General features: G+C 60.2%; 32 protein-coding genes and 1 tRNA gene. 7 read left to right on the top strand and 26 right to left on the bottom strand.

Translation table 11 applies throughout. The annotated features are described in order from the left end of the window. The first annotated feature begins 449 nt into the window (after nt 1-449). The 5 genes from AAFU51_06040 to AAFU51_06020 all read left to right on the top strand — a co-directional run bounded on the left by AAFU51_06040 (nt 450) and on the right by AAFU51_06020 (nt 3,240). Nucleotides 450-1,052 (top strand): hypothetical protein, encoded by a 603-nt coding sequence (locus AAFU51_06040; protein MEO1570810.1) that lies wholly within the window; start codon nt 450-452, stop codon nt 1,050-1,052. A 4-nt stretch (nt 1,053-1,056) separates the two neighbouring features. Then, nucleotides 1,057-1,617, top strand: a complete 561-nt coding sequence (locus AAFU51_06035) for a hypothetical protein (GenBank protein ID MEO1570809.1) — start codon at nt 1,057-1,059, stop codon at nt 1,615-1,617. 227 nt (nt 1,618-1,844) lie between these two features. Continuing rightward, the gene (locus AAFU51_06030; protein ID MEO1570808.1) at nt 1,845-2,687 is read left to right on the top strand and encodes an alpha/beta hydrolase-fold protein; all 843 of its coding nucleotides are present in this window, start codon (nt 1,845-1,847) and stop codon (nt 2,685-2,687) included. An 80-nt stretch (nt 2,688-2,767) separates the two neighbouring features. Further along, on the top strand, nt 2,768-2,977 hold the full coding sequence (locus tag AAFU51_06025; protein MEO1570807.1) for a hypothetical protein: 210 nt from the start codon (nt 2,768-2,770) through the stop codon (nt 2,975-2,977). Further along, complete coding sequence (locus AAFU51_06020) at nt 2,974-3,240, top strand: type II toxin-antitoxin system RelE/ParE family toxin (protein MEO1570806.1); 267 nt, start codon at nt 2,974-2,976, stop codon at nt 3,238-3,240. The genes AAFU51_06025 and AAFU51_06020 overlap by 4 nt, the downstream gene beginning before the upstream one ends. A 54-nt stretch (nt 3,241-3,294) precedes the next feature. Here AAFU51_06020 and AAFU51_06015 read toward each other — a convergent pair whose 3' ends face one another. The 4 genes from AAFU51_06015 to AAFU51_06000 all read right to left on the bottom strand — a co-directional run bounded on the left by AAFU51_06015 (nt 3,295) and on the right by AAFU51_06000 (nt 6,729). Continuing rightward, nucleotides 3,295-4,044: a M23 family metallopeptidase gene (locus AAFU51_06015; GenBank protein ID MEO1570805.1), complete on the bottom strand. Its 750-nt coding sequence runs from the start codon at nt 4,042-4,044 to the stop codon at nt 3,295-3,297. Between the two features lie 11 nt (nt 4,045-4,055). Continuing rightward, nucleotides 4,056-4,406: a PadR family transcriptional regulator gene (locus AAFU51_06010; protein MEO1570804.1), complete on the bottom strand. Its 351-nt coding sequence runs from the start codon at nt 4,404-4,406 to the stop codon at nt 4,056-4,058. Between the two features lie 211 nt (nt 4,407-4,617). Then, nucleotides 4,618-5,508: an inositol monophosphatase gene (locus tag AAFU51_06005; GenBank protein MEO1570803.1), complete on the bottom strand. Its 891-nt coding sequence runs from the start codon at nt 5,506-5,508 to the stop codon at nt 4,618-4,620. A 102-nt stretch (nt 5,509-5,610) separates the two neighbouring features. Then, the gene (locus tag AAFU51_06000; GenBank protein MEO1570802.1) at nt 5,611-6,729 is read right to left on the bottom strand and encodes a bifunctional oligoribonuclease/PAP phosphatase NrnA; all 1,119 of its coding nucleotides are present in this window, start codon (nt 6,727-6,729) and stop codon (nt 5,611-5,613) included. Nucleotides 6,730-6,899: 170 nt separating this feature from the next. Between AAFU51_06000 and AAFU51_05995 the strand changes: the two genes are divergently transcribed. Continuing rightward, nucleotides 6,900-8,975 (top strand): ATP-dependent helicase, encoded by a 2,076-nt coding sequence (locus tag AAFU51_05995; protein MEO1570801.1) that lies wholly within the window; start codon nt 6,900-6,902, stop codon nt 8,973-8,975. Between the two features lie 7 nt (nt 8,976-8,982). Here AAFU51_05995 and AAFU51_05990 read toward each other — a convergent pair whose 3' ends face one another. Continuing rightward, nucleotides 8,983-9,819: a hypothetical protein gene (locus tag AAFU51_05990; GenBank protein ID MEO1570800.1), complete on the bottom strand. Its 837-nt coding sequence runs from the start codon at nt 9,817-9,819 to the stop codon at nt 8,983-8,985. Nucleotides 9,820-10,131: 312 nt separating this feature from the next. On the opposite strand from AAFU51_05990, the gene AAFU51_05985 reads away from it, so the two are divergent. Beyond that, nucleotides 10,132-11,547, top strand: coding sequence for a family 16 glycosylhydrolase (locus AAFU51_05985; protein ID MEO1570799.1), 1,416 nt, complete (start codon nt 10,132-10,134; stop codon nt 11,545-11,547). Between the two features lie 271 nt (nt 11,548-11,818). On the opposite strand, the gene AAFU51_05980 is transcribed toward AAFU51_05985, so the two are convergent. The 21 genes from AAFU51_05980 to AAFU51_05880 all read right to left on the bottom strand — a co-directional run bounded on the left by AAFU51_05980 (nt 11,819) and on the right by AAFU51_05880 (nt 42,592). After that, nucleotides 11,819-12,946: a type II secretion system F family protein gene (locus AAFU51_05980; GenBank protein MEO1570798.1), complete on the bottom strand. Its 1,128-nt coding sequence runs from the start codon at nt 12,944-12,946 to the stop codon at nt 11,819-11,821. Nucleotides 12,947-13,653: 707 nt separating this feature from the next. Continuing rightward, nucleotides 13,654-13,953 carry a hypothetical protein gene (locus AAFU51_05975; GenBank protein MEO1570797.1) on the bottom strand — a complete coding sequence of 100 codons (300 nt, stop codon included), beginning with the start codon at nt 13,951-13,953 and terminating at the stop codon, nt 13,654-13,656. Nucleotides 13,954-14,023: 70 nt separating this feature from the next. Next, complete coding sequence (locus tag AAFU51_05970) at nt 14,024-15,541, bottom strand: hypothetical protein (protein ID MEO1570796.1); 1,518 nt, start codon at nt 15,539-15,541, stop codon at nt 14,024-14,026. A gap of 142 nt (nt 15,542-15,683) precedes the next feature. After that, nucleotides 15,684-16,205, bottom strand: coding sequence for a prepilin peptidase (locus AAFU51_05965; GenBank protein ID MEO1570795.1), 522 nt, complete (start codon nt 16,203-16,205; stop codon nt 15,684-15,686). Between the two features lie 160 nt (nt 16,206-16,365). Next, nucleotides 16,366-16,809: a type IV pilin protein gene (locus AAFU51_05960; GenBank protein MEO1570794.1), complete on the bottom strand. Its 444-nt coding sequence runs from the start codon at nt 16,807-16,809 to the stop codon at nt 16,366-16,368. A 680-nt stretch (nt 16,810-17,489) separates the two neighbouring features. After that, complete coding sequence (locus AAFU51_05955) at nt 17,490-17,870, bottom strand: hypothetical protein (protein ID MEO1570793.1); 381 nt, start codon at nt 17,868-17,870, stop codon at nt 17,490-17,492. An 11-nt stretch (nt 17,871-17,881) separates the two neighbouring features. Continuing rightward, the gene (locus AAFU51_05950; GenBank protein MEO1570792.1) at nt 17,882-19,039 is read right to left on the bottom strand and encodes an RHS repeat-associated core domain-containing protein; all 1,158 of its coding nucleotides are present in this window, start codon (nt 19,037-19,039) and stop codon (nt 17,882-17,884) included. A 398-nt stretch (nt 19,040-19,437) separates the two neighbouring features. After that, the gene (locus AAFU51_05945) at nt 19,438-24,255 is read right to left on the bottom strand and encodes a DUF6443 domain-containing protein (protein ID MEO1570791.1); all 4,818 of its coding nucleotides are present in this window, start codon (nt 24,253-24,255) and stop codon (nt 19,438-19,440) included. A gap of 89 nt (nt 24,256-24,344) precedes the next feature. Further along, nucleotides 24,345-27,476, bottom strand: coding sequence for a hypothetical protein (locus tag AAFU51_05940; GenBank protein ID MEO1570790.1), 3,132 nt, complete (start codon nt 27,474-27,476; stop codon nt 24,345-24,347). 26 nt (nt 27,477-27,502) lie between these two features. Beyond that, nucleotides 27,503-29,557: a hypothetical protein gene (locus AAFU51_05935; protein ID MEO1570789.1), complete on the bottom strand. Its 2,055-nt coding sequence runs from the start codon at nt 29,555-29,557 to the stop codon at nt 27,503-27,505. A 47-nt stretch (nt 29,558-29,604) separates the two neighbouring features. Continuing rightward, the gene (locus tag AAFU51_05930; GenBank protein ID MEO1570788.1) at nt 29,605-30,297 is read right to left on the bottom strand and encodes a hypothetical protein; all 693 of its coding nucleotides are present in this window, start codon (nt 30,295-30,297) and stop codon (nt 29,605-29,607) included. A gap of 6 nt (nt 30,298-30,303) precedes the next feature. Continuing rightward, a complete protein-coding gene (locus tag AAFU51_05925) occupies nt 30,304-30,843 on the bottom strand; it encodes an OmpH family outer membrane protein (protein ID MEO1570787.1) in 540 nt (179 codons plus the stop codon). Between the two features lie 36 nt (nt 30,844-30,879). After that, on the bottom strand, nt 30,880-31,326 hold the full coding sequence (locus AAFU51_05920) for a hypothetical protein (protein MEO1570786.1): 447 nt from the start codon (nt 31,324-31,326) through the stop codon (nt 30,880-30,882). A 743-nt stretch (nt 31,327-32,069) separates the two neighbouring features. After that, nucleotides 32,070-33,713: a hypothetical protein gene (locus AAFU51_05915; protein ID MEO1570785.1), complete on the bottom strand. Its 1,644-nt coding sequence runs from the start codon at nt 33,711-33,713 to the stop codon at nt 32,070-32,072. Between the two features lie 164 nt (nt 33,714-33,877). Then, a complete protein-coding gene (locus tag AAFU51_05910) occupies nt 33,878-36,157 on the bottom strand; it encodes a secretin N-terminal domain-containing protein (GenBank protein MEO1570784.1) in 2,280 nt (759 codons plus the stop codon). Nucleotides 36,158-36,291: 134 nt separating this feature from the next. Continuing rightward, a complete protein-coding gene (locus AAFU51_05905) occupies nt 36,292-37,491 on the bottom strand; it encodes a GspE/PulE family protein (protein MEO1570783.1) in 1,200 nt (399 codons plus the stop codon). 1,238 nt (nt 37,492-38,729) lie between these two features. Next, nucleotides 38,730-39,653 carry a hypothetical protein gene (locus tag AAFU51_05900; GenBank protein MEO1570782.1) on the bottom strand — a complete coding sequence of 308 codons (924 nt, stop codon included), beginning with the start codon at nt 39,651-39,653 and terminating at the stop codon, nt 38,730-38,732. Between the two features lie 110 nt (nt 39,654-39,763). Then, nucleotides 39,764-40,051: a helix-turn-helix domain-containing protein gene (locus tag AAFU51_05895; GenBank protein MEO1570781.1), complete on the bottom strand. Its 288-nt coding sequence runs from the start codon at nt 40,049-40,051 to the stop codon at nt 39,764-39,766. 99 nt (nt 40,052-40,150) lie between these two features. Beyond that, complete coding sequence (locus AAFU51_05890; protein ID MEO1570780.1) at nt 40,151-41,080, bottom strand: hypothetical protein; 930 nt, start codon at nt 41,078-41,080, stop codon at nt 40,151-40,153. 2 nt (nt 41,081-41,082) lie between these two features. Continuing rightward, nucleotides 41,083-42,351 carry a site-specific integrase gene (locus tag AAFU51_05885; protein ID MEO1570779.1) on the bottom strand — a complete coding sequence of 423 codons (1,269 nt, stop codon included), beginning with the start codon at nt 42,349-42,351 and terminating at the stop codon, nt 41,083-41,085. A gap of 157 nt (nt 42,352-42,508) precedes the next feature. Then, nucleotides 42,509-42,592, bottom strand: a tRNA-Leu gene (locus AAFU51_05880). Between the last annotated feature and the right edge of the window lie 71 nt (nt 42,593-42,663).

Here is a 42,663-nt window from a genome sequence, read left to right as displayed (position 1 = left end):
GCTTGTCGAAGAAGGCCCCCGTATAATTAGAGACAAATGATTCGGCAGAGGTCTAGTAGAGTGCAAAGAACTATGATGTATGGAGTAAATAGAACCAGCTATCTCATTTCTAAAAATAATAGGCTGAAGATCTTTGGCTTCGAAAGACTGGCCTCGAGATCTGACCACACCTCTGTAGACATAGTGGCCATAACCAGAGTTTAGGATCAAAGTAGTAAAAGATGCCCTGTGATTATGAATTATATCTCTGTCATTTGGGTTCATGGAGAGAAGGATTAGCCTTACACCAAGCCGTTCACTTCTGGCCAGGATAAGCCTTGCGAAGTGATCTGTTAGCTCCCATGCTGAATGGGTTAACGGAGGGTCTGATTCAGCACATTCGCATAGGAAAATCAGAACTGCCGACACATCCAAGGTGGAGTGGGTAATAGAGGCTATAGGAGGTTGATATGTTGCAATTTATAGTTGATAATATAGTCGCGATTATTTTTGGTCTTGCAACTGTAATACTATCCTTTGTCACCCTTAGGCTTAAGCTATCTGAGCACAAGGCTGTGGCAAGTCGGGTCGTTGGTGCTGGCAGACAGGTTTCTATGTTCTTAGACAGGGATGCGATGCTGGAGGAGATGCTTTCAATGTACGATAGGTCTAAGAGTGGGGATATGATTTGGGTCCAGTGTGTTGGGTGTGGAAACTATTCCTCTCGCGTCAGAACCAAAGTTTTGGAGGCGGCAGGAAAAGGAGTTAGCTTTCAAATAATTGTCAATAGTAGAGCTCCATCCGTAGGCCAGCTTAGATCAATCTTTGACCCGATTAATAGCGCCGAGGTTCTGGGATCTGAGGATAATACGATTAGAATTCAGGGGCTTTCGGATTCCGAGGTTATTATCGGTTTGCCTGGAGTGGACTCGTATACTGGAATACGCATAGTTGATAGGCATATAGTTTCACTGTTTCGAAATTGGTTCGACAAAAGGGTACTCCAGGTTCGCCAGGAAGGAGGTGTCAAAGATGGCGGAGCCATAAAACCGCGAACTGTTTTGCCATCCTGAGAACGTGGACATAGCTCTGTTCGGAGAGATTCGAGGCTGGCTGGCCTTCCTATTTGCGGCGCTGGGCGGGTCCTTGGCACTTCGCTCCTATCTCGCTGGTCAGCGGCAACGGCGGTTGGAGAACAGCTTCCGCATGGTTCAGCTGTTCCACGACTCGCTACGTCCGACAGACCTGGAGAGATGGGAAGAGCTATTCCATGCTAGTTCCGAGCCCGCAGGAGCCAGTGAGGGCCACTTCGTCGTCATGGAAGGAGCAGATCGAATGGAGCGTCCATTCAGCGACCTGTTCACCGAAGGACCGTATGATGAGGGAGCAGTAGAAAGGATGGCTGAAGTGTTCGACCTCATTGGATACGAGTTCAGAAGAGGGACTATCGACCTGCGCTCGATCTATTTTCAACTCGGACAGTTGATGGATACCGTTTACTCTTGGCTCAACTCCGTCAAACTGCATCGAGACCGGGCGAGCCTCGTTGAGAGACTGTACCCTCACTACCATCGGCTATACGTTGACGGCGAGCTAGATCAAAAGTGGCCCAGAAAGACATACGCGCACATCGGCTAGCTAGCTCACTGCCGGAATCCGACGAAGGGCACCTGCGTTCTCGGCTCGTCTGAGCGTCGGCGCCACTTTAGCATCGTCCCGCCCTTGTGTCCTTCGCGCTTGAGAGACTCTCTGTGATCTCAGCACGGAGTAGTCCCCCTCAAAAATCCAGCGTGTAGCTCAGCACTGAGAGCAGGGCGCCCTCAGCGCTGCGGTCTTGCCTATCCAACCCCTGCCTCTTTCGCCCCGTGTCCCGCTACCTCCTAGCGCTGCTCGCGCTCGCGCTTCCACTCGGCGTCTGGTCTCAACCCGTTTCCGGCGACCGCGTCGAGGAGGTCGCGGAGCTTGCCATCGGCGACACGTTTCTGCTCCAGTCCGAGGTGTTGGGCGAAGCACGACGGGTGAACGTGTACGCCCCGGCGAGCTACCACGCCTCGGACACGCTCCGCCTGCCGGTGCTCTACATGCCCGACGGCGGGATCGGGGAAGACTTCCTCCACATCGCGGGGCTTGTCCAGATCTCATCGCTCAACGGGACGATGCGCCCCCACCTCCTGGTCGGCATCGAGAACACGGAGCGCCGCCGCGACCTCACAGGCCCTACCACGGTCGCGTCCGATCGAGACATCGCCCCGCGGGTGGGCGGATCGGCGGCCTTCCGCGCGTTTCTCCGCGACGAGCTGATGCCCGTCATCGAGGCGTCGTACCGGACAACCGGAGAGACGGCCCTCGTGGGCGAGTCGCTCGCGGGACTGTTCGTCGTCGAGACCCTGCTCCGCACGCCGGATCTGTTCGACACCTACATCGCTGTCGACCCGAGCCTGTGGTGGGACGAGGAGCGCCTCGCGAACGACGCCGTGGAGGTGCTGACGGACGCCGTGGACCTCGACGCCACGCTGTACCTCGCCGCGAGTGGGCAGCCGGAACTCGCGGCGCTCACGGAGCGCATGGCGGCGGCGTTGGCCGAGGCCGCTCCGCCCGGGCTGACGCTGCACCACCGCGCATGGCCCGAGGAGCACCACTGGACAGTCTACCATCCGGCCGCGCTCGCGGCGTTCCGCACGGTCTTCGCCCCGCCCTTCGACGACTAAAGGTCCCGCCGAGCGGCAGGCGGTGCGACATGAACCCTCCGCCTCAAGCCGGGTACCACCCTGCCCATCCAGAGAACGCCATGGTACACCTTTCCCTCTCCGAGTCCGACCTCCGCGCGCTGCTCAAGCAGGCGCTCGCAGAGGCGCTGGACGAACGCCGCGACCTCCTGCACGACGTGCTGACGGAGGTGCTCGAAGACATCGGGCTCGCCGAGGCGATCCGCGAGGGGCGCGACACCGAGCGTGTCAGCCGCGACGCCGTCTTCGCCGCGCTGGACGAGACACCGTGACGGTCACGTTCCGCAAGAGCTTTCTGCGCGACCTCAAGAAGCTCCGGGATGCGCGCGTTCACAGTCAGGTACGCGCCGTGATCGAGGCTATCGAGGACGCCGACGCGCTCGCGGACGTACCGAGCGTGCGCAAGATGAGCGGGGCCGACGGGTACTATCGCGTCCGCATCGGCGACTACCGCATCGGGCTGGCGGTCGAGGGCGACAAGGTCGAGTTCGTGCGGGTGCTCCACCGGAAGGAAATTTATCGCTACTTCCCGTGAGCGTGAGGTTCCCTGCCGTTTGCTATCGGCGACCGCAGCGCGAGCCTCGCAACGTCAGTCCAGGTCGTAGTAGCCGCTCGGGTCTACAGGCTCGCCGTCGCGGAGGACCTCGTAGTGCAGGTGCGGCCCCGTCGAGCGGCCGGTGTTGCCCGCGTAGCCGATCAGGTCGCCCTGCTCGACGGCCTGCCCGTCCTCGACGGCGAAGCGCGACAGGTGCGAGTAGCGCGAGGTGTACGTCTCGCTGTGCGTCAGGACGATGTTGAGGCCGTAGCTCTGCGGCTCGTCGCGAAGTTCGACGGTGCCCGGGCCGGTCGCGTAGATCGGGGTCCCCTCCGGCACCACGAAGTCGACGCCGCGGTGCACCTGCTGCGTGGTGCGCCAGATCTTGCCCACCTGGCCGAACTCGGCGGAGACGCGCACGAGGTGCTCTTTCGCGAAGGGCAGTGCGGACGGCTGCTGCGCGCTCGCGTTGAACGAGAGCGCGACGAAGAGAAGGGCCACGAAGGCGGAGGAGGCGTAGGTCATGCGTCGAAGAAGCGTGGTGTGAGGCGAAGCGGCAGAGCGGGCGCGGCGCTGGACCCGGCGTAACCCGCGCGTGCCGCCGAAGTCAGCGAGGGCCGCAGCGTAGGCGTCCTCAAACGGGTCGCCGTGGGCCAGCCGCGTTTCGGTGAGGCAGCAGACGTGGTCCACGAGGTCGTCGAGGAGCGGGACGTAGAGCAGCCCCCGCCGCTTGAGATCGGCGACGATGTGGGCGACCTGCGCGTCGGTGAGCGTGGCGGCGGGCGGTACCGTGGAAGAGTGCACAGCGAGGAGAACTAGGAGGTGGAGGGGGCAGGCGGCGGCAGCGGCGCGAGCACGGCGCGCATCGTCTCGACGAACGCCTCGAAGGCGCGGACCTGCTCGGCGGCGGCGGCGCGGCCCTCGGCGGTGACGTGGTAGTACTTCCGCTGCCGGCCGTTCACCCGCGCCGTCTCCACGTCGAGCAAACCCGCCGCGACGAGCTTGTGGAGGAGCGGGTAGAGCGCGCCCTCGCTGATGGTCAGCGCGCCGTCGGTGCGGTCGCGGACGTGCTGGGTGAGTTCGTAGCCGTACATGCGCCCGCGCTCGGCGAGCAGCCGGAGCACCACCGTCTGGAGCGTGCCCCGGAAGAGTTGCGTCGTATCCATGCGAGAGTATACATCGAACTCCGATGCATACGCAACAGAGGCATTGCGATTGGCGCGCTGTGCTGGGGCGGCTCCCCCCGTCCTGCGTCGCCTCCGTTCTGACGAACTCCGCTCCTCGGACTGTCCCCCTCACCCGCGAGGGGGACAGCTTGACCGCCGTCCAGGCGTGTCAAGCGGGGGGAGCCCCAGCCGAGCACGGAACCCGTCTGCCCTACCGCCCCGGTTGCCCGGTTGGCAGTCCTCCTGCACCGGCGCGGGCCTCGGCGACGAGACGCAGCGCGTGGCCGTTGAGGAGCGCTTGGGACGCAGCAGCCGTCGCGGGGAAGGCGGCGCGGGCCGTCTCGCTGGCATCGTCCAACCAGGCCGCGAGCCGGTCAGGAAAGAGCGGGTGCCCGTCGAAGTCCGTGATGCCGGGGGCGCCGCCCTCGCGCAGGAGCACGTCGCCGGCGGCGCAGTCCCAGAGCGAGAGACCCGAGTGCAGCGTCGTGTCGAGCAGCCCGGCGGCGACGTAGGCGAAGCTCATGCACGCGCTGCGGAGGTAGCGCCACGTCTGGCGCGGCACGCCGAGGCGGTCGGCGGCGGCCACGAGCGCGTAGGTGCCCGGCCCCGTCACGTCGAAGAGCGCATCACGGGTTGGCACATGCGCGTTTGGCTGCATCGGCACGGGCGCGCGGTCGGCGATCTGCATCGTCGTGCCAAGGCCCGTCGCCCCGGCAAACGTCTGCTGGTTGGCCGGGCAGTGCGTCGTGCCGACGGTCGGCACGAGGTCCTCGCAGAAGGCAATGCTGACGGCGTACATCGGTAGGCCGCGCTGGTAGTTCAGCGTCCCGTCGATGGGGTCGACGACCCACAGCCGCGTGCGGGCCGCGTCGGGGTCGCCTTCGAGGCCATCCTCTTCGCCGAGGATCGGCTCGCCGGGGTAGGCTGCCGCGAGGCGTTCGCGCACGAGCGCTTCGGCGCGGCGGTCGTACTCCGTCGCCACGTCGAAGCGGTCCGCCGTCTTCGCCGTCCCGGTAGTACGCCCCCAGCCGTCGAGCGTCAGCGCGCCCACCTCCACGGCAAGGTCGCGGACGAAGGCAAGACGGGCAGCGCGGTCGGTCATGGGGACGTGTGGACGTGTGCAGGTGCGGACGTATGAACGAGAGAAAGCTCGCGGCGCGGTGGCCTGCACGTTCACACGTTCAAACCCCCACACCTTGATACATCACCCGCCCTGCTCGCGCATCGCTTGAAGGAGGGCCATCGTCTCGGCAGAGAGCGTGTCCGACGCCTCGAATTCCTCCGGGGCACCGGAGAGGTGCTCGGGTGCGGCCTTGACGACGCGCTTGATCGTCGCGTGGAGTTCGCCGCCCCTCACGAACGCGCCGGCGGCGTTGGGGTGACCGCCGCCCTTGAAGCGCGCGGCCCAGCCGTTGATCGGGCAGTCGCCCTTGGAGCGGAACGACGCTTTCACACCGCCCTTGACCTCGCGGAAGATCACGGCGGCCTCCACTCCGTCGAGGCTGAGCGCGTACTGCACGAACGGCTCTGAGGCGTCCATCGGCGCGCCGGTCTCGTCGAGCATCTGCTGGGCGACGTAGAGCGTGGCGAGGCGGCCGTCGTAGTGCGTGCGGATCGTCTTGAGGGCGAGGCTCAGGAGGCGCAGGTCCTCGCGCTGGACGCCGTCGTAGATCGCGATGTGGATCGGCTCGGGCGTGATGCCGCCGCGCTCCATCAGGTCGGCGACGATGCGGTGCGTGCTCGGGCGCGTCGCGCCAAAGCGGAACGAGCCCGTGTCCGTGACGATGCCCGTGTAGAGCGCCGTCGCGATGCCGGTGTCGATGGCCGATACGTCGTGCGCGGCGATGAGGTCGTAGATCAGCTCCGCCGTCGAGGCCGCCTCGGTGCGGACGTAGCTCTGGTCGAACCACGACTCCGGGCGCGGGTGGTGGTCGATGAGCACCTTCGTTGTCTTCGCGCCCTGGACGCTGTTGCCCATCCAGCCGAGCCGCTGCTTCGCGTTGGTGTCCACGACCGCGATCACGTCGGCCTCGGCGACGGCCTGCACGTGCGCCATGTCGCCGGTGTCGAACTGCACGACCTCGCCCAACTCGTCGAGGAGCCAGCCGAGGTTGCGCGGCGGCACGTCGGGGTTGAAGCAGTGGACGGTCTTGCCGAGGCCGCGCAGGAAGAGCGCGAGCCCCAGCGTCGAGCCGAGGGCGTCGCCGTCGGGGCGTAGGTGCGAGGTGATGACGACGCGCTCGGCGGCGAGCAGCGTGTCGCGGACCGTGGCGAGATCGCCAGGGACGGAGGCGGTGTTGGGCGTGGAAAGGGCGTCGGGCATGGGGAGGCACTTGGGAGAGACGAAGCGCCAAGGTACGGGCAGCATCACCTCCCGGGTCCGTTTGGATCGCACGGGACGCCTCGTGAGTTTGCGCGCGTGGCTCGGCTCTTCGGACGAGGCCTTGCGTACACTTCCCCCTTCAAACTTCCCCCACTTCTCACTTCCCCGCCGTGGCCCGCCGCTTCGTCCTCAAGCCCGACCCGACGCCCGACGCCCCAGCCACGCCGGAGGCCGCGCTGACGCTCGACTATGCCGGGGCGCTCAACGAGCAGCAGTACGCCGCCGCGACGGCCCCGGGCGGCCCGACGCTCATCGTAGCGGGCGCAGGGACGGGCAAGACGCGGACGCTTGTCTGGCGCGTGGCCTACCTCATCGAGACGGGCACGCCGCCGGAGCAGATCGTGCTGCTCACCTTCACGCGGCGCGCGGCACGCGAGATGCTCAACCGCGCCGCCGACCTCCTCGACGGGCGCGCGCAGCGGGTGCGTGGCGGCACCTTCCACAGCTTCTGCCTCCAGATCCTGCGCATCCACGCGGAGAAAATCGGCTACCCGAAGGGCTTCACGCTTCTCGACGCCACGGATAGTGCCGACGTGATCGACCTCATCCGCACGGAGCGCGGGCTGGGCTCGGGGCGCAAACGCTTCCCGAAGAAGCGCACGCTCCAGGCGATGTTCTCGGCGACGGCCAACCGCGCGCTGCGCCTCGACGAGGTCGTGGAGGCGAAGTACCCGCAGTTCCTCGTCCACCTCGACGACCTCGACGCGCTCCAGACGGCCTTCGCGGACTACAAGCGCCGCCACGGGCTGATGGACTACGACGACCTCCTCCTCCAGACGCAGCACCTCTTCCAGCAGCATCCCGACACCGCGCGGCACGTCTCGGCGGGCTGCCGCCACGTGTTGGTCGATGAGTACCAGGACACGAACCGGATGCAGGCCGACCTCGTCCGGCACTTCGCGGCCGTCCACGGCAACGTCACTGCCGTCGGCGACGACGCGCAGTCGATCTATCGGTTTAGGGGTGCCGACTTCCGCAACATCCTCGACTTCCCGACGCACTTCCCCGGCACGAAGCTCTACAAGCTGGAGGAGAACTACCGCTCGACGCAGCCCATCCTCGACCTCGCCAACCGGGTGCTGGAGCAGGCGCAGGAGAAGTACGAAAAGACACTCTTCACCGAGAAGCAGACCGGGGAACTGCCCGCGCTCGTGCAGGCCCCCGACGACGCGTGGCAGAGCAAGTTCGTCTGCCAGGTGGTCCTCGAAGAGCGCGAGGGTGGGACACCGCTCAACCGGATGGCCGTGCTGTTTCGCAGTGGCTACAACTCGTACGACCTCGAAACGGAGCTCAACCGGCGGCGCATCCCGTTCGTGAAGTTCGGCGGGCTGAAGCTCAACGAGGCCGCGCACGTGAAGGACGTGCTGGCGCACTTGCGCGTGGCCGAGAACCCCGCCGACGCCGTCGCCTGGAACCGCGTGCTGCGGCTGCTCGACGGCATCGGTCCGAAAACCGCCGCGCAGTTGGTCGAGTGGATCGCGCAGGCCGAGGACCCCTACACGCTCGACGCGCCGTTCGTGAGCCCGCGCTTCGTGGAGGAGATCAAGCGCCTCGCCGCGCTGCTGCAAGCGCTCCGGACCTCAGACGATGGCCTCCCCGTGCAACTGGAGACGTTGCTCGGCTACTACGAGCCCATCCTCGCGCGGACCTACACCGAGGACCACCCGAAGCGCCAGCAAGACCTCGACCACGTCGCGGGCCTCGCCGAGGGCTACGCCAGCCGCGGCGACTTCCTCGAAGCGCTCACGCTCGACCCTATCGACCTCACCGCGCTCGACGCCGAGGCTGCGCTGGACGACGAGCCGCCGCTCGTCCTCTCGACGATTCACTCCGCGAAAGGCCTGGAGTTCGACAGCGTGTTCCTGATCCAGGCGCTCGACGGCGTGATCCCGTCGCAGTACAGCCTCGGCTCCGACGCCGAGATCGACGAGGAACTGCGGCTGCTCTACGTGGCGGTCACGCGCGCGGAGCGGCAGCTTTTCGTGAGCTACCCCATGCTCCAGCGTCGCCGCCGCACCGGCGACTTCTTCGCCCGCCCCACCCGCTTCCTCGACGGTCTGCCTGAGACGGTTCTGGAGCCGTGGACGCTGGTCCAAGACCACCAGGGCCCGGAGCAAAACACGCCGCCGAAGCAGCTTCCCGAAGGCTCCGAGGACACGCCGAAGCAACTGGGCACCGGCGAATGAAGGCGGTCTATTCCGCAGCGGACGTGACGCGCACGTCGCCGACGGACTCGACGACGTTCCAGAGCTCCGATTTGTAGATCGCGCGCGAGGCCTCGGTGCGGGCCATCATCGTCTCGACCTCGGCGGCGGAGGCGTCGTGGGCGCGGCGCATGAGTGGCTCGTCGACGGGCTCGGCGTAGTCGCCCAGGTCGGTGTAGTAGTCGATGGTGAGGTAGTTGTAGTTCACCGCGGTGCCGGCGGGCAGCACGAGGCGGTAGACGGCCCAGCCGCTCAGCGTTTCCTGATCGATGCGCGCCTGGTGGATCGGCCCCCAGACGTCCTGCTCGGTGGCCTCGTACTCCGCCGTCGCGGTGGGCGGGGCCATCATGAAGTTGAGCACCTCGTAGCGCGCCGCCTCGGGCCGGTTGGCGCCGCCCTCGCCGACGGTGGCCACGAGCTCCCAGACCTCGGTGTGGAGGATGTCGCGCGAGTCGAGCGTGCGGTCCATCATCACCTCGGTATCCGCGTCCGGGTGCGCCTTCGCCACGATGCTGCCCGGGATGGCGCTTTCGAGCTGCGCGAAGTCGTCGAAGATCGTGAAGGCGAGGTAGTTGTAGGCACTCGTCGTGGCAGCGAGGCGCGCTTCGAGGACGGCCCAGTCTTGGATGAGGCCTGCGCGGACGCGCTCCTGGTGGATCGGCTTCCAGATCTCACGCTCGACGGCGAGGTAGTCGGTTTCGCCACCCTCCGGCACGGCCACGTAGTCGATCTGGACAAAGACGCGGTCGGTGGACTGGGCGACAGCAGGGAGCGTCCATCCCGCGACGAGAATTACGAAGAGGAGGAGAGAGAGTCGATCCTGCATGGTCTTCTCGGGGATGTCCGGCGTACGCGGGACGCCTACGACCGGAAGGCGGAAAGAACGGCGGGGCGGCGCTCGGACGCGGACCCTTTGTACTACATAGCTATGCAGACCCAATAAAGTCAAATAGCTAACCAGTGCTACCTCCTTCCAATTTGATTCACCGTGCAGTATGTGCGGCCCTGGGCCCTCGTGCCCCTGCATTGATGGACCTCATTGCGGATCTTTAGGCCGCGAGCGTGCCGCCTCCCCCTTCAAGACAGGCGGTTACGCGCTGCAACGTGCTCCACCCATTCGACTAGCCCGACGAGCCTGATGAACCGATCGCCTCTCTCCTTCCTGCCCTGTGTCTTGATCCTGTCGTTCGGCCTCCTTGTGGGCTGCGCGCAGGGTACCGATGCCGACACCGCCGCCGACGCACCCACCGCCACGCCTCCGGGCATCACGTATGCCGACGCCGTCGTGTGGGCCGTCAACGTGGGCGGCGAGGCGTACGAGGGCGTTGACGGCGTGGCGTACCTCGCCGACGAGGCCCTCGTTCAGGGCACCGCGGCCACCATCGACACGACGCTCGGCAGCCAGGACGGCCTCCTCTACCGCACCTACCGCACCGGCGACCTCGCCGTGGCGCACCCGCTCCCCGACGGCTTCTACGACGTCACGTTCCACTTCTCCGAGCCTGAGGACGAGCCCGTCGGCAGCCGCGTGTTCCTCGTTCGCGCCGAGGACGCCCTCGTCATCGACAGCCTCGACGTGCGCAAGGCGCGCGACGAGAAGCACCACTCGGCCCTGACCCGCACGGCCCAGAACGTCCAGGTGACCGACGGCCAACTCGACATTGCCTTCGAGCCCGTGGTGAGCGAACCGATCCTGAGCGCGATCGTCGTGCGCCAGCGGCAGGAGGACCAGCGCACCTGGACGCTCGCCTGGGAGGACAACTTCGACGGCGTCGGCGCACCGGACTCGACGCGGTGGTCCTACAACGTCTGGCCCGCCCGCAAGGTCAACGACGAGGACCAGGCCTACACGGACCGCCTCAAGAACGTCCGCCAGGAGGACGGGGTGCTCGTCATCGAGGCGCACAAGGAACAGTACGACAACGCCGAGTACACGTCCGGCCGCATCCACACCGAGGGCAAGGGTGACCTCCTCTACGGCCGTGTGGAGGTGAGCGCACGCGTGCCCGCCGGGCAGGGCACCTGGGCCGCTGTCTGGATGCTCCCGACGGACCCCTACCGCTACGCCACCACCTGCGAAGCCCCCGACGACTGGCAGGGCAGCCCCACCTGCGACGCGTGGCCCAACTCCGGCGAGATCGACATCCTGGAGCACGTCGGCTACGACATGAACCACGTCCACGGCACCGTCCACAACAAGGCCTACTACTGGCGCAACTGGGAGCAACGCAAGGGCAGCATCGAGACCGTCGACGCCGAGGGCGACTTCCACGTCTACGCGCTCGAATGGACGCCCGAGCGCATCGACATCTTCTTCGACGGGACGCGCTACTTCACCTACATGAACGAGGGCACCGGCTGGCGCGCGTGGCCCTACGACCACCCGTACAACATCATCCTCAACCTCGCCATCGGCGGGGCGTGGGGCCGCGCCGGCGGGCCGATCGACGACAGCATCTTCCCCGTGCGCATGGAGGTCGACTACGTGCGCGTCTACGAGTCGACGGACATCCTGCCCGACGACGTGGCTACGCTCGACGCGGCGCGGCGCTAGGCGAGGCCTGCACCGCGCGGGGGCTCCCGGTGGGTCCCCATGACCGATGAGACCAAACGGCAGGGCGAGAGCGCGTCGGTAGCGCCCTCGCCCTGTTGCGTACCCGGAGGGGGACTCGATACCTATTCGCCTAAATACCTATTCGCTTTGCCTATGCAATGTGCCGACACCATACCAGGTACAGGCTAGGGTAATAACCTCTTGATCTGAGTTACTTCTCGCAGGACAGTCTTCGAGTCCGCTGAGACCAAGGTCTGCTGACTCAGGCTCTCTATTGGATGACGTTCGTCAGCTCGAACATCGGGAGATAGATCGCCACGAGGATTGCACCGACGATGATACCGAGCACGACGACCAAGAGCGGCTCAATCACCGAGGCAAGGGCCTCTACTGCTGCATCGACCTCAGCTTCGTAGTGCCGCGCGACATGCAGGAGCATCTCGCTCAGACGCGCCGTCTCCTCCCCCACGCTCACCATCTGGACCACCATCGGCGGAAAGAACGACGCACGCGCCATCGGAGCGGCCAGCGAGGTACCGCGCACGACACGGCGGCGCATCTCGGCGGTTGCCTCGCGGGCGAGCAGACTCTCCGACGAGGTCGCGGTTACGCGGAGAGCCTCGTCAAGCGCCACGCCTGATTCAACGAGCGTCCCCAGGGTGCGGCAAACGCGCGCTGTCAACCCTTTTGCATAGAGCGGACCTAACACGGGCAACCGTAGACGAACCTGCTCCGCTGCACGCTGGACCCGCGGATCCCGGCGCAGTCCCCGAGCAAGCACAACCACTCCGACCAATGCGAGGAGCACGATCCAGCCATAGGCCTGGAGAGCGTCCGTAACACCGAGCACGATGCGCGTTGGGAGAGGTAGCTCAGCTCCGAAGTCCGAGAACATGTCCGCGAAGGTGGGGACGATCGCGGTGAGAAGAAACGCCACCGTTGCCAACGCGACGGCGAGGACGATCGCCGGGTACATCATCGCCATACGGACCTTGCGACGCAGCGCCTCCGCCTTCTCTAGGTGGTCAGCTAGACGAAGAAGCACAGCGTCGAGTGCGCCTGCGACTTCGCCTTCGCGGACGAGCTGGCCAAAGAGCGGGCTGAAGACCTTGGGGTGACGTTCTAGACTCGCCGCAAACGGTTGACCACGCTCCACCCGACGAGCTACGTCAGAGAGGACAGCACCGAGACGATCATGGTCTGATTGACGGGCGGTCGTGCGGAGCGCATCGACAAGCGGAAGGCGCGCGGCTACCATGACCGCGAGGCTACGCGTTGCGTCAGCGAGCGCACGGGTTGGGACCCTGCGGCCTAGTAGAGTGCGCAGTGAGCCCTCTCCTCCCTTCTGGGCACGACCTTGCCTGCGACTTCGGCGTAAGGCAGGAGGAAGATCATGCATGTGAATCCGCGTCAGGTGACGTGCGGAAGTTCGTGCAGGCTACCCCACCAGCCAAGCCACTACCCTCGAACTGAGTCGCTCGCAACGGAGGCGATCACGCCCCGCTCGTCGGCCATCGCTGAGGGTGTCGCGATACGCTCTGGGCCTTCACGATCGTCGTATCCGTACCCGATACAAACGTCAGCTGGACGGTTGTGAGCACAGGCTTTGTGAGCGCTTCTGCACCGCGCAACGGGCGGAGCATCCCGTCATTACCTCGTTGAGCACGCTCCATTGCAGCTTGTGTCAGTATAAGTGCATCAGTATGTGTCGGGCGCGCGTTGCGGAGCCAGGTTGAATCCGTACGCGTGTAGGACGTGACAACGCTGTCTGCACCAACGAGTACGAGGGTGTGGTCAGACGTCAGTCGCTGGGGCTCTGCCCCAACATCAGTGACGCCATCGGGACTCAGGAGCACTACGGACTGGGCGCGGCGCAGGTCTGTCGTTAGACGCTGCTGAATGAGGTGCACGTCGTTCGTCGCGGCAAATTGGTTCTGCCACGCAGACACCTGGCGTGCTGCAACGAGATACACGGCAAAGACGGCCACGGCGATCACCGCAACGAGCGCAAGCGCGATGACGCCTTCGATGAGGGTATATCCCCCCTCGTCCCTACTTACTGAGGAAGACATGACAGACCGGCTCGGAGACTTTGTGGTCACAGGGTCAGGGAGCTAAACGAGCCGTTCGGAGCGTGACCAGCGGTGTTGGCCGATCGCGACGGTAGACAGCGACCGTCACGAGAGCCAGGTCGCCCTCGAATGCAACAGAGCGTTCCAGTGTCCAGGCCGCATCCGATGTTCGGGTAGTCGCGTCCTCGAAATCTTCCGTGGCGATGGTCTCCTCCAGATAGGCTTGCGCTAAGGCAAGCGCTTCAGCTTGGTGAGCCGTGCGAGGCTGCGTCGTGAGGAAGACGAGGAACATCGCCGCAGGGACTAAGACCGTGAGCAGGAGCGCGACTGCCACAGCCGACTCGGCAAGCGTGTGACCCGCCTCGTTACCAGAGACGCGGGAACGTCGTCTTGGAAGGCTTCGCTCAAACATCGGTGCGAGCTATCGTGATCTGCTCCTGCCAGGAGACGACTTCATAGCGCGGCTCGTCCGTGCGGCGCAGCGACGGAGGTGCATCGAAGCCAATGGGCAGGACGAATGATTCAGGCCGCGCTAGGCGGTTTAGTGTGCCTGCGCGGAGCCAGTTGATGTAGGTGGCCGGGGCTTCGTAGAAGTAGAGCTGACGCGTCAGCAGCGTGCCGTCCAGGCGGGCCGACGTCTCCGTGCGGGTGTTGGCATAGACCGCGCCACGGATGCGCGCTTCCTCTTCGAGTTGCACGGACGCTCCTTGTCCTGCCGCGACACCTCCTAGCGCGGGGTAGAGCAGCGTGCCGTCCGCCGACGCCGACGCCACCACGAGGCCCTGCGGCGCGTCAGACCGCACGCCCTCCTCCTCCACCTCTGCGTCCACACTTCCCGTTTGCGTGCGGCCTGCGTCTGCCTGAGCACCGTCCTGCCCTTCCACGTAGACGACCGACGGATACGCCAGACGGCAGCGGCCATCGAGACGCACGCCATCGCGCGCGAGCAGTTGGCCTGAGAAGTTGGCACCGTTCGCGGCGATAGTGCGGGCATAGACGAGCAACTCCTGGCCCGTTACCTCGGGGTCGAACGTGAGATCACCTGTGACGGCCAGGGTGGAACCCGGTGCGAAGCGCAGCGGCCCCGTCAGCGTCAAATCGCCGTTCACGAGCAAGATGATGGGGCGACGCAGGAGGAGGCTGTCCTCGGGCGTGAGCGCTACACTTCCCCGACCGACCAAGACATGAAGCGAGTCCGTGAACAGCCCCTCGGCTGCGATGTCGCTCACGTTGGGGTCCAGGGCTGCCGGCCACGGGAATAGCGTGCCCTCCTCGTCGCGGCTGCCTGGCAGCGGGTCGCCTGCTACACGTAGGGCCTCAGTGAGGTATCCGTCCAGGCGATCCATCGTCTCATCGAACAGGCGTGAGGCAAAGCGCGGAAGCGGGTCCTCGTTTACCTGAACTGCCCCACCTTGAATTGATCCTTGAAACGGTCTTCCTCGGAGCGGAGCCGTGCGTATGCCCTGACTTCCCATCCGAACGCCACCCACGATGCGAGCCTCTTCCGTGAGCGTCAACGCAGAGAGTGTGTCCCCGAGTGCGAGCGCCTGGTCGAAGTGACGGGTCGGGGACTCTCCGAAACGCGTGCGGAGTGAGACTATGGCCCTGCCCACCTGAGCATCGGCGCGGATCTGCCAAAAGCCGCCGAGCGGACGCGCCCAGATGCGTGGCGCTGGGTCACGTGTCCGCTCACTCGCTCCGCGCGGTGCCGGGAATAGGATCGGGGCGAGGCTGTCTCCGACGGGCCGCCAGTCAGGGTCAACGTGGAGACGAGCGAGCGCCTGGTAGACGGCTGCCTCGGCCAAGTAAAGGGCCTCCGTGCGCTGAACGTCGCGCTGGACGAAGCGGTGCTGCGTGACAAAGAGCGCGAGGACGACCCCGACGAGCGTCGTCACGACGGCCGTCATCGCGAGGACTGTCACCAGGCCACTGCCGGATTCAGTCGTTGGTCTCTGGTCTTTGGTCCTTGGCAAACGCACAGATGGACTACTCAGGTGTCGTGGCTGTATCGCTTCGCGGGCAAGCTACGTGATCGCCGAGCGCCTCAGAGCACGAAGCAGACTGCTAGAGCGTCAGAGCAGCGACCCAGTCGAGTACGACCCCGAGGGGAAACGCGAGGTGAAGGAGGGTGCCGCCGAGGATGAATGGGGCAAAGGGGATGCGGCTGCGGCGGGTGAGACGTCCGGTGGCGAGTCCAGAGACGGCAACAATCGCCGCTAGAACAACCGCAAGGTAGAGCGCCCATAGCACGGACCACCCCAGGACAAGACCGAGAGGCACTGAGAGTTTCACGTCTCCCCACCCGAATCCGGGTGCGCTGAGCCAGACGGTACTTCCCAGGCGCAGCAACGTGAGCGTAGAGGCTGCTGTGAAGGCTGCTGAAAGCGGCCCCAGCGCCAAAGGCGGCGACACCCACACAGTAAGGGCAAACGCCGTGGCGGCCAGCGTCAGCGCGTTCGGGATCAGCCCCGACCGGAGGTCGAACGCTGCGGCGAGGCCGAGGAACGCGAGGAGGACCGGCAGCGCCGACAACGGCGGTACCAGTGCGCCGACAGCCATGCCCACGACGGCCGACGAGACCAGCATGGCTGGAGCATTGCGCCGTGCCCAGAGTGTCTGACTGCTCGACGCTTCCGCCCTGTCACCCTGCGGCGTCCCGGTACTCGCACAGGCATCGGTAGGCGCAGGCTCTCCCATGGGTCTGAGTAGACGTGGCCGAAGCAGGCACATGCAAAGCCGACTGGCCTTAATCCGCGACGCGCTGCGTGATGACGCCGGACTCTGTCACTTCCCACACGTTGAACGTGCCGTCGTTGTCGAAGTCCACGGTGGACGTAGCCGTGGCGACGTAGGCGGCGCGGTCTGCCGCTTCGATGGCGATCACGTAGCGTGCCGTGCCCCCCTCGTCCAGGAGTGGGACCTGCTCGAAGCCAATGGCGTCCAGCGACGGGCCGTAGCGGTCCATCTCGTAGTAGTGCGCCTGCTGAAAAGCATGCAGCGTCGAGAGCATCGTCTTGGCCTCGGCCATCTTGGCGCGCGAGGTCACGCCCATGAAGCGCGGTATCGCCAGGAGCGCGAGGATACCGATGATGACGATGGCGATGAGCAGTTCCGTGAGCGAATACCCCGCCTCTTCGTGAAGAGTGTTTCTGCTACGGGATACTCGCCGAAGGCTTAGGAGAAAAGACATGAATGCACGGCAAGATTAGCGAGGCAATACCGTGTTAGGTACGAGCCGCTCCACCTGTTGTCAAGCCTATATCCAGCCTGTCCATAGACGTTTGGCTGTCGAGACAAAGTAGAGGGTGCCGTTGCGGTAGACGGACACTCCAAGTTAGTCAACGGTCTTCTGCGAAGCCCCTTCCTCTATCACTTCACGTCCTTGCTAAGCATAGCTCAACAATCTGCACACAGCTACACAAGTATTCCCATCGAATAATTATCAATATTAATGAATATAATTTATGCTAGCTTTATATTTATAATTATGTATCTATTAAAATTTTTTTACTAATAAGTATCCCAGATTCTAAACTCGATGATTTACTTTTGGCCAAAGAGTAGACCACTCAATTAAGACTGCAATGATCCAGGATTACGTTTCATCGTATTCGCCAAGTTATTTCACCCTACCGGCCGAAACACAAAGACCACAAATGGTGCCGATGAAGATCGACCCAACTCTGCACCCAAGTCCTTTCTGATCTATTTACCTAACATTCTTTACCAGAATTTTTCTCCATAATTACAGCAGAAAATTATAATTCACATTTGTGAATTCTGCACGAGATTGATATTCCATGGGTTTATATTTTAATCTTAATTTTGTACGATAAGTAATACTAGATGTTCAGAACGATTAAGCTTAGACTATTCATAAAATATAGCATATCCATTGGCGGCGGATTTTGACACTAAAACACTATCTCCCCTATATATTTTTATATTATCATTATAGAATTCAAATATTATATTATACCCTATATATTCACACATAGTAATTCCCATATATTTATAAGTAATCAATTGTTCATTTTCATACAATCTTGTGCATTCCACATCCGAATCTTCTTCTCGAATTTCGTTGTAAACTCGAAAACTATTAATATCAAAAGGTATTATTTCATCTATGCTTATTTTCACAGGATCTGATATGTTGTGATAATTTAATCGATCATAAATTTCAGATGACACATAGGAATTATCCCTGCGACATCCTGCTACCAAAAATACTATCGAAAATACTATCATAGTACGCATAATCACTCCTCGTATCCAAGGTCGACAAAGTGGTTGTAAAGTGTATCATATTCAATATCAGTAAGCTGATAATGAATTCTATCCCTATTCGCCCCAACTTCAATCATATAAAATCCAGAATCCCTAGCTATGTGCAATGCGTCAAAGAGTGCCCCCCCAACACTCGCAGTTTCATCGCCCCCACCTAATGCATGAGCTACGCCTATATAGTTGTTTAACATATCAACATGATCATCTTGCTGCATGATTGTCAAGTCTGCATAATCCTCAAACATGGCAGTTGGATACACCTCGTGGCCATGCAATATAAGCTGTGCATTCTCGTAACCAACTCTCTGAGTTGCGTATATGGCAAATGCCAAATGTCGCACTCCATTTTCTTTTCTATTACCCGGCACACCTAATAATGGAGTACTATCAAGCGCCAAAAATATATCACGAACACCCTTCAGTGCTGCTAAAGAAGCGGCAGGTGCCTCCATTCCAACCATAGCCTCCCTTCTTCTTCCAGCAAATTTCTGAGCCGCTTCCGTTTCGAAGTGATGATCTAGCGGGTAGCCTTCTAGTATAGAATTTTGCCGCCTACCATTACCTTCACCACACGGCCCCCAAATATTGCGATGGGAGGCACATTCAGCTTGTGCACCATCCGGGTCAGTAAAGTTTACAGGGTCTGCTCCTACGTATGCATAGGCTGTGGAGAACTCGTCCGCTGGATCCACCATTGTCCATCGCCCGATTTCTGCGTCGTAGTACCGCCACCCGTAGTGGTGCCAGTCCAGCCCGTGCCCCTCGTCCAGCCGCTTCCCGTGGAATAGCTCGTCGTCCCGGTCCCCCCGGCTGTAGCTCTGCCCTCCGTGCTCCAGCCCGTACGGGTAGTAGCTCGCGTACTGGTACACCACAGCCGTTGGGCTTGCCGTCTGGCTCCCCGCGCGGAACCGCACCCGCATCCCGCCCAGGTGGTCCCGCAGCACGTACTCGTGCGACCACAGCCGCATGAACTTGTTGACCCCCACCAGCTGCGACTCCTTCTTCAGCACTGCCACCGTGTCTGCTTCTGCCGACGCGATACGCCCCACCGCTGAGATCGGCGTCAGAATGTCGGGCAAGAGGAAATCGACGGGCTGCGGTGACAAGACTACCTTGAAGCGGAAGGGCACGAGTCGCCCCTGCGCCGTGGAGACGAAGTCGAGCTTGCCGTTGCAGTAGGCGTGCGCACACAAGTAGTCCGTAGTCTCCTGCGACGCGACGCCGTAGATCACCTCTACTAGAAACAGCGCTCTACGCACATCTCAATAACAACGCCAGGGAGAATTAAGACTAACGATATATCATTTTATCTCCAATGAATGATACCAACATAAAAACAACTAAATTATGACAATCTGATGGAAAACCTATGAGAAAACTCCTATTGCAGCAAGAATAGTCAATATTATTGTTATTATAAAATAATATAAATAATTTCCATTATTTGTATTTTTATAGTCCTTGTAATGTCGATAGCTCAAAAAAACTCCCGCGATCATAAGTATCAACATGACCACTCCAGCGCCATCTAACATGTCAGGCCTACACAGCTACTTAGTGGCTCCGACGAAACACTTTCACCTCCATGCTCCTCTACCATACTCCAAGCAATATTTTTCGCAAATCTATTTAGTACAGAGTTGGCCGCAGTCGCATAACCACCTAATACATCTTCCATACTTGAGGAAAACGGTAGTATTAGATCGTCGTACATTGGCAATGGACGAGAAAGATCCGAGAACTCTCTAATTGGCGCCACCGCAAACCCTCTCAATGCCCTTCCTGAGTAGTGACTAAAGACCAAGCCTACAGTTATAGAAATCACAGGATCCCAGCGACTAGTCTCGCCTCTTCTTGCCTGAATTATAGCACCACCCGCATCTACAGCTGAAGCCCCTAGCGCAACATTTGCCCCCCCTGTAGTTATTGTACCAAAAAATGCAAGACAACCAGCACCCCCTCCGCACCCAGTCGCAAACGCAGCTCCCACGAATGCCACTCCTGCTCCAGCTACGCCTACACGACTTGCAAGCACTCGCACTCCAGCAACGCCCTTATGCACTTCTGGAGAACTAGTTACGACTTGCGGGATGCCTATCTTTTCAGCATACTGATTATACCGTTCCTCCATCCACCCAAATGCCCACCTCAAACTAAAGAATGAGCTAGATCTGGATCGACTATATTGAGCCCACGCTGACTGGGCTCCATCGGGGTCAAGATAATTGACTGGATCGGCCCCTACGTAGGCATATGCCGTTTGATATTCATCCGCTGGGTCCACCATCGTCCACCGCCCGATCTCCGCGTCGTAGTACCGCCACCCGTAGTGGTGCCAGTCCAGCCCGTGCCCCTCGTCCAGCCGCTTCCCGTGGAACAGCTCGTCGTCCCGGTCCCCCCGGCTGTAGCTCTGCCCTCCGTGCTCCATACCATACGGGTAGTAGCTCGCGTACTGGTACACCACAGCCGTTGGGCTTGCCGTCTGGCTCCCCGCACGGAACCGCACCCGCATCCCGCCCAGGTGGTCCCGCAACACGTACTCGTGCGACCACTGCCGGATGAACTTGTTCTTCGGCACCGGTGTCAACTCCTTCTTTAGCACCGCCACCGTGTCCGCCTCGTGCTCGGACACCCGCTGCACTCCGCTGATCGGCGTCAGCAGGCCCGGCGTGATCGGTGCGATGATCCAGTCGTCGCTCACCACCCGGAACCGGAACGGCACGATACGCCCCTGGGCGGTCGAGACGAAGTCGAGCTTGCCGTTGCGGTAGACGTGCGCCCCCAAGTAGTCCGTCGTCTCCTGCGACGCCCCGCCCGAGATCACCTCACGGCGCAGCCGCTCCCCCGTCGCCGCGTACGTCCAGTTGACGGAACGCCCGCCGCACTCTCCCGTGTTGGGATCAGTGAACACCATGTAGCGCGGCAGGCTGTTCACCGCGTATTCGCCCCAGCAGAGCCCCTTGTTGCGGTCACGCACCGTACCCCCGTTCTGGTTGTACCAGTACTCTGCCGTCTCCACGTCCGGGTCCGTACTCCCACCTGAATACGCCACCGTGTTCTCAAAGCCGTGATCGGCCGCCGTACCTGAGGCTGCATCCTCCACAGCCACGAGCCGGTTGTTCGTGTTCAGGTCCGCAGGCTGGTCGCCGATCTGCCACGTGTACGTGTGCGCGTTGGCGTAGTGATAGGTCAGGTCGTCGATCAGATGCTTCTGCCCGTTCACGTTGCCATAGCGCTTAAGCGTGAGCAGGTTGCCATTCAGGTCGTAGGTGATCCCTTCCGTCGTGTAGAGGTTGTTCGTCCCCCCATCAAGCGCACCCGTCATCAGATACTGTCGGTAGCGCCCCTCGGTGAGTCGCCCGAGGTTGTCATACTGGTACCCGTAGGAGCGCCGCCGCTGAGGCACGGTGCTCGTCAGATCTGGGTCATCCGGCGAGGTCCAGTCGAGCGCGCCGATAGAGCCGTCATAGAGCGCTGTGCCTCCGGGGATGCTCGCCGCGTCCTCGTAGTAGAACTCCATCGCGAACAGATCGGAGGACTTCGACTTCACCCAGCCGCGCGGGTGGTAGGTGTAGTCGATGGTCTGCGCGAACGTCGTCCCACCGTCGTTGGAGTGCAGCCGCTCCTCGATCACCTGGCCTAGTTCATTGTAGACCGTCTCTGCCGCCAGCACCTCCGGCTCGTCGTTCACGCGGCGGTAGTGACGCAGAGGTCGCCCGGCGTGATCGTAGGTGAACCGCTCGTGCAGCGTCACCTGCGTGAAGCTAATCTCGGTCGGCGTCTGCGGGTCGAGGCTCGTGGATTCCTGGTAGTGATGCGTGTCTGAGACCCGCCCATCGAAGGTGTAGCGCGTCGAGGCAATGTCCCGGATGCCGTCGAGGTGGCCGTCGCGGATCGTCTGGATGGGGCGACCATACTTGTCGTAGTACTGCGTGGTCGTAATCCAATCACGGATCGTCCCCGTGGCGCTCGCCTCTGGGTCGTTCTGCACGGGGGCAGTCTGGCGCAACTCCGCGTCCAGCGAGTCCGCGTCCATCTCAGCGAAGAATGCTACGTCCTCAGCTAAGAGTGAGTCGGCGAACGCTCCGATGTCGTCGGCCTCGCGCTGCATCGTCGCCTGCCGGACAATGCCCTCCATGTTGTCGAGGCTGTTGTTGTAATTCTGCAGCGTCGGCCCGTCGAGGTACGCCGTCCCGCTGTTGCTCACCGAGACATTGTAGAGCTGGTCGAGCCACGTTTGCAGCGTGTTAAACGAGTCCTCCTCCAGATTATCGAGTTGCGTCACGTCCACGTTGGCATCCATCTCGTCTTGCCAATACTCTACTTCCGCCGTTGTCACGCCCGCCGAGCCACCGTTCCAGGCGGCCGTCTCGAGGCCTTCCGTCCAGACCTTGATGTCTGTGATGAACGAAAGTTGGCGGTCCTGCATGAGCACCGTCGCAAAGTCAGGCGACGGGATATAGGACCGCGCCGCCTTCAGGACGCGTACCTCTGTCCGCGTCGTCATGCCCAGCGTGCGTCTCCAGAGGCGGTCTGGGCGGAGGACCTGCCCTTTCACTTCGGTGTCCCAGTAGGCCGACTCTGTGAGGTTACCCTGGTCGTCCTCGAAGAACGCCTCCACGCGGTGCCATTGGTGACCGTTTCGCTGTTCCTGCGGAGCGTGAGGGAAGTCGTAGTCGTCGTAGTAGGTGATCGTCAGTAGCTCGTGGTTCGGGTTATCAACATCTGGTTCATGGTCAAACGTTAGACGCGGGAAGGCCTCATTCGTGTACGAGAACGGCGGAGGATTGGCCTCGCCCGAGCGGTCCTTGAAGGTTTCATAGTCCGCGAAGCGTTCGAACTTCTGCTCGTTCAGCACGAAGTCCTGCATGAGCCGCTGGAAGATTCGGGGGTCCATGTCCCACTCGCTCGCGCCGGGAACAAGGGCATCATTGCGATAGATGCCCGTCATGATCTCGCGGCCCTGGGCGTCATACTTCGTGAAGAGCCACGAATTCTCTCGCCGGAGCGGCCCATCTTGCCGGGCCACCACGCGACCCAGGCGGTCGTAGACCGTCGTTACGGCATGCTCTTCCGGGATCTTCTTCATGATCTCCCGGCCTGCGTAGTCGTACCAGTAGCGCGTCGTGTAGTGCTGCGCTTCCCAGATTCCGGTACTCGTGTCCGGATTACCGTTGGAAGCTTCAAGGTACTTCACCCCCTCCGGCGGAAGAATGAGGCGGAGACGTCCCTGGTCGTCGTAGATGTAGTACGTATCGACTGGATCCGTATTGGTTGGATTGCCCTGAGCGTCGGTACCGAGGAAGACTCGTTTCAGGAGTGCTTGACCCGCCGCGTTCTTGAACTCCTCCGCGATGCGCCCATTCTCGTCGGTGGTGCAGGTGACATAGAGTGTGTTTGCGGCGTGTAGGGCCGTGCCCGTGTCACCTCCGCTGCCCCCCCACCAGATCCCAACATCTTCGGGGTCGTCATTGGACCCGGTCAGATAGTTTGTGGTCCAGCGCCAGACCTTATCGTTTGCGTCGTTAAACCGATGGGTGGCAAACACGCTGCCGCGGTTTTCGTCGTCTCCGGCGCTGATCGCTCGTTCGGCCACCTGCAAGGGCGAATCTTTGAATTCAACTTGGCTGTAGGGGTATTCGATCGCCTCCACACCTGTCGGCGGGGCCTCGTAGTAAGCCTCTTGTACATCAAGCGAGTTCAGGTTGTAGGCACCGGGGATCGATCCTTCTGAGACGTACGGGAGCCTCGTCTTCGTCTGCCGCCCGAGATTATCGTACTCTGAAACCGATACGATGTCACGCGGTCCGGTTCCCACGTCCGGCGAGGCTTGGATCTGGACAGCTTGAGAAGCACGCCCCATTTGATCCGAGAACGCGATGGATTCGCTCTTATGCCCCTCCGCAATTACAAGCGTGTCGAGCCCTCCAGTCCAGACACGGGTACGCGGTGTGGATGAGCGCACGTAGTTGTGGTGAACACGCTCGTCATCGAGGGTGACCTCAAACTCATCTTCCACGACAATAGACCCTTGAGGATTCTCCACGTACACTTGGAGTAGGTAGGTGCCGGCCGCCAGCGCCCCTACCTCAACGTACGAATCGCGATTACTACCTGAATCATCAGACACAGCATCGGTCAGTTCTTGGCTCCATTCCCAATCCCCATTCGATAGACGAACGTATGCCTGGTCTCCTGGCGCGATCACCTCGAACGTGAGCCATAAGTCACGGTATACGCTGCTGTAGTCTTCTACATCGAGGTTCTGAATATCCGGAGGCAGGGGGTTCGATGGAGGATCATTCGGCCCATTTGGTCCTCCACCCGAAGTCGCGTTCTGGGCCATGCTCGTCTGGGCAACAAGGGCTACCCCGAGAAAGACCCACGACTTTAGACCTAAGCGCGCTACCATCTTACGTAGGGGCTGTGTCCAGTTCATGATCCCTGTACAATTGTCGTTTGAGTGCGATACGTCTGCGTAGTTCCCCCAATTGACACATCGCATCGGATTTCCAGGGTACCCTCCGTAGCCGGGAACGTGATGGACTGGGAAACCCCCGCCCCAAGAGGGTCCCAATCTCGGCTCAGACGGAAGAGTTCGCTTGGATCAAACCTCGAGTACCACGTGCATTGAGTAGACCCTGCCCCGGTTAACGGGCGTAATTCGTACGTGTGGCTCTGACCAGTCCGACCCAGGGGTGTACCCTCAACCACATAGGCATCAACCTGGCCCGGGAAATAGACCTCCGGCTTGAGTGCGTTGTCTTGGAAGCGGGCATAGACGTACTGGTGCTGTTGCACAACCGCTTCGTCGAGGTCGCGGACTCGGATGAGTCGACCGGCATCGTCATACTCGAAAAATCGGCTGTTCATGTTGGCATCGGTCATCACGGTAACCTGCCTCGTGAGTGCGTCGTAGTCAAAGTGCTGCATCCGTGCCTCGTCGGGATAGATGCGTAGGTAATCCAACTGGACACCGCTCCCATTTGCAGAGAACTGCACTGCTGTGTTAGCCGCCACGCCCCGGATTCGTACGGGATACCACCATGTCGTTCCAGAAGGCGTAGCGTGACGGGTCTGCCCGCCTATCTGGAGGTTGATTCCTGAGGAACCGTCTTCTGGCTTGAGCACTACCTCTACCGTGTAGGTCTTCGCTGCTGAGGGCGTGGACCATGTCTTAGTACCCGTCAAGAGATAGGCTGTACGACGTCCTTGGACTGTACACTCGGAAGCGGAGCATGTCTGCGTCCCGATACGTAGGGGCTCACCAGCCTTAAAGGGCACGTGGATTATTTCGTCTAACCGGGCTCGCGTGGCAATGGCGAGCGGGAGGGACTCATCCGCATTGTAGAACGAAACCGTGTAACTGCCATCGCGGCTAACACTCTCGACCGGGTGGCTATAGCGGTCGTATGTCGTCACGTTTGAAGTCATCCGCCAAGGTGCTCCAGCAGCCTGGGAGCGATAGTCTAGGCCCTCATAGTTGAGGAGGGTCGTAGATGGCGATGTGTAACTCATGCGTGTACCATCCGCGTTTCTGAAACCTTGGTCGTACACGTAGGTGTCGTTCATTCGCCAAACCTGCTGCCCAGGTTCAGGAACGCTCGCTGTTCCAGAGGACACGTCGAGCACCGGCAAACTAGGCGACCACGTCGTGAGCGATGCACTGATCACGTGCTGGTCTGGGTAGGTGTAGCTCTTCAATGTGCTCACGTCAAACACTCGACTACGGTCGAGGTACTCCAACTGCATTCCTTGCTGCGAGAGCATGTTCTCGTCATACAAGTCTGGGTAGAGCCAGTACGCAGGTACTGTCCGGGCATAGCTTACGCCTCCGTCTTCATGCGCTTGGGCCGTCTCAGTCGGGGTTCCGGTGAGAGCGTCAAAGCCCGTCATCCTGGCCTCTGAAATTCGGCTACTCGCTTGACCGTTGGCTTCATAGGCATATTCGATAGAGCGTGTCCCGACCACGAAGACATTGTCGTAAGTCCTATCGATTCTCGAGGATGATGTACCGCTAGACTCGCTTTCCACCTCATACTCATACTTCTGCTGAGTGACTCCTACCTCGACATTGCTAGACATAACGCTTGGAACCGAGGACGGCTGCGCACCTGGACGCACGATTCGGGCAACGTTTTGGAGATCTGAGCTAAAGGCATAGACCGTCTCTTCTCGCTTTGAGGCCCGATAGTTTCCTCCCACCTTTTCGTAGTACGTCGTGGCGACCGGGTACCCGACCATGCCTTCCTCTGCACTGAACTCATAGTCTGTATAGCCAGAGGACTCATCGTTGGTAGCGTTTTCAACGCGCACTCGCGAGTAGACAACAGAAGGGGCGCTCTTCCCATAGCGCGCAGGTCGCGCCGCATACATATTGTCTACATAACCCTTCTCCCTGCCGAGGGCTTCTGCAACAGCAGTCGGTGATTCCAACGTCCACGCGTAGAACTCTGTAGGGCTGTTGAGTGCAGTCGCTACGCCTGAGCTTCTCCCATTGGGGAGGTCGTACGAATACGTGGTACTGTACTCGCCCACTCCGTGTCTCGTCGAAATTGACTTCACGCGCACCCCGCCGCCATATACCTCCGGAGGGTAGCTTGACGCAAAGTGTCGGTGCTTAAGGCTCAGGTAGATGTAAAGGGAGTCCGGTCTAGGTCCGCAACCAGAGACTGCTTGATCGGGACAGAAGGTTATCTCTTCATCTATTCGAACGGAACCATCAGCGAACTTCTCGTCAATCGTGACCCACTCGCCGAACACTCTACTTCCTCCCTTCTCGGAAGGAGTTCCTGGCGCCGCTTCGCCCCAGGGTTCGGAACGAGGGACGGCCTCGTAGACATACTCGCTCTCTACGAATATGCTGTCCGATACCGCAAAATTTCCCCCATAGAAAATCCGGTCTGTGACGACGCGACTATTCGAGCTTCCAGAGGCTGGGCTCATTTCCCAGGACGTCGCTTCGTGAGCAGGCAAGTGTGTCCCGACATAGAAGTAGTCGTCGCTCTCGTAGTCAATCGTTATGAGCGCTCCGGTTGGGGTCGTGATGCGTGTCAAGCTCCACGCAGCAGCGAGGTCTGCTTGGTCCTGTTGCTGGGGTGTATCGGTCTTACCGATCCCCCAATCGTTCAAATTCTCCCAGGATCGATATGACCCCCACTCGTCGAAAAGGTAGCGTGACCACGTTGGGTTCAGATCCGACCCAGATAGTTGCCCCCCGGCATATTGGAATAGGTACGGGGGAGCCACGAGTTGATCGTTGATTCCATAGGTGCTAACTGATTTCAGCGTCAGGGAACCCTGTTCCGTGCTGCCGTCCGGACATGGAGCTCCCAGATAGCACATTGAAGATGAAAACTTTTCTCTCAACGACCAGTCGTAATCGAGTTCAACCCGACTAACGAGTGGCCCTTGTGTCCCATCGCTGTTTTTGAGGTAGAGCTTTACCGCGTCAAGCTTTTTTCCTGTCTGGTCGTGGTTCACAACCACGTCTACAGGTTCGGGCCCCACATATGACCCATGGCTATACTCCGAACAAATAGGATAATCAACTACAAGGTCAAACACAGTATACTGATTGACCCCACTTGTACTTATCGAATAATCCCACCCCCCCCCTGAGAGGAAGGGCCCATATCTCTTCTATAGTAGATCTTCGTACAAGGGCTACCTAACGAAGGATTTGCAGCGTAGAATATAGGTGCATCTAGATCCGCATCATTGATGTTTGAAGACAGATTCCCTTCGATCCTAAATGTATCCCCATCAATTTGCTCCACCTCAGATCGAACACCGTTCGCCCACTCCTGTGCCCCTAGTGGCTCACTCCTATTATACGACGATGACAATTCGAATTTTGCCATATGTGTAGCCGTCTCAATACTACTTAGGTATACCGACTCTCTTTGACCCCATGAATACGACTTTATATCTACATCGTCTTTATCATAATTATACTCTAGGCAATTTCTTATTAATACAAATGTATTCTCACAATTTTGCTGAAATGGGGCTCGCCACAGATTAATTTCAGGATCTTCATATTTAAATTTTACCCAATACCCCCAATCCTCATTATTCATTCCATCATTGCCACGGTCTACATAATCTGGACCCTTAATTGATGTAATTAACCATTGCGTAGCATACTTCGTATTTGTCTGAGTTGTATTATTAACATAATTAATATTTGGCGGACTATCATCATTTGTCCAACTATATTCAAAATTTGAATAAACTGGTTGTTTAAATTCATATATTTTTCCTTGCCTATCTTTAATCGTAAATCCCGTAAGTAAAAACGGATCCAAAGGATCATCAAAATGAGGATCGATGCGCCTCGTGCCAACATGGTCCTCAACAGAACCACTTCCTACCCCCATAATTTGCTCAATCGATCTACCCCAACGCGATTCGGTACTAACCAGGTTGCCTCCCGTGTCTCCGAGAAATCTGTAGACCACATCGTAGTCGCCACCAAACTTGAGTTGGAGTTGGCCTTGTTCATTCTCTTCCTTGCCATCCCTGAGCGTGTACCCATCTCGCACGAACGGTGAGAAACTTCCGTCGAGTCCTTGTGCTCCGACGATATAGTTGTCTTGGGCGGGATGTAAAGCAGCGGGAGCACCTCGCCCGGAGATCAGCACTCGTTCGAACTTTCTGTTCTCTGCGGAACTGGTCCTGTATGCCTCCATGCTGGCGTATCCATACGAGTTCTCATAGTGCTTCTCGTCGAGTTTCCACTGGTGCGTGCTGAAGCCGAGATCAATTCGTAGGATCCCAAGTTCGATTGGTGGAAGTCCGAATGATTTTGCCTCGATTGTCCCAGCGCCTGCTCTGCTTTGGCTGAAGCTTCCGAATGAGCCTCCAGCATAGGAGGCCCCCATTCCATTGCTGCTGATGTTGAACCCAACGGCATTACTCCCAGATCCTGCTGCGATACGACCCGAGAGCCCACCTGGGCCAGCACTAATCCCTACTCCCCCGTAGCTCCAGCTACCGCTGGCGCTCATTGCGCCATCTGTAGCCACTGACACCCGTGCTCCTAATTCGGCCCCTCTGATTCCTCCATTAATACCTACAGAGAACCCCGACGTCCCTCCACTTAAACTCAGCGAAGGTAGAGCAACTATCCCAGCTATAGGAGTAGTGGTCAGAAATCTTGTAACTGCGTTGACTCCCATTTTTCCAGAGTTAACGTTGTATGTCGCATTCAGCCCTACACTACTAAATGGTGTCCCCACGGACACCCCAACTGAGATCGCATACTCCCTTTCGCCTTCGGCCCTAAAGTGCGTGATCACATCACCACCTTTGAACTCATCCGCATATCCGTTGACCACTCGGTTTATAGCGCCAGGATTTAGGACCCATCCGAGCCCGACCCAAGTTGCTTCCATATTTGGTCCGATCCCCGCTCGATAACTCATAGAAACCGGATAGCTCCCCTCAGGTCCTGGTACTGAAATCAACGGGAGTGCGTAGACGAAATCGCCCGTCGCCAAATTCACCATATCAGTGATATCGACGGCCTCAAAGCGCATGGCTTCGGGTTGGCTAGGCCCCTGTGCCCTCGCGGCCTCCGCGACCAGAACGCTGTAGATTGATGTGAGCAAGAAGGGGATGAACAATAGCTTCTTCGCGAGCATAATTCGATTATTTTGGAACGGCATCTGGACGTTCTTACAACTGTGTTCTAGAGGAGATACTCTACGGTGTCGCTAAGCTGCTCGAATCGGAAGGTGACCGATCCGGTGCCAAGGCCGAATTCGCCTACCACGAGTTCCGCGCCCTCCTCAAACTTTTCTAGCTCTCCTGTCCGAGCGAATGAAATCAGGAATGTTCGGGACTGTACCGTCCCGAAGGTGCGGTCCATGTGGTAACCCATAGGCGGAGCGGTTCCCGTCTTATTCGAGAGTACCAGATGAGCCTGCAGACCAAACATCAGCGTTTGCAACCAGCTCTCATATCCTCCAATGAGGGCTGCCCCTTCAAACTCGTAGACCAAGTCGCGCCCGTTCAGAGGCTCAATGGTAAGCTGAAAGCTCCAAGTTTCCTCGTAGCCGCTTCGCACCCTTTCCACCTCCCTACGAAGCCTGTTTAGCGATCTAGTCCGATCTAGCTCGGACAGGCTGCGGTCTGCTATTACTCGCTCGCACTGCTCCTCGTAGGCCCGGTAGTGATTCACCATCATCGCGTCGGGAGGGAGATAGCGAGCCGTAAAGCGGAAGCCTCCTCGCTCCTCATGCACCACGGCAGCATACTCCTCTGAGTTCACGAAGGCGTAGAGCGCCTCGGCATCCTCGAACGCACGAGGAGCACACCCGCTAGACAGGTTCGAAGAGAACGCGAGTAGCGGGACGATGACGAACAGAGAGTGCTTTCTCATAGGTTCCTAATCATTGAGATACCCGATCAGCTCCTCAGTGAGGTCGACTGAGTCGCCTCCGAATAGGATGTTGCCGCCCGATACTGTACCCAGGAGTACATCAATCCCCTGCACCTCGCTAAAGTCAGCGATCCGCGCGTTCAGTTCGGCGTAGACGGGCTGAAGCACCTGCTGTTCTCGATCAGCCGCTTGCCTGCCCACGGCCTCAGCGTACTGAGCTAGCTCCCGTTGTTTCGCTTCGAGTCGGTCGCTCGCAGCCTCTCGCTCTGCTCGGGACAGGTCATCGCGGAGAAGCTGGTCACCAAATCCAGCTGCTTCTTGGCGTAGCGTGTCGAGGTTCGTCTCCCAGATATCCAACTGTGCCTGAAGTGTAGCACGCGCCTCAATCGCCCCGACGTAGCGTTCTAGCAAGACGGCCGAATCGACGTAGGCCACGACCGGCGTTTGGGACGACATCCAGAAGGCGATCGCAGACAGGACGAGTGCCGCCGCCGCTACGGCCCCCAGGACATACGTGCGCGTCTTGGCTGGAACAGACTCTTTCATACGGGTGAGATAGAGAAACAAAGTGCTAGTCTGTTTTTATTCGAGGGTCAGGGTCTGAGTACGTCCCTGGATGCGTAGCACGATGGTTTCTGACGTCATAGACGTCACGCGTCCGCCATCGACCTGCGCGCCGCGCCGGACCAAGATCACTGCACCATCAGGCTGCTCAAGCATGGCCGTACCGTCAACGACCCCGATGAGACGTAAACGGACGGCCACATCCGGTGTGGCTGGTGCGTCTAGCTGCACGCTTGCCACAGACGCGCCGGGGCGTTCGGCACCCGAAAAGGGATCTCGGAAGTCTTTTCCCCACACATGCGCGACCGTAACGATTCCCTCGGCCGTTCGCAGTGTGGGTCCTGGAACCTCAGGTTCTGAAGCAGGCCATGCCGCGACAAGGGTGTAGAGCACATAGGCCCACACGGTTACTGCTAGCACACCCAGCGGCACCACGACACTTTTCCGGTCGTTCCATTCACGCATCGCGACCTCCTGTCTGTCGTGTGCGAACTACTTCCAATGAGAGCGTTGCCTCAAGCATACCTGTGCTCTGGCGTGCACCCGACCTTGCCGAACGGCTGAGCGACAGTCGGCGCACCCGGAACGTCGAAGCCTCGAGCTCAGACACATATTGACCGACATCGTGGAAGCGTCCTCTCAGGTCAACGGCGAGCGGTACTCGCTCCTGTGACCCCTCCGAAACCGGCACCCCTGGCTCCACGCGGGTCAGGTTCACTTCCGAATCAGCAGCGAGGGCATCCAGCCGGCCGAGCATGTCACCGGTCGTAGCCCGCTCGGTGCTCATACTGGCTAGCTCACGCGCCAGCCTAGCTTGCTCTGCGCGAAGAAAAGCTCTGTCTTGCACCAAGGTCTCGCTCGATGTCACGCGCGCTATATCCGAGCGCCAGCCTCGGATTTCTCCTACGAGGGTTGAGGCACGCGGCACAACCTCGAGCGCAATCACCAACACAGCAAGCCCAATCACAAGACGAGGTACCCAGGTCCACAACACCTCGGCCGACGCGCTCGCAGCAGCGCTTGATTTTTCATTTGCATCAAGCCGAAACCCGCTCCACCGTGAGGTGCGCTCCTTGGGAGCAGGCTGCTGGCGTTTCAAGTCGGAATTAGAGCGGAGCACTGGCGGTGCGTGCTGGAGACCCCACACGCATGCCGTGAGCGTTAGTACGGTCCCAGCGTGACATGCTGAGACCATGCATGCCGCATGGCTATGGGCTCCTGGGGGAGCGCTCTTGCGTAGGGTATGCGCGCGCAGGTGGAGCAACCCGGCCTGCGAGCTCAAAGGTGAAGAGCCGCTCGCCGGGGTCCCGCTGCTGCCGCCGTAGCGCGCGCGGTGATACTTGCGTGACGGATATAACCCTAGACTCAACCACAAAGTCAAGCTGCCCAAGGTGCAGCGAGTACATCCCTACAGCCGAACTGGCCTCCGACTCGCCCTTAATCACAAAGGAAACAATATTCTGAGAACTCTCTTTTTTTTCTGGGGAAAAACCTGATACCCTGTCTGACAAACGGTTGTTACCTCCCGTGATCTCGTGATATGCGGGCAATGTAACGCCGTCAATGGGGCCGATCACCACCTCAGTAAGCGTTACATCATCGGGAGCGGCACGCGCTAGAGCCTCCAGGTAGTAGGCCACCATGGTGCGCTCAGCCTGCGCGCGTCTAGCCAGAATCACATCGCGTTCCATTCGGGCTACCTCAGCTCGGTCTCGCTCCAGAAGCGCCAGCGCAGGAGCTTGGTTTCGGAGTTGCTCGGCGGTCTTACCCGAGAGTCCTCCGATAGCCAGTTCGGTGCCCATAAGTAGAACCAGTAGCACTAACACGACAAATGCGACGAGCAACGTCGAGCGCTTCCCTTCTTCCACTCTGCGCGTTCGCCGGACGCCCTGTTGTGCGGCCTCGGGCAACACCTGGACTAACACCAATCCTGGATATACAGCCTCGTAGGCAATAGCTGCGGCCATCGCCGACGAAGGGCGTAAGGCCTCAAGAATCTCGAGCGACTCCTGGTTGCTATGGACAGGTACGCCGTCCTCTTCCGGTGGGGCATGGAAACGCTCCAACTCTTGCACACCATACGCAGTGTCTTCTCCTATTGCCGGACCGAGCATCGTAACCGATCGCGGCCGTCCGTGCGCCACTTCGAGCACAGCCGTACCAAAAGCTCCAGCTACAGCCAGCATGCCTGGATTCCGCATCTCGACGCGGGGCAGCGTGTACCCAGCGGATGCCTCTGGACCGCGTTCATGGTGATCTCCGGAGTGGGATATCGATACCAGTGACAGCGTCGCTGCTTCTACAAGACCGGAGGCCACGCGTTCAACGACAAACCCAGCCTCCCCAAGGAGACGCAGGGCGTCTTCGATGCGCGCTCGGTTCACGACGCACAGTACAGCTCGATACCGCGCGATGTCTTCTGCGTAGGCTCCCCCACTCCTTTGTGCGCCGTAGCTCGACTCCCATGAGCTTGCCAGCACATCTAGATCAGACTCTACGGGCGCCTCAAAGACGTGAGCCGTGACCACCACGTCTTCTCCACTACTGAACTGCGTTCTGCGTCGCTCTGCCTCTGAGATCGCCCACGCGTCTCGGTCTTCAGGTTCGTCGAAGTCAGGAACGGCCACTACCTCACAGGAAAGAAGAGCATCGGGTACCGCGACGTGGACGAACGGGTGCAGGCTCGCTTCCCTGAGCCCTCGGAGAGCCTCTACAGGATCCGATTCCAAGGGCACGAGGATCTCGTCACCAAGACGGACCCGTCCAAAGCGGCGACGCCACACTACCATCGACGCGGCTTCTCGGCTCAAACACAGCCCTACGCCAACACGATCTAGGTAGGGGATCATCATTCAGGTTGAAACGTCGAGCTTGGGGCTACCCACTGTCGCTGATGCCGCCACAGACTTAGGCGGCGGTAGACCAGGGCAACACCCAGAGAGGGTTCCTCGATGAGGGAGTCAGTACGTTGCTGTCTGCATTCTTTCCGTGAATCGTGCATGGATCGGCCCAATGATCAGGGCAGTCGTAGACGAGACCCGTTCCCTGTAGAATCTGATGGGACCGGACCTATGTCGAGTGGGGGTAGATCATCTGAGACCGTAGGTATTGTGTCGTCTTCGTCGCCTCGCTCCTCAGAACGACGCCCCTGGTCACCCTGGCTGTTTTCACGCCGAGGCTCTGGCGGAGGGCCTGTCTCCGGAGGGTCATCCTGCTCTGGTTCATCTTCCTCAACCGCGTCGTCGTAGAGCCAGAAACGCTCCCAAAAGGACTCCTGGGGGTTCAGCGGCGAGAGCCGCAAGCCTGACGAGTCGGCGAGTGCCCGCCACTGTGCGTCGTCGCGTCCGTCGCCGTAGAAGACGTGGGGGGTGATGTAGATCACGAGTTCGCTCTCTCGCTTCGAGCGTGAACGGCTACGAAAGAGCCGCCCCAGAATCGGGATGTCGCCGAGGATCGGGATTTTGAAATCGGACACCACGTCCTCGTCCGAGATTAGACCTCCTAGGATGATTGTCTCCCCATCCCGCAACCGTACCCGCGCTTCGATCTCCTGGGTCGAGATCGTCGGCGGAATGCCTGCGGAAAACTCGCCGACAGGCGTTGAGAAGCTCGGGCGGATGAGCGCGGTCACCTCGCCGTAGGGGCTCACGAACGGCGTAATCTCGAGTGTTACGTTGGCCTCGATTTGCTCGAAGCGCTGCGTCTCCTGAATCACTACATCGTTGCGGCCAGTGATGGGCGTCGAGGTCTCCAGGAGGAAGTACTGCGTCGTCCCAATCGAAATGGTGGCCGTGTTGCCCGAGAGCGTCGAGACCTGCGGGCGGTTGCGCACAGCCACACGTCCCTCCTGCTCCAGTGCACGCACCCGAAAGAAGAAGTCGGCGGGGAGCTTTCCGATGCCGCCGAGACCGAAGAGGTCGCCCCCTGGGGCGAGGATGTCATTCGCGTTGGCTCCGCTACCAACCACCTCAAGCTCGCCCGTCGTCGTACCTCGGAATTCGTAGTCGAAGGGCTGGGGAGGTGTCGCCGTCGAGTCAAAGCCAGGTAGTAGGCCGCGCCCGAAGTCAAAGCCGAGGTTGCTGATGTCCGTGTCGAGCAGGTCGACTACCAGCGTCTCGATGAGCACCTGAGGAGCAGGATAGTCTACCTCGGCAAGGAACGCCTCCAACTCGGCGATGGCGTCGTTCGTCCCAGAGACGAGCAGCGCGTTTTGCTCGGGTACCGGTTGTATGGTCGCACGACTCTGGAGGCCAGGCGGGAGCAACTCCACAAGTCCCTCGACAGCGATGTAGCCTAGTCGAAGAAGGCGCGTGGCGACGAGGCCGTCCTCCGCCTGTGTGCCCACGAGGAAGTACGGCCCGTCTGCACTTGTTTCGCGGCGGAAAGCGGTCCCTGTGCCCCGGAGAACAACACGAAGGGCTTGCTCGACGGTGAGGCCGTCCGCTTCTGCTGTAAGACGTCGCCCCTCCGGGAGCGTGTAGGTCACGATAGGCACCGCAGCTTGACGCGCAATCTCGCGCACCGCGTCCGCCACATCAGCGTTCCTCAAGCGAAGTGACACGCGGCCGTCTTCTACAGCCACGTCACGGCGTCCCCGAATAGGTTGCCCCTCTTCAGTCGAGCGCGTCACGACGAAAATCTCACCATCGCGTTCCAACGTGAAGCCCGATGAGGCAAGCACGGTACGGAGTGCCACGTCGAGCGGAGCATCTTGTACGAAGCCCGATACAGTGCCCGTGACGCCTTGCGCTAGGACGAGATTAGTGCCTGAACGCTGCGTCACGAGCCGCACCAGCGTCGAAAGTGGCGTAGCCTCCAGGTCTAGCGTCAGACGCCCCTCGGCGAAGAGCACGACCGGCTCTGGCGGTGGCGGCGGGGTGGGCGGTGGTGCCGGGGCAGGAACTCGGACCCGGAAGATGGATCCCGTTTGCACGAGGGCGAGCGTGTATTCCTCGGCGAGGAACCGCAGGGCATCAATGACGGCCACATCCTGGAAGTTGACTGTCACTCGCCCCTGGACGGAGTCATCCACGATCAAGTTCAAACCTGATTCGGCGGCGATAGCACGGAGTACGTCTCGGAGGTCTGCGCCCCGGAAGTTGAGCGTGCCAATCTGCTCCAAGGCCGGTCGCGGTAGCCGCTCTTCCAGCTCAATGATTCCCGCTGTAGGCGTCGGCGTCGTCTGCGCACGTGCGTCCGAAGCTCCAGCGATGAGTAACCCACCGAGAAGACCGGCAAGGACTACACAACACGTGCGTATGTCCCGGCGCTCGAACATGAATCGAGAAGACAGCATGTGCAAGCGCGTCGTCGGTCGGGAGCAGCGTGGAGGTAGAGACGGCGAGAGTATAGGCTACAGGCCTGCTATTCGCCACCCCCATGTCTTCCCCTCGACCGCGCCCTTGGTGCGAATCGTATGCATCTGCCTCCTCATCCGCGCTCGTGCTGGCTTCTCGCACGTGCCGTGTCCGGCAAGCCTTCCGTCACGCGGAGCGCTTCAGCCTGAGAAGTCGTACCTGTCGATACGGCTCTGCTTGCCGCCTCGGCGAGCGAAGGCCACCCTTCGTGTTGCCCCAAGGCTCGGAGCGCAGCCGAGTCCGCTGCCCGCACAGCTTCCTGAGCGGCGTGACCGACCAGCGGTAGTGCTTCGAGGATCGCAGCCCGACCTCGGTAGCCTGTCCCATTGCATTCCGGACAGCCTACCGACTCGAAGGGAGCGGTAGTTGCGCCTGTAGACTGGGCCGGTCGCTTGCACGCAGAACACAGTGTCCGCAGTAGGCGCTGCGCTGCTACGAGCCGCAGCGACGAGGCAAGTAGATAGGGAGCCACTCCCATATCAGCAAGACGCATGACCGCTCCCGCTGCATCGTTCGTATGGAGCGTAGCGAGCACTAAGTGCCCAGTAAGGGCTGCTCGGACGGCGATCTCAGCCGTCTCCGTGTCACGGATCTCCCCTACCATCAACACATCGGGATCCTGGCGCAGAAAGGCGCGCAGCGCTTCGGCAAAACCCAAACCGATATCAGGCCGTGCCTGGGTCTGGTTGACTCCCGGCAGATCATACTCGATGGGGTCCTCAACAGTAGAGACGTTTAGCCGGTCCGTGTCTATCTCGCTCAGAGCTGCATAGAGTGTGGTGGTTTTCCCGCTGCCTGTCGGCCCGGTTACCAAGACGATACCATGTGGGCGGTGTATGGCTGCACGGAGCAGCGCAAGAGGAGCCGGATCGAAACCCAGGGCTTCGAGGTCGAGGCGAAGCGCACTTCGATCGAGGAGGCGCAGCACCACCTTTTCCCCGAAGTGGGTTGCTAGCACCGAGACACGAAGATCTAGCGGGGGCTGCGAATGGGGACGGTCTACTCGGAGTCGCCCGTCTTGTGGGCGTCGCTTCTCGGCAATATCAAGACCGGAGAGCACTTTGATTCGACTCACCAGCGCTGCATGCTGGTGCGGGGCAAGTGTACCTGCGAGGTGCAAAACGCCGTCCAGGCGGTAGCGTATGCGGACCGATGACTCGTAAGGCTCAATATGAATGTCCGATGCCCTCAAGGCTGCCGCGCGCGTAATGAGCCGGTCGACTTGCTGAACAGCAGGCCCTACCGCGAGGTCGTCGAAGGGAAGCGATGACATCAGGCTTCTATCGCCAGTAGTTACCGAGGCTGGACTTAGGAGGTAGACGATTGCAACCGGTCGCTCCGTTGCGACTGCGTGTGCAATCTCTGCTCACGAGGAGAGATGTTACGCCAATAGGACGATGCACATCCCCGCTTGCACGGGGTGTAGGCTGACGTCATGGATCACGCAGCACTGCGGTATTCCTGGCAGCCTTCGCCGCGACTGACCCCAACGTCCTTGCTGAAGCTACGGTAGCTGCTCAGATGGAACGAGTCCATGCTGAGTTGAGCAGCGAAGACCCTGAGACTGTAACCCAGAATCAGATCGACTGGATACTTGACCGCATGCTTGCTCGCGGACTCCACGTGTAGCTGACACTGTTTCTGCAGAAACCACCCGGGCCAGTGGTTCTGGAGATTGATCCTTTTCCTTACCTCAGAGGCTACTGCAATTGCAGTTCACCGATTGCGCGGACGCAGGACGGGTTCTTTCACCATGCCCACCACATCCAATATGGGCACAAACAATTGTTTACGATACACTTGAAATCTAGACGAGTCCCCTGCCACATGGTGGAAGACGGTGGAAAATTGGGAGTGCGTCGGCACTGAACACTTCCCACAGACGCGCCGAACTCCGTGCGGCTTGATCTACATCAACGCTGATCGAAGACCGTCGCGTTGCATGCGCTGCACGCCTGCGACAATCTGCAAGACAATGCCATGCTGTCGTCTCACGTGTGTAGCAAGCGCCGCACGCCTTGGGCATCTTCCAAGGTTTCTGCGGAAACCTCCCCTCGGTAGACTCCCGCGCTGCAAATCGTTGGTCCAACGTGCAATTGCAGTACCCACTTCCTGCTCTCGCGGTCGCGGACGTGCTTCACGGTGAGTTGCCTCTCATCTACTACTAAGCGCTTAGCGACACCGAACCTGAGTCACTTTCCCAAGCCACACCTTCGGTTGGAAAGTGGTAGCACTGAATGTGCAACGGAGAGGCTTCGACGCTGACGGCACCGCGTAACGAAGGGCTTCTGAGGACGTGCCTCCCTTGCCTCCGCTCCTGTTTGTGCAGAAATGTGTCCCGTTCGGAGCTCATCTACAAGCCTCCTCGACGCGGTTCCAACCGACTCACCCTCCCACTCTGCTTCTCACCGCGCGAGCATATGCGCGGGCTCACTCATCATGCCACGTGGTAATCGATGGTCGGACGTGTTTGGTGTCTTCCGATCCTAGCCATCTACCGCTGCATCCTCGCTAACACGTCACATGTATCCGATTGCGCTGGCCGTCAACCGCCTGGTCTAGCTCTTCGACAGGCGATGCAAGTGCGGTGCGCGCATCGAGGTTGTAGGTGTCGCGTGCCCATCGACGCAGGCGGTAATATTTCCACTCGGGGATTGTCCCCTGATCGAACGCAGACGTTAGTATGGTCTCTACAGCGTCTAGGCCGACCACTCTTAGCCCTGCACACTGGAGGTCGACCTTGAAGGTTTCTGCGGAAACTCCCCCGACATAGTCTCGGCGCTTGCCAATGCGGAGGTACTCGGTCCGCCAGCGATCGGCCGCGTGTGCGCGGAACGATTCGTCGGCGAGATCAGCGAAGGAGATGTGGTTGAGCACGAGTTGACGGTTCGGCTGCTTCCGCAACTGCATCTCGTAGCGAAGGACGTTCTTGCCTACCCAAGCCTCCGGTATGAGGCCGCGCTTCTTCTTTCGCTCAGCCACCTTGTCATAGAACACAAGATGCCGCCACTTCAGTTCGTAGCGCTTGCCCAGCCGGTCGTAGGAGACACGCTGGTAGCGCGGACCATCGAGAAGATGCAGGAGGTAGTCTGCAACGGGGCGGCTGAGCACGAAGTCTGCGAACACGTCGAGCCGCAAGACCTTCGCCGGTCGGAGGTCAAGACTAAGGGCATTACCGAGGCGTTCAATGCACCTACTCGTCTCGGCAGCGTCGAGAGTAAGGTGCCCGTGGTAGGTCGGCAAGCTCCCCTGAACGACAAGGCGATGACTGCATGCTTCATCGCTCGCACTGAGATGAGCGCGAAGGGTACCCACCTTCCCCATGAACGATCTCTTCCCCGTCTTGGAACCGTAGCGCTCTTCCACGTCCGTGAGACAGTCCACGACCCGCTTCGGGTCTGCGACGGGGAGAACAAGCTTGACCGTGTCGAACACGCCGCGCCCTCGCTGCGGCCACCCTAGCGTCGAGCCCGAGTCCCGAAAAAGTGGGACTACATCCGCCTTTATTTATATAGGACGGAGTCGACAGAGAGCGGCCTTGCGATTCAGTCTCCGTTCCGCAGCGACGCCTTCAGTAAGGCGTCTACGTCGGCGAAGCGGTAGAACACGTTTGCGCCCACTTTGCTGTAGGGAAGCGTGCCGTCCTTGCGGTAGCGGGCGAGCGTGGCCTTCGAGAGGCCGAGGTACTCCATCGCCTCGCGGTTAGTCAACCACGCCTTCGGTTCGGCACCAGACGAAGGGATGTCGGGGAGCGCGTTGGCAACGGCCTCCTCAACAAGGGGGCGCAGGAGTTGGGCGAGGTCGGCGGCGAGGGCTTTGGCGAGCGCGTTCATGTTCGTGCGGCGGGTTTGCGTTTGCCGCAATCTGAGCGCATATGAGCCTTTGTCGCCTGTCGACAGACGACAAACCACGCGACAAATGCTCAGGAGACATCACTGAAGCTCCCCTAGCGCACGCCGGACAGTGGAAGTGCTGAGCAGCATCTCTTTGCCGTAGAGCGCTCGCATCCGCTCTCCATGCTCCTCGTCGAAGCGTCGGACTACCTCTTCGTACGCTGCCTGCTTGGAATCGTGCTCCGGCTCGGCTGACTCGAAAGTTGCCCTGATCCAGTCGTAGTAAGGAACGTATGGTGAGCGTGTGTCCACAGAAAGCGGCTCCGAACGAGACAGAGCGCCTGCAGACTGTGCTTCTTCGGTCTCCTCCCACGTAAGCGCTGCCCCATACGTCTCATACTCTCGCAGCACATCGTCGAGCGTCTGGAGGCGGTAGTCGAGCAGGAGTGCTCTATTCTGCGTGGACCTCGCGCGGGTCTTCCGTTCGACCGTCAGTGCGTGTGCCTGCGCGACTGCTGCTTCCCACGTCTCTTCGACGCTGACGCGGAATATGGGAGACGGGCTCACCTCCGAACGGGCGTACCCGTTCAGCGTAGCCTCGGCTCCAGTGCCGACCCATTCCAGAAAGTCCGTCCTCGCCGAGAGTACCAGGAGGTTGTCCATGGATTCAACGACCTGGCCGTCCAACCCGTGCGTCCGGCCGAGCCTCGCCAAGTCCGACCTGACTTCTTTTACATCGTTAACCATCTCGAAGCGCCGGTGACGTTCCTTCTCCGCGGAGTAGTACTTGCTGCCGAGACGTTCGAGGAGCGCGAGCGCATCACCATACCCCTGCGCTTCGATCAGTTCGATAAATCCATCCCGCGTGACACGCTCCACTAGCGTCTGCTCGTCCGCGTCGAGCCACGGAGGCGGCGTTGCTACCCGCGAGGGTATAAAGCGCGTCGGCGTAGCATCACCCGTCCATGGGCGCGACTCCTTGGGGATGAGGAGAACGGCCACCTTGCGCCGCTCGGTTCGGTCTATCATCGCTATCCCTCCCCGAACAGGTCGTCCATGCGAGCGTCGAGCGCATCGGAATCGAAGCCCTTGAGGTAGCGCTCGGTCTTCTCCAGGCTGGAGTGTTGAAGCGCGTTCTTGATGTCGTAGACACTCCACCCCGAGGTGCGCGCCACGTCGGCGAAGCTGTGTCTGGCGATGTGGAACGAGAGCGGCGTCTCAATACCGGCGAGCGCTGCGATCTTCTTGAGGTACTTGTTTACGAGCGCGTTCTGGCTGCTTTTGGCGTTGTGCAGCTTGCGCGGCGTCGAGAGGTCGTAGCCTTCGAGCATCGGGAAGACGAACGCCTCGGGGTCACGCTTGGTATCCTCATTCGGGTCGAGGTAGTGGGCGAGGATGCGCCGGGCAGGCGGCGTGATCTTGACTGACTGGAGCTTGCCAGTCTTGCCCGCGCGGAACTGAAGCCGGTCAGGTACGGAATTGCCGTTGTCGTCTTCCCCGTCGATCACGCGGGCCTGCCTCATCGTCGCCACATCGGCGAAGCGAATGCCAGCCCCGTAGAAGGCGAAGAGAAAGTAGTTGCGGACGTGCCAGATGAGCGACTCTTCTTCGAGGCCGAGCGCCTCGATGGCCTGTACCTCGGCAAAAGACAGCTTCGTGCGTTCCGGGGGTGCGCCCTTTCTGATCGTAAAGCGTTTGAACGGGTCGTCGGCACCATCGGTCAGCCCTTGCTTGACGGCGTAGTTGTAGAGCGTGCGAAGGTCCCGGAGGTTCGTTGCCACGCTTGACTGCTTGTTACCCAGCCCCTGCGGCGGCGGCGCGAGGCAGTGCGTCTCGAAGTCGGTGAGCAGCGCTACCGTGAAGCGGTCGAACGGGAGTGGCGTACAGGCGAAGCGCTCCAGTTTGCCGAGCGTTGCCTTGATCCGGCGGTAACGACCTACACGCCCCTGCTTCTCCAGATCAGCCAGATGGAGACGCCCCGCTTCGAAGAAGTCGGCAGCATCGTCGTCAGCGAGCGCGTCCTTCAGGTGGTCGGCCGTCGCATATGTCCGCTCGATCTTGAGTCGCAGGATCTCTGCTCTCGCCTCGGCAAGCCGCTGAGCGATGAGTTGGTTGAAGAGATCGGCGTGGGGGTGCCCCTTGCGGACACGCCGTTGCCTGTCGTTCCACTGCGAAGGAAGCACCTTCTCGCCAAGCGAGAGGTAACGCGTCCCATCGCGGTCTGAGATGCGGAGCCATATTGGACAGCGCCCCCGCTTGTCGCGCTTGGGGATACGGAGAATCGGGGTGACGGTCGCCAAACTGATAGTGCCCCAGGCAAAGTAGGTACAGGTAGAAGTACCAACAAAGTACCGTCGCGCTCGAACTCAGGCAATAGCACAGACTACCCAAAGTGCCCAGAACAGAGCGAGAGTGCTACTTTTTGGCAGCACCCTCGCTCTTTCGGACTCACCGAAGTACCCGGAGGGGGACTCGAACCCCCACACCCTCGCGGGCGGCAGATTTTGAGTCTGCTGCGTCTACCAATTCCGCCATCCGGGCAGGACTCCGAATATACGTGGCCACCGCCCAGCCTCAGCCCTGGGGCGCTGGATTCCCCGCATCTCTGCACC

The sequence above is a fragment of the Bacteroidota bacterium genome (genome assembly GCA_039821555.1).
GTDB lineage: Bacteria > Bacteroidota > Rhodothermia > Rhodothermales > Rubricoccaceae > JBCBEX01.
The sequence above is the reverse complement of the archived record's forward strand: the minus strand, read 5'-3'. Positions and strand labels throughout refer to the sequence as shown.

What these genes read in the sequence shown, in the direction of transcription:
- AAFU51_05910 (MEO1570784.1), bottom strand. Translation starts at nt 36,157, where the DNA reads ATGCTGTCTTCTCGATTCATGTTCGAGCGCCGGGACATACGCACGTGT.
- AAFU51_05965 (MEO1570795.1), bottom strand. Translation starts at nt 16,205, where the DNA reads ATGCTGGTCTCGTCGGCCGTCGTGGGCATGGCTGTCGGCGCACTGGTA.
- AAFU51_06005 (MEO1570803.1), bottom strand. Translation starts at nt 5,508, where the DNA reads ATGACCGACCGCGCTGCCCGTCTTGCCTTCGTCCGCGACCTTGCCGTG.
- AAFU51_05960 (MEO1570794.1), bottom strand. Translation starts at nt 16,809, where the DNA reads ATGTCTTTTCTCCTAAGCCTTCGGCGAGTATCCCGTAGCAGAAACACT.
- AAFU51_05925 (MEO1570787.1), bottom strand. Translation starts at nt 30,843, where the DNA reads ATGAAAGAGTCTGTTCCAGCCAAGACGCGCACGTATGTCCTGGGGGCC.
- AAFU51_05930 (MEO1570788.1), bottom strand. Translation starts at nt 30,297, where the DNA reads ATGAGAAAGCACTCTCTGTTCGTCATCGTCCCGCTACTCGCGTTCTCT.
- AAFU51_05920 (MEO1570786.1), bottom strand. Translation starts at nt 31,326, where the DNA reads ATGCGTGAATGGAACGACCGGAAAAGTGTCGTGGTGCCGCTGGGTGTG.
- AAFU51_05935 (MEO1570789.1), bottom strand. Translation starts at nt 29,557, where the DNA reads ATGCTCGCGAAGAAGCTATTGTTCATCCCCTTCTTGCTCACATCAATC.
- AAFU51_06010 (MEO1570804.1), bottom strand. Translation starts at nt 4,406, where the DNA reads ATGGATACGACGCAACTCTTCCGGGGCACGCTCCAGACGGTGGTGCTC.
- AAFU51_05980 (MEO1570798.1), bottom strand. Translation starts at nt 12,946, where the DNA reads ATGCATGATCTTCCTCCTGCCTTACGCCGAAGTCGCAGGCAAGGTCGT.
- AAFU51_05945 (MEO1570791.1), bottom strand. Translation starts at nt 24,255, where the DNA reads ATGGCCCAGAACGCGACTTCGGGTGGAGGACCAAATGGGCCGAATGAT.
- AAFU51_05905 (MEO1570783.1), bottom strand. Translation starts at nt 37,491, where the DNA reads ATGTCATCGCTTCCCTTCGACGACCTCGCGGTAGGGCCTGCTGTTCAG.
- AAFU51_06040 (MEO1570810.1), top strand. Translation starts at nt 450, where the DNA reads ATGTTGCAATTTATAGTTGATAATATAGTCGCGATTATTTTTGGTCTT.
- AAFU51_06025 (MEO1570807.1), top strand. Translation starts at nt 2,768, where the DNA reads ATGGTACACCTTTCCCTCTCCGAGTCCGACCTCCGCGCGCTGCTCAAG.
- AAFU51_06000 (MEO1570802.1), bottom strand. Translation starts at nt 6,729, where the DNA reads ATGCCCGACGCCCTTTCCACGCCCAACACCGCCTCCGTCCCTGGCGAT.
- AAFU51_05890 (MEO1570780.1), bottom strand. Translation starts at nt 41,080, where the DNA reads ATGATAGACCGAACCGAGCGGCGCAAGGTGGCCGTTCTCCTCATCCCC.
- AAFU51_05915 (MEO1570785.1), bottom strand. Translation starts at nt 33,713, where the DNA reads ATGATGATCCCCTACCTAGATCGTGTTGGCGTAGGGCTGTGTTTGAGC.
- AAFU51_05955 (MEO1570793.1), bottom strand. Translation starts at nt 17,870, where the DNA reads ATGATAGTATTTTCGATAGTATTTTTGGTAGCAGGATGTCGCAGGGAT.
- AAFU51_05895 (MEO1570781.1), bottom strand. Translation starts at nt 40,051, where the DNA reads ATGAACGCGCTCGCCAAAGCCCTCGCCGCCGACCTCGCCCAACTCCTG.
- AAFU51_05990 (MEO1570800.1), bottom strand. Translation starts at nt 9,819, where the DNA reads ATGCAGGATCGACTCTCTCTCCTCCTCTTCGTAATTCTCGTCGCGGGA.
- AAFU51_05985 (MEO1570799.1), top strand. Translation starts at nt 10,132, where the DNA reads ATGAACCGATCGCCTCTCTCCTTCCTGCCCTGTGTCTTGATCCTGTCG.